Genomic DNA, 57,162 nt, shown 5'->3' with positions numbered 1-57,162 from the left:
AAGCGCCGGATCCAGGTGCGGTAGGCCTCCTCGGTCCGCGGGCTGTAGCGTCTCGCCTGGATGGCGCGCGACACCCGCTCCAGCAGGCGCGGTGGGGCCGCTTCCCGGGCATGTTCGGGTCGGTGACCATCGGGCACGTGCCAGGCTCCGTTGGCGCGGCGGATCGTCCGTCGGCAGGGCCCGAGGCCTGGACCCACGGCGTCGCTGGAACGGACGAAGACCCGGAACGCGTCGCCAGAACGGGTGACCGGTGGAGGATCCACCGCCATGGACGGTTGAACGAAGGCGGTACGGAGCGGGCGGCACCATGGTTCGAAGGCACGGAGCCGCGTCCCGGGAAGCGGGGGAAGGCCTGCGCTCGCAGGACGCTTGAAGGCCCGAGCTCGCAGCGCAGGGACCGCGCCGGACGGGCATCGAGTGCGACCCGCCGAGCCGGAGCCCAACCGTGCCCGACGCGAACGAAGATCCGACCGCGGAAGAGGCGCCGATGGACCGCCTGCTGCGATGGCCGCCGACCCCGGGTTGCCCCTTCAGTACTCCGCGTCCAGGAACCAGCGCCCGTCCCCGAGCAGATACAGCCCGCGCAGGTGCCCCCACCCGAAGACGCCCCGCGCGATCTCCAGGGACGCCACCACCTTGCCACCCAGGTCCATCTGCGTCAGCGCGTTCATGAGCTTCTGGTTGACCTGCCCCATCACGTAGTCCTGGATCACATGCAGCTCGAGATCCTCGTGGGTCGTGCGGAGCTGCACGCCGGCATCGAACGTCGGCACCACCTGCTTCACGCTGAACGCGCCCGTCGCGGGATCCGCGGCCAGCACGATCCGGATCTCGAGCGCCGGGTTGGTCAGGTCGGCCTGGAAGGGAAGCGCCGGACCGTCCGCCATCTGGCCCTCCTCCCAGTTCTGCGGATCGAGGCACGAGCCCAGGGAGGCGCCTACCGATCCCAGGAAGCTCGCGAAGCAGGGGATGTTGATGCCGAAGCAGGTGCTCCGCGGGATCCGGAACGTGCCGCAGGTCCAGCACGGCACGTAGTCCAGGAAGGTCCCTTCCACCTCCGCGCCCGCCGTCTCGAACCCGATGTCGATCTCGATCTCGAGGTTGTCCCCGCCCACCGACCGCGTGGTCACCGTGGTGGAGTTGGAGGCGAAGTCGTGCACGTCCGACGTGATGCCGAGCTGCTGATCCGTGGGCACCTCGAACGCGACCGTGCTGCCCTGCATGGCCACTCCGCCGAACGTCCCGCTCGGGAGGGTCACCGTCCCCACGTTGGGCTCCGCCCCCAGCGTCACCGTCATGCCCTCGATCGGCTCGACGATCATCGCCGGCTCCACCACGTGGTAGGCCAGCGCCTTGGCGCTGCGCGTCGCCGAGCGCGTCAGACGCTCGAGTCGGAACCAGCCCGAGTCGAAGTCGCGGAAGCGCACCTTCAGCCACTCGCCCTCCCAGGTGGCTCCGTTCGCCTGGTACGTGTGCGGCGTGCGGCCCAGGATCTCCCCGCCGACACCGCCGAAGTCCGCGTTGAGCTGGTCCAGGTCCCGGTAGCGGATGAGCATCTCCACCACCCCGTCGGACGGATCCGGTGCGATCCCCACCACCTTGGCCGGGTCCACCACCCCCTCGTTCTCGATGAGCTGGCCGCTCCGTCCAGGTCTGTAGTCCGCGATGCGGTAGCGGTCGATGGTCGGCGCGGGCACCTCGTACCCGGCCGATTCCAGGAAGCCGTAGGGAGAGCTGAACTCCACCTCCATGTCGTACATGGCCTGCAACGCCTGATGCACGTCCAGCCCCCAGACGAGCCGGAACGCCTCCACGATCTCGCTTCCGCGAAAGCCCGCCGGGTGCAGCACGTCACCGGCCGGCGCGGGCGCCATCTGGTAGGCGTCGTGCAGCACCCGGGCGGTCTCCAACGTGGTCGCGCCTTCGGCCTTCATCTGGGCCACCAGGTCCTCCGCCGGCATCCGCAGGACCTGGGCGGCCACGAAGCGCAGCTCGCGCGGATCGAAGTCCGCCCGCTGCATGACGTCCATCACCACCGCGTTGCGGGCTCGGTAGACCTCCACCAGCGCGGGCGCCGTGGCGCGCGCATCGTAGCCGGCCCGGCGCAGGACGGCGGCGCTGCCGGCCACGTCCAGGCGGAAGGCCGGCTGCAGCCCGGCCGCCGTGGCCTTGGCATCGTACCGGGCGGCCCGCAGCACCTGTGCGGTCCCCGCCGCATCCAGGCGATGGTCCCGGGCGATCTGTGCGGCCACCGTCTCGACCGTCGCCCCCTTCGATTTCATCGCCTGCGCCTGCTGCACGGCTTTGGCGTCCTGCGCCGAGAGCGTCCCGGCTGTGAGGAACGCGAGCACCAGCGCCGCAAACGGGGCCCGGCGGGTCGATGTCGAGCCGGAGCTGCATCGACGGGGGGAGCTTGACCGTTGAGGAGAGTTACACCGTTGGGGGGAGCTGCGCCGATGCGGTGAGCTCTGCCGACGCGGTGAGCTCTGCCGATGCGGGGAGCTCTGCCGATGCGGGGAGCTCTGCCGAAGCGGGGAGCTCTGCCGATGCGGGGAGCTCTGCCGTTGGGGCGAGCTACACCGACCGGGAATGCGGGCGGACATGGAGCCTCCGGGCAGGACGGCGGGGTCGCGGGCGCGCCCCGCGGTTCACTGCTCCCTAGCCCGAACCGCCCCGCCCCGGATCACGCGGGGAGCAGACGGCGTGAGGGCGCTACTTCACGGGGCGTGCAGGGCGCGGGTCGGGCTCCACCGGCCGCAGCAGCAGCCCCGTGAGCCCCCCGCCCGGCCCCACCTTGATGGACGCCTGCACGGCGCCCCGGGGATAGCGCACCCGGTACACAAACGTGCGGTCGTCCCCTTCCGTCCCCGTGGCCAGCAGGTCGATGGCCTCGATCGCGCCCCGGTCGCGAAGCAACGCGGCGTAGGCCGCGCTCATGCGCGGCACCACGGTCTGGCGCACGAACTCGAAGTCGGACAGCCTCAGCTCGCCGCGTGCGGTCTTCTCCAGCACCCGCCGGAGCAGCGCGGTGACCTCGGGATCCCGGTCCGCGATCGGCATGGTGGGCTCCGTTTCCTCCAACATCGGATCGATGACGGCGGCGATCCTCCGCGAGGTGTCGGACGGACGGGCGCTACGCTGGTTGGCCAACACCACGATGGTGAGATCCCGGTCCGGATAGCGGATGAGCTGCGTCTGGAAGCCCTGCCACGAGCCCGCATGCTCCTGGACGGGTTGGCCGTTGACGCTTCCCAGGAACCAGGCGAACCCGTACGGATGGGTGTTGCCGCTGTTCAGACGGGTCGGCGCGAGCATGGCGTCCCAGCTCTCCTCCGACAGCACCCGCCGCTCGCGCACGGTGCGCGCCCACGCGATCAGGTCCTCCAGGCTGAACAGCATGGAGCCGTCCGCCGTCGTGTTGAGCGTGGGGGACACCCACGTCTGGTGGACCCACTCGCCGTCGGCGTCCAGCGCATAGCCGGACGCGCGATGCGGCACCACCGCCGCCTCGGAGATCACACGCACGGTGGGCATGCCGGCCGGGTCGAAGATGCGCTCGCGCAGATACTCCCAGTAGGGCCTCCCCGTCACCTGCCCGATCGCGATGCCCAGCAGAACGTACCCGGTGTTCGAGTAGTTCCAGCGTGTGCCGGGCGCGAACTCGAGGGCCATGGCGAAGGCCATCGTCTGGATGTCGTCCTCGGTGTAGTCGCGCCGGTAGTCGAACCCCTCGCTCGTGTAGTCGGGCACGCCCGACGTGTGCGACAGCAGGTGCCGGATCGTGACGCCGGACCAGGCCGCCGGCGTGCGCGGGAGATAGGTGGAGAGCGGCGCGTCGAGCTGCATGCGGCCCTCCTCCACCAACGCCAGGACGCCCGCCGCCGTGAACTGCTTGGCCAACGAGCCGGACTGGAACAAGGTCTGCGGCGTCACGCGCACCTGGTGCTCCAGGTTGGCGAACCCGTAGCCCTTGGCGATGCGCACCGCGTCGCCCTCCAGGACGGCCACGGCCATGCCGGGCACGCGCATCGCGGCCATGTCGGCCTCCACCACGGCGTCGATGGCGGGCTCGGGGATCGCGGGTCGGCCGGACACCGACTCGGCGGCCGTCGGGTCGTTGCGCGTGGACGCGGTGGAGATCGGCGCGCGCCACCACGGCGTCGGGAGTGGCTCCACCACCGGCCACACCGCGTCCAGCGTGCGCGCGTCGCGCAGCACGCCGTCCTTCATGACCCAGGCGATCTGCTCCGCATGGCGCACGCCCGTGAGCGGGTCGGCCTCGAGCACCAACAGGTCCGCCTTCTTGCCCGGTTCGAGGCTGCCCAGGTCGTCGGTGAGTCCCAGCGCGCTCGCCCCCAGGATCGTGGCCACGCGCAGCACGTCGTGCGGTCTCATACCCCCTGCCTCCAGAAGTCGCATCTCCCAGTGGTTCTGCAGCCCCTGCATCTCGCCGTGCCCGCCCAGCGCCACCCGCCCTCCGGCCTCCAGGATGTCGGCCGCGCCCTGCGCCACGTCCGCGTCGTTGTAGTCCTCCGGCGGGAACCAGAGCAGGCGCGTGGACGTGTTCTGCCAGAGCTCGCCCGCCGGGAACCACGGCGCCAGCCGCGCGTTCAGGTGCGGGCGCTCCTCGGCCTGCAGCCGGTAGATGGGCAGCGCGCCCCCGAAGGACACCAGCAACGTGGGCGTGTAGGCGATCCCGCTCCGCGCCACGAGCTGCACCAGGTCGTCGTGGATGGGCGCATCGGGAAAGGCGTGCTCGTTGCCTGCGAAGCCGTCGATGGCGTGCGTCAGGTCCATCTTGGTGTCGGAGCCGCCCTCGGTGGTGGTCAGCATCCCGAGCGTTCGGCTCGCTTCGGCCATCCACTGCCGCTGCTGCCGGTTGCCCACCAGGTAGGACTTGACCATCCAGGTGCCGTGATCGTCCCGGTAGCGCTCCAGCAACGCGCGCGTGTCGTCCAGCGATTGGAAGTCGCGGTCGAGGAACACGCCCGGCCCGGTGGACAGCACGCGCGGACCGGCGGCCGCGCCCGTCTCGATCAGGTCGGCATAGCCGAAGATGTCCGCGCTGCTCTGCGGATCGCGGATCGTGGTGGTGCCGAACGCGAGGTTGGCGTAGGCCTGCGGTGACTCGGGCTCCAGGATCTCGGCGCTGAGCGCGCCCCGTCCCACGCTCCAGTGCGCATGCACGTCGATGATCCCGGGCATGATGGTCCGGCCCGTGACGTCCAGGATGCGGGCACCTGCGGGCACCGGTACGCTGCCGCGGGGACCGAGGGCCGCGATGCGATCGTCCGTGATCACGATGTCGGCGTCGGGGACGATCTCGTAGCCGCGCATCGTGATCGCGCGGGCGCCCCGGAGCACCAGGGTCCCGCGGCCGCCCGCACGCGGCAGCCGCACGTCCACCTGGACCGAGCGCGGGACGAGCGCGCCACCGTGCACGCGGGCGTCGTCGACACGCTCCACCGTGCGGCCGTGCACCCACACGAGCGAACCGTCCCCGCCCCACGTGAAGGTCTGGGGCGCGTCCGCGTCCGAGGTTGCATCGGACCCCAGCGCATCGAGCTCCGGCGGGGCAGCGTCGTCGCCAGGCCCACGCTCCGGGAACGGCAGCACGTGGACGCGCTCGCCCACGCGCGCGGCGACGCGGGTGCCGTCGGGGCTCAGGAGCAGCTCGCGCACGGCTCCCGCGAAGCCCAGGCCCTGCCCACGCGCCAGCGTCGCGTGCACCCGCCGATCTCCGCCGGTGAGCGCGAAGGAGACCAGCCCGTCGAAGGGAGACGTGAGCAGGACCCGCTCGGGATCGGGCCCGAAGTGGGGTCGGCGCAGCGTACCCGCGGGTGCGATCACCCGGAAGGCGGCCGTGGTGGCGCCACCGCCCCCGTGCTCCGTCCCATCCAACGCGCTCGCACCGTCGGTCACCCGCGGACGCCCGGGCTCGGATCGGATCGCGTCCGGGCGCGCAGGACTGGACGGGGCGGCACCGGCCCCGTTGTCCACCGCCACCCACACCACCTCCGCGTCCGGGGGCACCAGCTCGGGCGCCGCGCGCGCCGAGCCCACGGGGGCCCGGAGCGCCACCAGGGCGCGGCCGTCGGGCGTCCAGGCCGGGTCCACCCAGAGGGCCGGACCACCCCCAACCGCCCGCGGCTCCCCCCGTCCGTCCCGGCGGGTCACCCAGAGGTGACCTCCCTCCGCGCCCCAGGTCACGAACGCCACCTGCCGGCCGTCCGGGGAGACGGCCGGCATGAACTCCCGGGGCCGCTCCGACCGGGTCAGGCGCTCCGGCCGCTCCCCGGCCCGCCCCGCCACCCAGATCCGCCCCAGGGCGGAGAAGACCAGGCGGCCGTCCGGCCCCACGGCCACCTGGTCCACCCGTCGGGCCCGGACCGGCCCGTCCGGCAGGCGCACCCGGACGTCCGGGGCGGGACGGGTCTCCACCCGGACCTGGGCCTGGAAGGGCACGACCTCGCTCGCCGAGCCGTCCACGGGGAGCCGGTGGATGCGGCCCCCGTACGCGGCCATCACGGCCGCCCCGTCCGGCGTGAAGGCCAGGTCCGGCAGCACATCGCGCGACGCCCTCGACTCGAGCGCGTTCCGGTCCACCGGATAGGCCAGCCAGCGCTCGCGCGCGCGCTGCAGGTCACGGAGCCGGAGCCCGGTGCGCCCATCCTGGACCGCGCCGTACACCAGCCAGCGGCCGTCCCGGGACAGCACCGGCTTCATGGGGCTCGTGCCCTCCAGCGCGACCGGCTCTTCCCGGCCGCTGCCCAGGTGCCGGCGCAGGATCCGGGTGGACGCACCGTTCCGGCTGCCGTACGGGCGCGGCGTCACCGCGGTGTACCAGAGCCACTCCCCGTCCGGGGCGGCGTGCGCGCCATACGGGCCCGGGGCGGGGCTGGAGACCAGGGGCTGGGGCGGGCCGTTCGCGTTCTCCACCAGCGGCGCGCCCTCCCCCGTCTCGACATCCCAGCGCCACAGCGCGGCCGTCCGCGCGCCGTAGGCATCCACCACGGTCGCGAAGACCGCGCGGCCGTCCGCCGACCAGGCCGGAGACAGGACCAGCGAGCGCGGGAGGGTGCTCAGGGCGTGCGCGTCGCTCCCGTCCGCCGTGGCCAGCCAGACGTTGTCGGAGCCGGTGCCGTCACTGATGAATGCGATGCGGGCGCCGTCTGGCGACCAGCGGGGCTGCGACTGGAAGGCGGGGCCGGTCAGGAGGGGGCGTGCCTGTCCGCCTCCGGCGTCGAGCGTGTAGACGTCTCCTACCAGCTCGAAGACCAGGGTGCCGTCGACCGGGGACACGTCGAGCGAGATCCAGGTGCCTTCGGCCGTCGTGTACTCGAGCACACGGACGGAGTCGCCGGGCGAGGCCTGGGCCGCGAGGTGCGGACACGCGACCGCGGTGATGACCAGCGCGAGGAGCGTCGAGGGAAGGCGGGCCTGCCGACCGCGCCGGGATGCTGCGTGCACGAAGGGTCCAACCCGCTGACGGGAGACGGGTCCCGGAGTCCGCGGTGGAGCGGCGCCCGCCCCTTCCGTTACGGCCGGTAGTCCAGCAGCACGCTGAACCCGTAGCGCCGGAAGTACGAGTCGCCGATGTCCGTCTCGGCCCGGGTCCATCCGAAGCGGATGGCGCCGTCCAGATTGGCAGCCACCGGGCGGCTCAGCAACAGATACGCGACGGTGGCGTTGTCGGCCTCTTCGCCCGGCGCCACGCGCGCGGTCTCGAGCTCGAGCAGATAGCGCTTGAGCGTGAAGACCCCGTAGACGTTCGCGGTGATCTCCCACGGGAGCGCCATACCGCTGACCACGCTGGCGCGCAGCGCGTCGTATTCAACGCGGCGCGAGTTGGAGCGGTTGAAGATGCCCTCGGCGCCCAGACGCAGATCCATACGCGACCCGCCGTAGCTCCACTGCGCACCCGCGCGCACGGCGTGGTCGCGCCGGAAGGGATCGGAGGGCAGCGCGGTGCCCTGGCGCTCGTAGTGCGAGATGTCGAGCCCGCTGAAGAAGCGCACCCGCCAGGCCGCGGTGCCCTGCCAGGAGGCGCCCAGTTCCGTCTCGAAAGCGCGTCGGTCCAACAGGTCGAGCTGCGGGGTGAACACCAGTGAGGTGTAGTCGGAGATCTCGCCACCGACGCTCACGTCGAACGAGACGTCCCGGGCGGGCGGCAGCAGCAGCCGCAGCTCACCCGTGGCCATGCCGTAGCCCGGCTGGATGAACAGCGGGATCGGCGGGCGGTCGGCGACGTCGCGTCCGCGCGCGCGCACGCTGGCCATGAGGCGGCTGGCGCCCAGGTCCTGGCGGAAGTTCAGCGCGACGTTGCCCACCCACTCGCGGGGGGCGTAGTCGCGCACCTCGAAGCCCGTGGCGGCGAACTGCCGCAAGCCGGCGTCGAAGCCCACCCACAGGTCGCGCGTCGCGCCCTCCAGCAACCAGAGCTGGCCCCGCCCGGCGAACTCACCCACGGCGGCCTGGGCCGCCTCGGTGGAATCCACCTGGGGGACCGACACGGCCGCCAGGTTGCCCTGATATCCCTCCAACGAGAGTCCGCCACTCACGTGCAGGTCACGCCACTTGATCTGGGCGTCGGCGTCGGCGGGCGAAAGCGCGCTCGCCCCGGCGAGCGCCACCACCCAGCTCCAGCCGCACCGCTTGCGCAGCACACGCCCCGCGGGAGTTCCGCTCACTCGGTGATCTCCTGCGCGCGCTGCTTCAGGTGTCCGGCGCGCTCGCGGGCTTCCTCGCGCAGCGACTCGTAGCGGGTCAGCAGATCGCGCAGCTCTCCCATGCGCTCCTCGAGCGGGATGGGCGTCGCGGACTCACCGGCCTCCGAGCCCGCCGGCGGCACCTCGCGCGCCGGACCCACCGGCAGGTTGGTGTCGCCGTACCGGTCGAGCCCCGCCAGGAAGCCGCCCATCACCCGGTCGCGCTGCGCGCGCTTCTCCAGGTCGGACAGCTCCTGCTCGATGGTGCCGATCAGTGTGTCGTAGCGCGCCGCGTAGCGCTCGAGCAGCTCCGCCTTCGCGGACAGCTCCCGTGCGCCGTCCGTGGGGGACGCCATGATGTTGGGCAGGACCACCGGCGTCACCTGCATCTCGGGAGGCGCCTCGCGGTCGAGCTCCTCAAAGCGGTTGGAGAGGTCCTCGTAGACGAGCGCCAGCGTGCGGCGCTCGTTGTCCGTGCTCGTGTACTGGAGTTGGTCGACGAGCAGATCCATGCGCTTGTCGATCAGGTCCTTGAGCGCGAAGCGGGCCTGCTCCAGCGCGGTGGCCGTCTGCTCGACCCGACGATCCGCGCTGCCCAGATCCGTGGTCACGCCGAGCAGCTCGCGGTAGGCGTTGTTGCGGCGGGCTTCGTCGCCGGCGATGCGCGCGACGTTCAGCGAATCGGACCACTGCTCGAAGCGGCTCTGCAGGGCCCGGCGCGCGGCCTGCGCGCTCTCGAGCGCGGAGAGCGCCGCCTGGTATTCGAGCTCCCGTTGCTCCTGGGCCTGCTCCACCGCCTGGGCGGCCAGCGGCGCGGGCGCGAGGACCGGCACGGCCACGAGAGAAGCCGCGCCCAGCAGCCCTGCGAGCACGACCGCCGCACGCACCCCTCCCCGGCACCCGCGACGAGCGCGGACGGGGGGAGCGGAACGGCGGCGAGCAGTCATCCCTCGATCCCGTACTTGGCCAGCTTGTAGTGGAGCGCGCTGGGCTTGAGCCGGAGCAGGCGGGCGGCCTCGGCCTTGACGCCTCCCGCCCGTTCCAGGGCCTGGCGGATCAGGCCTTCTTCGATACGCTCCAGCTCTTCCGTGAGGTCCATCCCGGCCTCCGGCAGATCCGGGCCCTCCGGTTGGGCCTCGCCGTTGAGGGAGCCCAGCGGCGGCAGATCTCCGGCCTCCAGGACCTCCCCCTCCGCCAGCACCAGGGCCCGCTCCACCACGTTCTCCAGCTCCCGCACGTTGCCTGGCCACGTGTGCCGCGACAGCCGCTCGAGCGTGGACGGCGCGAGCGTCCGCACGGAGGTGCAGGTGCGCTCGCGCAGCTTCTCCAGGAAGTGCTGCGCGAGCACCGGGATGTCGGAGCGGCGCGCGCGCAGCGGAGGAAGCGTGAGCGGCACCACGTGCAGGCGGTAGAACAGGTCCTCGCGGAAGGAGCGCTCGGTCAGCAGCTCTTCGGCCGAAGCATTGGTGGCCGCGATGATGCGCACGTCCACGGGCACCGTCTGCTCGCCGCCCACGCGCTCGAGCTCCCGCTCCTGCAGGACCCGCAACAGGCGCACCTGCGTGTTGTGCGAGATGGTGGCGATCTCGTCCAGGAACAGCGTCCCGCCGTGGGCCAGCTCGAAGCGACCCCGGCGCTGCCGCTCGGCACCGGTGAAGGCGCCCTTCTCGTGCCCGAACAGCTCCGAATCCAGCAGGCTCTCCGAGAGCGCGCCGCAGTTGACTCGGATGAAGGGGCCGGACGCGCGACTCGAATGCGTGTGGATGGCGCGGGCCACGAGCTCCTTCCCCGTCCCGGACTCGCCGTAGATCATGACGGTGGAGTCCGAGCGGGCCACGCGGTCCACCCAGCGGAAGACGTCCTGCATGACCTCGGAGCCGCCGACCAGCTCCCCGTACCGCTCGCCGAAGTGGGCGCGGGCGGCGGGACTCCGGTCCGTCGCGATGGGCCGGTCCGGTGCGGGAGAGGTCGCCGATCCGTTCCCGCCATTGGCGCGCGCCCGCTCGGCGCGCTCCGCCAGGAGCCGGTCCACCTTGACGCCGAACTCCTCGGAGGAGAACGGCTTGGAGATGAAGTCCACCGCGCCGAGCTTCATGGCCTCGACGGCGTTCTCGACGGTGCCGTAGCCGGTCATGACCAGCACGTCCGTGCCGGCGTGGCGCTCCTTGATGCGCCGCAGCACCTCGATGCCGTCCACCTGGGCCATCTTGAGGTCGGTGATGACCAGGTCGGCCCCGATCTCGGCCAGCAGCTCCAATCCCCGCTGCCCGCTCTCCGCGGATACGGTGCGATGACCGCGGCGCCGGAGGAGGAGCTCCAGGCCCTCCCGCATGGAGTCGTGGTCGTCGATGATCAGGAGCTGGGCCACGAGGTCTTCCTGCCAGGTCGCTGAAGACATGGGCACCCCGCGTTCGGCGGCGGGGGACACACCTCTACGGAACAGACTCGAAATATACCCGGAACTCGGCGCCCTCCCCAGGAGCGGCACCGTTCGGGGCCAGCTCGAGGCGGGCTCCGTTGGCCTCGGCCATCTTCTTGACGATGGCAAGTCCCAGGCCCGCGCCCTGTTCCTTGTCGGTCACGAACGGCTCGAAGATGCGTTCCCGCAACTCCTCCGGCACGCCGGGCCCGTCGTCGCGTACGGACAGGACCACGTCCCCGTCCTCGCGCCGCCCCCGCACCCACACGGTCCTGCCCGCCTGCGCCCCGTTCCGGATCAGGTTGAGCACGAGCCGCTTCACCTGGTCGGGGTCGGCCCGCACGCGGAGCGGCTCGTCTGCCACCTCCACGCGGATCTCCCGCCCCTTGGGGCCCATCTCGGCCTGGACGATCTCCGCGGCGTCGGCGATCGGATCCCGGACGTCGTGCAGCCGCGGCTCGGCGTCGGCCGGCCGGGCATAGGCCAGGAACTCGGTGATGATCGTGTTCAGGGCCTGCACCTCGCCCCGGATCCGGGAGATGATCCTCCTGCGCTCCGTGGGATCGTCCGAATCGGCGGCCACGGCCGCCAGCAGCTCCATGCCCCCCAGGGGGTTCCGGATCTCGTGGGCCACCTGCGCCACCATCAGCTCCAACTGACGTCGCTGATCGATGAGTCCGACCCGCATCCGCTCCATGGCGCGCGAGAGGCGGCCGATCTCGTCCGTCCCCTCGGTCGGGATCGGGTCCTCCATCCGGCCCCGTTGGATCCGGAGCGCGGCGTGGGAGAGGCGGTCGAGCGGGCTGGTCACCCGGGTGGACAGGAGCCCGGCCAGCAGGACGGCCAGCAGCGCGGCGCCGATCGAGCCCAGGATGAGCGTCCGGCGCAGCCGGACCAGCGCGGCCTGGTAGTTGGCCGGGATCTGGGCGGCGATCATCAGGGAGGGCTCCGCCACGGCGGGGTCGCCCAGCCGCACGAAGCCGTACTTGTAGAGCCGACCGTCCACGTCGAAGAGGTCGGAGGTGGCGCTTCCGGTCTCCCAGGCCCGATCGATGGCCTCGCGGTGCGACCCCAGCACGTAGAGAGGGGCGCCGATCGGGAGGGAATCGGTGGGCGCGGTGGAGACCAGGACCCGGAGGTCGCGGCGGATCAGGTAGGCGGCCGCCACGTACCGGGTCATCAATCGGAGACGCTGGGCGAGGAGCTGATAGGCCTGGGTCTGCTCCATGCCCGGGGTCAGCCCTACGGCCAGGCCCTCCATCCCGCCCACGTCGGCGGTGATCCCGGCCACCGCCAGGAGCTTCTCGTCCAGCTCGCGCTCCACCTGGGCGCGGGTGAAGGTCCAGGCCAGCAGGCCTCCCGCCACCGTGAGGGCGAGGGCGAAGGCGACGAACGTCAGGACGAAGCGCCGCCGCAGGGTCATCGGGCCCGACTCCGGGTCATCGATGGGCGACCCGAGGGAGCGGGACCGCCGCGACCCCGCTGGTTCAGACGCACGGGACCCGCTCGACGCGCGGGTCGGCGAAGCGGACCAAATTCGTGACGCGAGGCGCGACGACGATGTGATAGGGGATCTGCGTGCGGGAGGCCGGCGAGCAGAAGTCCCCGGGCTGGCGCTCGTAGAACTCGACCAGCGTGGTGCCCAACCCCTCCTCGACGATGCGCCGCACCTCGATCGAATCACCGGCCTCCGGAACCGGCCCGATGGCGGCCACCACCACCATCTGCCGCTGCCAGTCCACGTTGGGGGGCGCCTGGTCCTGACCCTTGTGCTGGCGCCAGAACGTCGCGAACTCGGCGGGCGCGTTGGTGGAGGACGAGGGCGCGTTGGGACCGAGCCGGAAGACGCGCGGCTGGGTCAGGCTGGTGGCCAGGGAGCCCTCGCCCTTGTCGAGCGTGCCGAAGGGCAGCGTCCCGACGTAGCGGGATTGCCACCGCTCGCCCAGCGCGAAATCCCGGGCCAGCACGGCGGCCTGCACGACGCGGCTGGCGCTCTCGCCCGGGCCCGCGCCCTCCGGCGTCAGGTCGCCGAGCGTGCCCTCCGCGCAGCGCGTCCAGCGGATGCGGCCACCGCTGATCGAGTCGCTGATCTGGACGATGACCTTGGAGCGCGAGTCCCGACCGTCCCCGAAGCAGTCGGGCGACAGGTCCGGATCGAGATCCTCGATGCCCAGGAGCTGCAGCGCCGGCGTGTCGTTCAGGTGGGTGATGAGGGTCGCATACCCTCCCTGGTAGAACGCCGGATTCCCCGGTGCGCGCATGAGGTCCTGGTCCCCGACCCGGCCCTGGTAGCTCACGCTCTCCAGGATCTGCCAGGCACCGTTGGAGTTCCACGAGAACACCTGCTGCAGCTCGCCCTGGGTGCTGGCCGTCCCGTTCTGCACCACGATCAGGGGAGAGACCACGGTCACGCGGATCTCGCCCAGCTGCCCGAAGCGGAACTGCCCGGGCTGGGTGCCGGTGTCCGAGGCGCACGCGCCGATCCCCAGCGCCACCAGGGCAAGGAAGGGCAGCAGAGGCCCCCACACCGGTTGACGCCGCACCCGGAACGGGCCGAACGTTGGGACATGGACCATCGTGAACGCCTCAAACGACTTCTGAAGGAGCGCTCGCTGAAGCGCGGCGATTTTACCCTCGCCAGCGGCGCACGTTCGAGCTACTACGTGGACGCCAGGCGCACAACCATGAGCGCCGAGGGTCAGTTCCTGACCGGGCGGGTCGCCCTGGACGCCCTGTGGGCCGAAGGATTGTGGCCCAATTGGGTGGGCGGCCTGACCATGGGCGCCGACCCCGTGGCGTATTCCCTGGCCCGCGCCAGTTGGGAGAGCGGCCACCCGATCGACGCCTTCTCCGTGCGCAAACAGGCCAAGGAGCACGGGACCGGCCAGCTCATCGAGGGCGGCTTCGAGCCCGAAGGCGCCCAGGTGGTGATCGTGGAGGACTCCATGACCACCGGGTCGAGCGCGCTCCAGGCCATCTCGGCCGTGGAGGCCGCCGGCGGCACGGTGCTGGCCGTCCTCACCGTGGTGGACCGCGAGGAGGGCGGGCGGGAGCGCCTCGAAGAAGCCGGTCACAAGCTGGTCTCGCTCTACACGGCCACGGAGCTCCTCGCGGAGGACGCCCCCGAGGGCGACGAGGGTTCGGAGGCGGATTCGGACGAAGGCGTCGCGAGCGGCGAGGCCGTCCAGGGCTGACCGGGGCGGGCGGATCGGTCCGCCCGCGGCGGAGCGGGTCCAGGGCCGACGGTCCGGGCGGCTCGGCCGCCCGTCTTCCCGCCGCAGCGGTCGGGTCGGGAACCCGCGTCGCGCCTCCGGGCTTGGTGGGGCACGTCCCCAGCCCGTGGAGGTCCGGTCCCGTGTCCCGATCCGTTCCGCTCGCGTCCCCGTCTCGCGCGTGGGCGCTGCTCGCGCTCCGTGTCTCCCTCGGCTGGCTGCTCGTGGTGTGGGGTGGCGACAAGCTCACCAACGTGGAGCACGCCGTCCGGGTCTCGGAGGGCTTCTACCTGGGCCTGCTCACGGGCCCGTCCGCGCTCCAGGCGTTCGGGGTGGTGCAGACCCTGGCCGGACTGCTCGTCGTCCTGGGCTTCGCCCGCTCCCTGGCCTATCCGTTCCTCGCGGCCGTGGCGCTGGTGACCTTCCTCGCGGTCTGGAAGTCCATCGTCGATCCGCTGGGCCTGGTGCTCGAGGGGGGCAACCCGGTGTTCTACTCCTCCGCCGTCATCCTCGCCGGCACGTTCGTGCTGTGGTCCTTCAGGTCGGACGACCGCCTGGCGCTGGACGCCCGGCGCGCTCGGCCACCTGGCGCTTGAGGCGGGTCAGGATGGCGCCGAACCCGCGCAGCCGCTGCGGGGAGACCACCTCGGCCAGGCCCATCCGGGCGTAGAAGTCGTTCGGGACCGCGAGCACCGCGTCCACCGACGCGCCCTCGAGGCCATCCTGCAGGATGCCGGCGAAGCCTCGCACGGTCGGGGACTCGGGTGGGCAGTCGAAGTGCATGTGCACGGCGCCGGCCTCGTCGATCTCGCTCGACAGGAAGAACGGCGTCTGACATTCGTGCACCTGCTCCAGCCGGTCGCGGTTGCCTTCCAGCTCGGGCGGGAGCGGGGGGACCTTCTTCGAGAACTGGAGGAGCGCCTGCACGCGCAGGTCCTTCGGGGCCTGGGCGAAGCGGTCCACGGTGCGGGCGAGTCGGGGCGGGAGGCTCATGCTGCAAGGTAGCCCGCGGGGCGCACACGGGTTCCGTAACGACGGAGTCACGTTCGACCGCTCCGGCCTCCGGGCCCGACAGAACCCGTCGCTGGACGGTTGCCCCCTCGCGCGGCCGGGGCCATCGTCTCTTCATCATCCCCGACCCCAGGAGTGCGTCATGACGCTTCCCGTCGACAATGATCCGCGCTTCCGCGCGTTCGCCCATCCCGACCGCCTCGTCTCCACGCAGTGGCTCGCCGACCACCTGGACGATCCCGACCTGGTGGTGGTGGAGTCCGACGAGGACGTGCTGCTCTACGACACCGGCCACATCCCCGGTGCCGTCAAGATCGACTGGCACATGGATCTGAACGATCCGGTGGTGCGCGATTACCTGGACGGGGAGCGCTTCGCGGAGATGATGTCCGCCAAGGGCATCTCGCGCGACCACACCGTGGTGATCTACGGAGACAACTTCAACTGGTGGGCAGCCTACGCGCTCTGGGTGTTCACGCTGTTCGGGCACCCGGACGTGCGCCTGCTGGACGGCGGACGGAAGAAGTGGTTCGCCGAAGGGCGCTCCACCACCACGGACGTCCCGAGCCGGCAGCGCACGGAGTATCCGGTGGTGCAGCGCGAGGATCGTTCGATCCGCGCCTTCCGTGACGACGTGCTCGCGCACATGAAGAAGAACGCGAAGCTGATCGACGTGCGCTCGCCCCAGGAGTATTCGGGCGAACTGCTGCACATGCCGGACTACCCGCAGGAGGGCGCGCTCCGCGGCGGACACATCCCGGGCGCGGCCAACGTGCCCTGGAAGCGTGCGGCCAGCGAGGACGGCACGTTCAAGAGTGCGGACGAGCTGCGGAAGATCTACGAGGGCGAAGTGGGTCTGGACCCGCACGACGAGGTCGTGGCCTACTGCCGCATCGGTGAGCGGTCCTCCCACACCTGGTTCGTGCTGACCCACCTGCTCGGCTACAACAAGGTGCGCAACTACGACGGGTCGTGGACGGAGTGGGGCAACATGGTGGGGGCGCCGATCGAGAAGTAGGGGGGAGGCTTCACAGCCAGGACGGAAGACGTCCCTGCGGGACACGATCGGGCACCACACCGTAGCTTTCGCCCGTCCTGCGCCCCCGAACGTCGCATCCGGTTGTGTCCTCCGGCGCGTCCGAGGGGATCTTCTTGGGTGAACTGCCCTACCTAGGGATCGTAGCAGCGGTGTCCGCTCTGAGGTCAAGGATGACGGTCACGCCCGTCTCGGTGGTATGGTCCCGCTGTACGGATTCAAGACCGGGACGCCACGACCGTCCACGTCGCGCGTGTTGCGGGTCACGAACGTGAGGTCATGAACCTGGGCGGCCGCGAGGAGCAGCCCATCGATCACGGGTAGAGGCCTACCGGAACGCTGGGCCTCTGCCGTGAGGTGGCCCCATGCGAGGATGGTGGGCCGAAGCAGCGGCAGCAGGCGCGGTCCGAACTCTCTGGGAAGTGCTCTTCGTGACCAGTCGTGGAGTTGGCGACGCCGAGGGTGATCCGCGGCGAGGAGCTCGATCCCCTTCTCGATCTCTCCGAGTGTGAGTTCGCTCAGGTATAGATCGAGGGGATCCTGCGCGGCGGCCCAAACCAACAGACCCTCGTCGGACCTCCTCGCGATGTCGGAGACGACGCAGGTGTCGAGCAGGAAGCTCACAGATCGATGTCCCGACCAGTATCAGGCGGCCTGGAAAGATCCAATCCGACATCGGCCAGCGGAGATTCCACCAGGAACTCGACGATCCCCACGGCCGGGCGAGTCAGCCGGTCATACTCCTCCGCGGAGATGACCACGACCGCGTCGCGGCCTCGGCGCGTGACGCGCTGGGGTTCTCCTGCCATCGCCCTCCGCACCAGGCGGCTGAACTGGTCCTTGGCATCCTCGAGCTTCCACTTCGGCATGATCATCCTCCTTGCCGAGATCAGACTGGCCAGTCTGGCCAGTTGTGTCAAGGAGCAGGGATCAGATCAAGCGCTGCCCGATCAGAGGGTCTGAGCCCACGCGTAGTACGTGCCGTCGCCACGCAGGTCCACGACGTACTCCAGGGTCATGTTGTCCGCCATCAGGTTGCGGACGGTGTAGTTCGCGTACTGGCACAGCCAGCGCTCACGCCAGGACGCGCACGACCCGGCCGGACGGGATCATCCGCGCAACGCCGGAGCTACCCCATCCGGTCGCACTTCAACGCCCACTGCCCCGCCTGGCTCACTCCGTTGGAGATGTAGCTGCCCCCGGCCAGGTTGCCGCCGGAGAAGAAGGGAAGACCCTGTTGGGTGTTGCCCTGCGCCACCATCCCGTCCGGGGCGATCCGCCAGCGGCCCTGGGCCATGAAGGGCTCGGGATAGCCGATCACCTGGGCGAAGTACTGCCCCTGGGCCATGAACGTCCCGTCGTCGTTCAACTGGATGACGTACGCGTAGCTCCAGTTGTCCGCCATGAGGTTCCGGACCGTGCCATTGGCGTGCTCGCAGCGCCACGTCCCTATGAAGCCCCGGGAGTCCTGTTGCGCTTCGAGTTCCGCAGCTCCGAGGAAAAGGAAGGCGCCGCACGCGATCGCGCGCAGCGCCTTTGGGATGCGTCCGTCCACCTGGTGCCCGCCTGCTGGAGTCCTCGAGGAACCTCTCCTTCAGGACACGCGCGGGCGGGGAGCCTCGCGGATCAGTCGAGCAGCCGGAGCGGCATCACCAGGCAGAGGTAGGACTCGGCGGAGTTGTCGTCCGACCAGACCGGCTCCAGGGTGGCCGCCCGCTCGGGGGCCTTGAAGGCCAGCTTGACCTCGTCGGTGGGCATGTAGCGCAGCACCTCGAGGAGGTAGTTGGCGTTGAAGCCGATCTCGATCTCCTCGCCCGCGTAGGAGAGCTCCAGCTCGTCGTGCCCTTCGCCGAGGTCGGGCGTCAGCACGTTCAGATGCATCCGGTCGTTCTCGAACTTGAGCCGGATGCGGTGGGTCTGGTCGCTGGCCACGACCGCCATGCGGCGCACGGCGGATTCGAGGACCTTCTTGTCGACCATGGCCTCCTTGTCGTTGTCCCGCGGGATGACCTGCTCGTAGTTGGGATACGAGCCTTCGATCAGGCGGGTGTAGACCTCCGTGGTCCCCGACTTGAAGCCCAGGTGGTTGCCGGCCTGACCCACGCTCACGCCGTCCCCGTCCTTGAAGAGGCGCTGGACCTGGTGGAGCGCGGCGGGCGGCACGATGAAGTCCGAGCTCTTGCTCGCGCCCGTGGTCACGCGCGTGCCCATGCGGGCCAGCCGATGCCCGTTGGTGGCCACCATGCGCATTTCGCCCTCCCGGACCTCCCAGAGCACACCATTCAGGATGGGGCGGCTCTCCTCGGTGGAGACGGCGAACGACGTGCGCTGGATGAGCGTGAGCAGGCTCTGGACGGACACGGTCCAGCCCATCTCGAAGTCCACGTCCGGCAGGGTGGGGAAGTCCTCGCTGGGCAGGCCATTGATCTTGAAGTGGCTCTTCCCGCACCGCAGCTCGAGCTGATCTCCACGCGTGGCCACCTGCACGGGCTGGTCCGGCAGCTCCCGGGCGATCTCCTGGAGCTTCTTCCCCGGTGCCGTGATGGCGCCCTTCTCCCCCACCTCCGCCGGGATGTGCACGCGGACCGAGACGTCCAGATCCGTCCCGGACAGCCACACCCCTTCGGGCGTGGCCTCGATCAGGATGTTGGACAGCACGGGCAGCGTGGTCTTGGACGGGATGCTCGCCGAGACGGCTGCGAGACCGGTGTGCAGGTTCTGGCGAGTGATGGTGAAGTTCATCGAGCCTCCCAACTCGGTCCGTGTCCGGTTCGACCCGTGCTTTCCACGGCGGCGGTTCTAAACTCCTCTATAGAACAAGAGAATAGCAGTAGTAGTAGGGGCTGTGGAAGTGTGGAACGGGACCGGAGGGACCGCCCGATTTCCGCGCCACAGCGCCCTTTCGTGCGGGTGCTCGACCTGTGGACCCGCGCTGCCCCGGATGTGGAGGATGTGGAGGGGATCGGGGGAACATCCGGCTTTCCCCATTTGCCCACGTTTCCCCCAGCGCTTTCCACGCGGCTACCCACGGTCATGGGGCGTCGCTCGTGAGGGTCCGGCGCACCCGGCGGATGCGCTCCGCCAGGCCTTCGTCCTTCGACACTTCCTGCTCCACCTTGCGGATGGAATGGATCACCGTGGAGTGATCACGCCCTCCGAACATGTGCCCGATCCAGACCAGGGACGGGTCCAGGAGGTCCTTGATCAGGTACATGGCCACCTGCCGGGGCACGGTCAGGTCACGGGTCCTGCGCTTGGAGGAGAGCGACTGGGCGCTGACGTTCCATTCGCGCGCCACCGCTTCGCGCACGCGCTCGGCCGACAGGTGGGAGCGCGCCGCGTCGGCCCGCGTCACGTCGCCCAGGGCCCGGCGGGCCAGGTCGTCGTCGATCTCCCGGTGGGTGAGGGAGGAGTAGGCCAGCAGCTTGATGACCGCACCCTCCAGCTCCCGCACCGACGACGTGCAGGATCGGGCGATGACGTCCAGCACCGATTCCTCGATGGACAGCCCGTCCTGGGCGGCCTTCTTGCGCAGGATGGCCACCCGCGTCTCGTAGTCGGGGGGCTTGATGTCCGCCACCAGCCCCCACTCGAAGCGGGAGACCAGCCGCTCCTCCAGCCCCGGGAGCTCCTTGGGCGCCCGGTCCGACGTCAGCACGATCTGCTTGCGGGCGTCGTAGAGGGCGTTGAAGGTGTGGAAGAACTCCTCCTGGGTCCGCTCCTTCCCCTCCAGGAAGTGGATGTCGTCCACCAGGAGGAGATCCATCTGTCGGTAGTGCCGGCGGAACTCCGCGGTGGTCCCCTGCTGGATGGCGGTCACCAGCTCGTTGGTGAAGCGCTCGGAGGGGACGTACGCGACCCGCATGCGCGGGTTGAGCCGGACGATCTCGTTCCCGATGGCGTGCATCAGGTGGGTCTTGCCGAGCCCCACGCCCCCGTAGAGGAAGAGCGGGTTGTACATCCGGGCCGGCTGCTCGGCCACGGCCAGACAGGCGGCCACGGCCAACTGACTGTTGTTGCCCACCACGAAGCGGTCGAAGGTATAGCGCTCGTTGAGCTGGGCGTGGCCCGAATCGGGCGCGGGCGGCGGGAGGGGGGTCTCGCTGCGGCGGGCCGGCTGGTCGGACAGGGAGGGGATGGACAGAGCGGCGCCCACCGCGCTCGGCCGGAGCTGGATCCGGAGCGGCCGGCCCAGGGTGCTCTGCACCAGGTCCTGGAGCAGCCCGCCGTACTTGTCCTCGATCCACTTCACGTGGAAGTCGGATGGGGCTTCCACCAGGAGCGCGTCGTCGGTCACGCCGACCGGCTGCGTCCCCGCCAGCCAGGTCCGGTAGCTCTGCTCCGGGACGGCTTCTTCGGCGGTGCGCAGGACCCGGGACCACAGTTCCTGTGCGGTGAGCTCCATGCGCGGGCCGGGACCGGTTGAAGGTGGCGGGGTACGGGCTCCCGACGGGGGTCTCGGACGGGGGCCGCCGCGCCTCCGGCCGTTCGGGGGGCGCCGAAGCTAGGAGGGCGGTGTGGAAAAGTCAAAGGTGCGCCCCGTTGACCCTGTGGGCGCCCCGCGGATACCTTTTCAAGCTCTGTCCCTGAAAAACGGCCGCGCGTCCCTCCTCGGGTCGGACCGCTCCGCCGAAGAGGCGCATATCCCATGAAGCCCAGCTACAATCCCCGCAATCGCAAGCGGAAGAACAAGCACGGGTTCCGGGCCCGGATGGCCACGAAGGGCGGTCGCAAGACGCTCAACCGTCGCCGTCGCAAGGGCCGCGGACGCCTCGTCGTCACGATCGGCTCCAAGTAAGCGGGGTCGTGGCCGGTTCAGGGCCCGAGCGCCCGTTCCGGCTCCGCCGGTCGGCCCGCGTCCGTCGGGGCAGCGAGATCCGCGCCCTGCTCCGGTCCGGGCGGCGCAAGCGCACCGGCCACTTCGACGTGTTCTACGCGGCATCCCCGGCACCGCACGCGCGTTTCGGAATGATCGTGCCCAAGCACCGACACACCTCCGTTGAACGGAACCGGCTCCGTCGCCGTATCCGGGAGGTCGGTCGGACCGTGGTGCTCCCCGTGCTCCGCGCCTCCGAGCGCACGCTGGACGTGCTGGTCCGCGCCCGGGCGGGTGCCTACGGGCTGGGCTTCCAGGACCTTCGCCGCGAGCTCGAGGCCGCTACGCTGGATCTATGCTCCAACACGTCGCGCTGAGCGCCATCCGGTTCTATCAGCGGGGGATCTCCCCGCTGCTCGGGAGCCACTGCCGCTTCCACCCGACGTGCTCCGAGTACACCCGCCAGGCCGTCGAGACCCACGGCACCCTGCGCGGCATCTGGTTGGGCCTGCGTCGCATCGGGCGCTGCCATCCCTTCGGTGGGTCGGGCTTCGATCCCGTCCCCGACCCCCCCTCCTCCCGCCCGGCCGGAGGGCGCTGACGTGAGGACCGAGCTTCGACTTCTGGTGGCCATCGCGCTGATGGTGGGCGTGATGGTGATCACCAACGTGATGTTCCCGCCGGTGCCACCGCCGGAGCTGCCGGCCGACTCGGTCGCCGTGGGCGACACGCTGGCGGACACCCAGGGTGCCCTGCCCCGCCTGCCGGGCGGCGACTCCGTCGAGATGGGGTCCGTGCCCGACGCGGCCGGGGCCCCCGACGCCGTCGTCGCGCCCGCCCGCGACGTGGTCGTGGAGACGCCGCTCGCCCGACTGGTGTTCACCACCCGCGGGGCCCGGCTGACGTCGGCCGAGCTCAAGCGCTTCGCCTCCTTCGCGCAGGAGGGCCCCGTCCAGCTGGTGCCCGAGAACGGGCTGCTCCCGCTGGGGCGCCGCCTGGTGGTGGGCAACGACACGCTGGACCTGCGGACCGCGCCCTTCGAGGTGTCCGCGTCCCGACTGGACGTGGCGGAGGGGGACGGCACCGAGACGCTGGCCTTCACCTGGACCCACCCGAGCGGCGCGGCCCGGATGGTGGTCGAATACGCCTTCCACCCCGAGGCCTACCGGATCGACGTCTCCGGCCGGGTGGAGGGTCTGGACGGCGCGCTGCTGCTGACCGACCTGGGCTCGGGCATCCCCTACAACGAGGCCCGTCAGCGCGACGACGACGCGGCGCTCGCGTTCGTCACCCGCCACGATCGCGACGGGATCGACTCGGAGCGCCTGAGCGGGGTGCGCCAGGGCGCCATCCTGCCCGGTCCGTTCACCTGGGTCGCGTTCAAGAGCAAGTACTTCGTCTCGGCGATGGTGGCGGGCGCGGAGGGGAACCAGGACGCGGCGTTGCACTTCGGGGGCGTGATCGTGCGACCCACCGCCCTGGAGAACCAGGCGGAGATCACCGTCGCCCAGGGGCTCGGGGCCGACGGCACCTTCCAGCGTCGTCTGTTCGTGGGGCCGCAGGAGCTGGCCCGCCTGTCCTCGCTGGGTGAGGACCTGGAGGAGGTCAATCCGTACGGATGGCGGTTCTTCCGCCCGATCGTCCGGCCCTTCACGGCGATCATCAACTGGATCCTGCTCTACCTGCACAACAGCCTGAACATCGGCTACGGCTGGGTGCTGATCATCTTCGGTGTGGCCATGCGCATCGTGCTCTGGCCCCTCAACGCCAAGGCCATGCGGGCGCAGCTGCGCAACATGGCCGCCCAGCCGCGCCTGCAGGAGATCCAGACGAAGTACAAGAACAACCCGGAGAAGCTGCAGCAGGAGATGATGAAGCTCTACAAGGAAGAGGGCTTCAATCCCCTGGCCGGGTGTCTGCCGATGCTGCTGCCCTGGCCGATCCTGATCGCGCTGTTCTTCGTCTTCCAGAACAGCATCGAGCTTCGCGGCGTGCCCTTCCTCTGGCTGCCCGACCTGTCGGCGCCCGACCCGCTCTACGTGCTGCCCGTCTTCATGGGCGTCTCCATGCTCTTCATGCAGTGGATCGGTATGCGCAACATGCCGCCCAACCCGCAGATGAAGATCATGATGTGGGTCATGCCCATCTTCCTGACCGTGCTGTTCCTCCAGTTCCCCGCGGGCCTCAACCTGTACTACGCCACCTCCAACGTGGCCACGATCCCGCAGCAGTACTGGATCTCGAAGGAGCGGGCCAAGGTGCAGGCCAAGCAGCAGGGCAAAGGAAGCAAGCCGGAGCCTGCCGGGAAGCGCTGACGCGTTGGGCTCTCCGGGTGGCGCCCGTTTCGCGCTCCCCGGCTGGATCTGCCGACACCTCCGGAGAGGCGCCCGGCGGCGGATGTGTCGGTGCGGCCGGGGAAGCACACCCGACTCGCGTTGACTCCTCCCTCACGGAGTGGACCGTGGGCCTCGATCCGGACACCATCGTTGCGCGGGCCACGCCGCCCGGTCCGGGTGCGTTGGCGGTGGTCCGTCTCTCCGGTCCTGGATCGTTCCAGATCCTCGGCGCGCTCCTCCACGGTGCGTCCGCGCCCGAACCGGGTCGCCCCGCGCTGCGCTGGGTGTACGATCCCGGGGATGGACGTCGCCTGGACCGGGTGGTCGTCACCACCCGCCGCGGACCCACCAGCTACACCGGCGAGGACACCGTCGAGCTGTCCGGCCACGGGGGATGGGTGGCCCCGGCCTCGCTGGTGGACGCCTGCATCCGCGTGGGCGCGCGCGCGGCCGAGCCCGGCGAGTTCAGCCGGCGCGCCTACCTGAACGGGAAGCTCGACCTGCTGCAGGCCGAAGCCACGCTGGATCTGGTCGAGGCCCGCAGCCGAGCGCTCCAGGACGTGGCCGCTGCCGGGCTGGACCGGGGGCTGTCGGCCCGCGTGGCGGAGCTGCGCGCCACGTTGATCGCTCTGGAGGCCCTGCTCGTGCACCACCTCGACTTTCCCGAGGAGGACGATCCGCCCGTCCCGGCCGAGCGGATCGTGGCCGAGGCCGCGAGCCTGGAGGCGCGGATCGGACGGCTGCTCGCCACGGCGCCCGAGGGAGAGCTGCTGCGCGAGGGCGCCCGGACCGTCCTGGCGGGTGTCCCCAATGCCGGGAAGTCCTCCCTCTTCAACGCCCTCCTGGGACGGGAGCGCGCCATCGTGACCGAGGTGCCCGGGACCACCCGGGACGCGCTGGAGGCCAGCGCGCAGATCGGAGGCTTCCCGTTCCTGCTCGTGGACACCGCCGGACTCAGGGAGACCGAGGACCGGGTGGAGCGCATCGGGGTCGAAGTGGCCGAGCGCTGGCTGGAGCAGGCGCACCTGGTGCTGTTCTGCGCGGAGGCCGGCCGTCCGCTGAGCGACGCGGAGCAGAGCTTCCTGACGCGAGCCCGCGCACCCGTGGTGCTGGTGCGCACCCAGGCGGACCGGCTGCCGACGGCGGAGCACGAAGGATCCGCTTCGGGATCGCGCGAGGCAGCGCATCCAGGGGACGGGGGAGCCGGGCGGACGGCAGCGCTGGAGACCGTGACGGTGTCCGCGCACACCGGGGAGGGACTCGACCGGCTCGCGTCGCTGCTGCCGCGCCTGGTGTTCACCGGTCTGGTGGACGCCGAGCCGGAGCAGCCCGTCGTGACGCGCCGCCGCCAGCGCGAGGGCCTCGAGCGTGCGCGTGCGCAGGTGGCGGCGTTCCGCGCCGGCATCGAGGAAGGCCTCCCGGCGGAGGTAGCGTCGGCTCATCTGCGCGACGCGGAGACGGCGCTGGAGGGACTGGTCGGCGTGCTTCCCCGGGAGGAGGTGCTGGACCACCTGTTCCGCGAGTTCTGCATCGGCAAATGAGCGAGGAGCGATGGACCACGAGGTGAGGGGCTACCGGATCACCGGGGTGGTGCAGGGCGTGGGGTTCCGCTGGTTCACGCAGCGCTCCGCGTGTGCGCTCGGCGTGAAGGGGACGGTGCGCAACGCCGAGGACGGTTCGGTGGAGGTCGTGGCCGTGGCGCCGGCGCGCACGCTCGAGCGCTTCGAGGCGGAGCTGGCCCGGGGCCCCAACGGTGCGCGGGTGCGCGCGGTCGAGCGCGAGAGTCCGTCGGACGCGGGCCCGTTCGGCGAGTTCCGGATCGTGCGCTGAAGGGAGCGGCCATGGAGACGCGCTACGACGTCGTGGTGGTGGGCGGCGGGCACGCCGGGGTCGAAGCGGCCGCGGCGTCCGCGCGATTGGGCGCGCGTACACTGCTGCTGACCCCCGATCTGTCACGCATCGGACAGATGAGCTGCAACCCCGCCATCGGCGGCGTGGCCAAGGGGATCGTGGCGCGGGAAGTGGACGCGCTCGGCGGCGTCATGGGGGTGGCCACGGACGCGAGCCGGATCCACTTCCGCATGCTGAACCGCAGCAAGGGAGCGGCGGTCTGGGGCCCGCGCGCGCAATGCGACCGGGGCCTGTACCCGCGCGCGGTGCGCGCGGTGCTCGATGGTCTGCCCGCGCTCGACCTGTTCCAGGACATGGTGGACGACATCGTGCTGGACCGAGGGCGCGTCGTGGGCGTCCGGACCCGCGGCGGGATCGAGGTCTCCGCAGCGGCCGTGGTGGTGACGGCGGGGACGTTCCTGCGGGGGCGCATCCACATCGGCGGGGCCGCGGGCGTCGCGGCGGGGCGTGCGGGGGAGGCGCCATCCGTCGAGCTGGCCGAGGCGCTGGAAGCGGCCGGGCTGGAGATGCGACGGTTCAAGACCGGGACGCCCCCGCGCATCGACGGGCGGAGCGTGGACTGGGACCGGGTGGAGGTGCAGGAGGGGGACGCCGAACCGTATCGCTTCAGCGCGTACGCGTCCGTCGAGCACCCGGAGCAGCGCCCCTGCTGGGTCACGTGGGCCGGCGAGGGCGTCCAGCGCGTGGTGCGGGAGAACCTGGAGCGGAGCGCGCTGTACGGCGGGGAGATCTCGGGGCGGGGACCGCGGTACTGTCCCTCGATCGAGGACAAGATCGTGCGCTTCCCGGACGCGCCCCGGCACCAGGTCTTCCTGGAGCCGGAGGGGCTCGACACCACGGAGCTGTACGTCAACGGTCTGTCGACGTCGCTGCCCGCGGAGGTTCAGCTCGCCTTCCTGCGGGAGATCCCCGGGCTGGAGTCCGCGCGCATCACCAAGGTCGGGTACGCGATCGAGTACGACTACTTCCCTCCGCACCAGCTCCTGCACACGCTCGAGGTGAAGGCCGTCGGCTCGCTGTACTTCGCGGGACAGATCAACGGGACGACGGGCTACGAGGAAGCGGCGGGGCAGGGTGTGGTCGCGGGCGCCAATGCGGCGCTGCGCGCGCTGGGGCGCCCCCCGTTCGTGCTGGAACGGGATCAGGCCTACATCGGTGTGCTGATCGATGACCTCGTGACGCGCGGCGTCGATGAGCCCTATCGACTGTTCACCTCGCGGGCGGAGTTCCGGCTCCTGCTGCGACAGGACAATGCCCCGCGGCGCCTGGGCCCTCTGGCGCGCGACATCGGGTTGCTGACTGCGGAGCAACGGGCGGCGTTGAGCGCACATGTGACGCGGGTGGAGAGCGTCCTGGAGTGGTTCCGTGCGACCGGTCTGGAGCCGAGCGCAGTGGAGACGCTGCTCGAGGGCGTCGGGAGCGCGCCCACGCGGGAGAAGACGCGGGCCGCAGTGCTGGTCACGCGGCCCGGCGTGCGCGCGCGTGAGCTCGCGGAGATCGGCGGTGCGTCGTTCCTGGGTGACCCGGAGTCGCACGGCGCCTTGGCCGCCGTGGAGGTGGAGTTGAAGTACGAAGGATACGTGGCGCGGGAGATGGAGCGCGCGCGTACGCTGCGCGAGCAGGCGGAGTTCGTCCTGCCGCAGGACCTTCCGTATCCGAGCTTCCATACCCTGTCGTTCGAGGCGCGGGAGAAGCTGGGCCGGGTGCGTCCGGAGTCGCTGGCCCAAGCGGGGCGGGTGCCCGGGATTTCGCCCGCGGACCTCCAGAACCTGGTGATGGAGGTGCGCCGGTGGCGGCGCGGCAAATAGCGTAAAAATAAGAATGCAACGGGGTGGCGGAGTCCTCGCGGAAGAGCCGCCGCTTCCAGGCCCAAAGGACCTCCGGGACTCGTAAGTCCGGGTACGAGTCCGGCTACCCGGCGCCCTCGGTAGAGACAGCGAACGACTGGCGCAGGATGGGCGTGAGCCGACGGACAGGGGTGACCGCGGGGGAGGCTGAGCGCCCGCCGTCGCGCTGGCTTCGCGTGAGCGTCGCTCCTGGCCTGCCTCGCAACGCGCCCGTCCTGGCGGGCAGCGGTTGTGTTCCGTCCCCCTGAGGTTGATCGGCGGCGTCGTGGGGGGGCTGCATCCCGGTGGCCCCGTCAGAGAGTCCGAGGGATCCTCAGGCCCCCGAATGCCCTCGAGGATCGGTTTCGCGAGGCCACGGTTTCGGGGCTGCCGCCCCGAGCTGGGCCGGGAGCGAGCTGAGGAGTAGCCTGAGCGCCGGTGGTGCGGTTGCTATACTCCAGAAGGCAGTTGGGACGACCCTGTGAGGGAATGTCGCCAACCCGGTGAAGTCGTGGCACAGGGGCGCTGCGCTACCGAGCAGGCGCTGGGTTCAATGCGGTCGCGGACCCGAGAGGGCCGGGGTGTCCCTTCTTGCCTTGGGAGCCGGCCTGGCTTTGGGCCCAGCGGTGGAGGGCTTGGTGGCCGGGCGTACGGTCGTCTCCCTTCCCGCAACCCGCGGGTCATGCCGACGCTGTGCCCGGACCTGCTGGATCCGGGCACGTGGGCGGACATCACGAGGTGGGCTCAATCCATCACGAGGTAGAGAGCTTGCTGCGTCCGCTGCCGCGGTTGGTTCGGTCCCCCCCGCGGGATGTTTCACGTTAAACATCCCCTCATCCCCGCCCCCCTTGTCTTCGGGGGTGAGTCCGGGCCGGCCTGGCGTCGGAGAGCTGCGCCTCCGAAAGTCGGAACCACTGCCGCCCCCACCGCGGACAGGTGCTTCCCGGCCTCCTGGGCTTGGGCTGGAAGCACGTCTCCGCGGATCCTTCTCCCCGACTCCCCCGACCCGAGGTCGAGCTCGTCACGGGCCGCATTCTCACCCTGGCAGGCACGCGGCCCTCGCGGCATGGGTCGTGGGGTCGGACCACCCCACAAGATCGAGGACGTGAGGCAGCAGGTCGGAGGCCGGGCAGGTGGGCGCGAATCGATGTTTCAGGAGACGAGCGCCACCATCTCACCGGTCGACGCCACGCGCGGGTCGTTGGAAACGGGCCTAGCGCCTTCCGTGCGTCCGTCTCAAGCCACGGCTTCCGGCGGGAGTTCCTCCTCCCAGCCGGCCCGCACCCGCTCGGGTTCCGCCGTCCGCGAGGTGGGGAAGACGGCGCGTTGCGGGCAGTCGAGGGCGACCGTGACGCTGCGCGACGTGCGGCTTCGGGCAGGACGGAGCGGATGAGGCGGTGGCCTGATCCCTCTCGGAGCTCGGCCGGCTGGAATAGCGCTCGCCGCACAGGGTGGCGGCCTCAGACGCTCTCTGAAAGGCGGGGCAGGGGCCAGGACGGCCCGATCTCAGGCGACCCACGCCGCCCGTTGCCCTCCGAACCCGACGGGATTCGCTCACGCCCCTACCCAGGGTCTGGCGACCTGGGGATCCTGCCCGGTTGTCCGGTTCCGGCGGCTCTGTCCGCTTCCGACCGGACGTGCTGGCGCATCGTTCACAGCGTTATCCATCCAATCTTATGCTGTCCACGCGCCCAACCGGCGGACCGAATCATGGACCGCGTCACTCACCGATCGGTGACGCGAACGCGGCTTCTGGAACGACGCGTCGACCCCCATACGTCGACCCGATCCCCGTACGTCGACCCCCGCCCCATACGCCGACCCCCGCCCCATACGTCGACTCACGCCCCACGCCTCGCCCCAGCCCTAACGCTTCTCCAACTCCACGTGCAGCTGCGTGCTCTCGGAGATCCCGTCTCCGTTGAAGTCCAACCGCGAGGTGCCGTCCCAGATCATCCGCGCGCCGGCGAAGCGCAGCGTGACGTTTCCTTCCGGTCCGGGCGCGGGTGAGACCGGTCGGAGGAACAACTGATCGCCCGCCACGCGAGCCTCCCCGGACTCCCTGGCCACCACCCCCAGGTAGACCAGCTCCACGCTGTAGTCACCGTCCGCCTCGAACGTCACGTCGAAGCGACCTCCGCTCTGGACCACGTCGACGACGACCGTTGTGTCGGAGAGGAGCCGGTGCACGAGGGTCGCGGCGCGCCACTGCCCCACCAGCGGAGCGAACGCCGGGTCCGGCCCGCTGGGACCGGTGGGGTCCGGACCCCCATCGCCGCCCCCGCACGCCACCATCGCCGAGACCCCGACTCCGAGCGCCGTCGCGCGCAGGCGCCGCACCGACCTGCCGACCGCGGCGCCACCGTTCCACCCTCTGGCCACGTCGAATCCTCCGTGAGCGGGTAGGCTCTACGTCCACGCACCCCCAAACATCGGGTCCGCCGTGGCCGCCGGCCACCGCCGCGTACCACAGGCGACTTTGCTTTACCCTCCGTTCGGTGCCCGGTATATTCGACCCCCACTCTGCGCGGGCGGGTAGATGTCCAAAGTCATCGCGGTCACGAATCAGAAAGGTGGCGTCGGGAAGACCACGACGGCCATCAACCTCGGCGCCTCGCTCGCGGTCGCGGAGAAACGGACGCTCGTCATCGACATGGACCCGCAGGGCAACGGATCCAGCGGGCTCGGGGTGGACCGGGCGGCCGGCCCGCCGTCCATCTACGAAGTGCTCGTCGGGCAGGCCGCCGTGACGGACGCGATCCGACGCGAAGTGCACTTCACCTACCTCGACGTCATCCCGTCGACCCGCGACCTGGTGGGCGCCGAGATCGAGCTCGTCGACACGGCGCAGCGCGAGACCGTCCTGCGTCGTGCCATCGAGCCGATCCGGGACGAGTACGACTTCATCCTCATCGACTGCCCGCCTTCGCTCGGGTTGCTCACGCTGAATGCGCTCACCGCGGCCGACTCCGCGCTGATCCCCATCCAGTGCGAGTTCTATGCGCTCGAAGGGCTGAGCCAGCTGCTGAACACCATCCGGCTCATCCAGCGCGGCCTCAATCCCGCGCTCGACATCGAGGGCGTCCTGCTCACGATGTACGACAAGCGCCTGAACCTCTCGCGCCAGGTCGCGGACGAAGCGCGCGACTACTTCGGCGCGAAGGTCTTCGGCACCATCGTGCCGCGGAACGTGCGGCTGGCCGAGGCTCCGAGCTTCGCCAAGCCGATCGTGCTCTACGACCTCCTCTCGGTCGGCGCGCAGTGCTACCTGGAGCTGGCCCGCGAGGTGATCGCACGCAACCGCAACGGCGGCGCTGTGCTGGCGGGTGCGCATTCCGGACCGGGCGAATGACGCAGCCCAGGAAGGAGCGGCTGGGTCGCGGCCTGAGCGCGCTCCTGGGCGAAGCGGCGGTCACCAAGCCGGCGGAGGCCCCGTCGGATCCGGCGCAGCCTGCGCGCAACGCCGACACGCAACGCGTTCCGCTCACCGACATCCGGCCCAACCCGCTGCAGCCGCGCCGTGAGTTCTCCGAGGCCGAGATCGAGGATCTCGCCCGCTCGCTGGACGAGAACGGGCTGCTGCAGCCCTTGCTCGTCCGACCCCGTCCCGACGGGCACGGCTACGAGCTGGTGGCGGGAGAGCGCCGCTTCCGCGCGGCGACGCGGCTCGGCTGGACGGACATCCCCGTCCTCGTCCGCGATGTCGACGAGCAGGAGCTGCTGGTCCTGGCGCTGGTCGAGAACCTCCAGCGGGAAGGCCTGACTCCGCTCGAGGAGGCGGAGGGCTATCGCGCGCTCCAGGACCAGTTCGGTCTGACCCACCTCGAGATCTCCAAGGCGGTGGGGAAGGACCGCAGCACCGTCACCAACAGCCTGCGCCTGCTGAACCTGCCGGCCACCGTTCGCCGCCTCCTCACCGAGGGCGCGCTGAGCGCCGGCCACGCCCGGGCGCTCCTGGCCGTGGACGATCCCGTCCGCGCGGCGGAGGTGGCGCGCCGCGCCGTGGCCGAGCAGTGGTCCGTGCGCGAGGTGGAGCGGCAGGTGCAGAAGCAGCCCAAGCCGCGACCGGCCAGCAACGGCCGCAGCGCCCCCGACCCCCACCTGGCGGCCCTCGAGCGGGCGCTCGAGGAGGCCCTCTCCACGCGGGTGCAGCTGGCTCGCCAGAAGAACGGAGCCGGCGCCATCGAGATCCCCTTCCACAACGACGAGGAGTTCGAGCGTCTCTTCGCCCTCATCACCGGGCGCGAGACCACGGACGTCCTCGGGTAGCGGCAGCCCACGATGGACGCGCCCGGCCTTTCCATCATGGTGGTGCCGGAGGGCAGCCGCTCCACCCGCACCTTCCGCTTCACGGCCACCCGCCTCCGCCTGCTGCTGGGGGGCATCGCCGCAGCGGCCCTGCTCCTGGCCGCGATGGCGGGGAGCTGGTGGTACCTGGCCGTGCGCTCCTTCCGCGTGTCCGACCTGGAGCGGCAGGTCGCTGCGCTGGAGGCCGACCGCTCCCGCATGAACGACCTGGCGCGCCAGCTCGAGGTGCTGGAGGCCGAGTACGAGCGGGTGCGGTCCTTGTTCATGCCGGCCACCGACGAGGCCGCCTCGGGGGTCTGGCTCCCCGGCACGGACGCACCGTCCCGGCGGTCCTCGGCGTCCACCGACGACGGGCGGCCCACGAGCTGGCCGCTCACCGAGCGGGGCTTCGTCACGCAGCCCCTGATCGCCGGGCCCGTCAACGAGCATCCCGGCCTGGATATTGCCACGCCCACGGATTCCTACGTGCGAGCGTCAGGGTCGGGCGTCGTCGCGGAGGTGGGAGAGGATCCGGTATACGGCAACTACGTGATGATCGATCACGTGGACGGCTACCGGACGGTGTACGCCCACGCTTCGCAGGTCCTGGTCGCTCGCGGCAACCCGGTGCGTCGAAACGAGGTAATCGCGATGAGCGGCTCAACCGGCCGCTCCACGGCTCCCCACCTGCACTTCGAGATCCTCAGAAATGGAAGGCCGGTCAATCCTCTCGAGATGGTCCGACAGCCGTAGGACGGACGCGTCGGACAAGCAGAGCGAGCGCACCCCAGACCCTTCACCCAAGGTCAAGGACCGAGCAGCGATGAATCCGCAGAACGACGCGATCATTTCGATCATCGGCCCCGGCATGAAGGTCATCGGCGACTGCATCACCGACGGCACCATGCGCGTCGAGGGCAGCGTGGAAGGCAGCATCAAGGCGGGCAAGGCGGTCGTGGTGGGCAAGGACGGGACGGTCGAGGGCAACATCGACACGCAGGATGCGGTCATCTCCGGGAAGGTCACGGGGACCGTCAACGCGGCGTCGCGCCTGGAGCTCCAGTCCACCTGCCGCATCGACGGCGAGATCTTCGTGCGCCGCATGCAGCTGGAGGAGGGCGCGATCCTGAACGGCCGGATCCACATGGGTGAGGTCAAGGCGCCCGATCTGACGCCGTCCAAGCCGTCGACGTCGGCCGCGACGAACCCCCCGCCCAAAAGCGCCCCCCAGCCCGCCACGGCCGGGAAAGCCTGAGGACGGAGGGTCGGGCGACCCGGCCTTTTCCACATGGAGGGAAACATGTGGAAATGTTTCCGACTCCACGTTCTGGTTTGAGGACCCCGGCACGGGCGAAGGGATCAGGATCGTGGATCTAGAATCACTCGTCGCCTACCTGGACGACTACCTCGGTGTGGTGGGGCACCCCGACTACGCGGACGCCCACAACGGCCTCCAGGTGTGGGGCACCCGGCCCGTGGGCCGGGTCGGTGTGGCCGTCGACGCGAGCGAGGCCACCCTGGCCGCCGCAATCCAGCGGGGCTGTGACGTCCTGGTGGTCCACCACGGGCTCTTCTGGGGCGGAGCCGCGCCCCTGACCGGCCGGCGCTACCGGAAGGCCAAGCTGCTGCTCGACGCGGGCCTCGCCCTCTACAGCGCCCACCTCCCGCTCGACGCCCATCCCGAGGTGGGCAACTCCGCCGTGCTGGCGCGCGCGCTGGGCGTCGAGATCGAAGGCCCGTTCGGCGACTACAAGGGAGCGAGCCTCGGCTGGTATGGTCGGCTGGACACACCCCGCGAGATGCTCACCACCCGCATCGAGGAGACGGTCGGGGGAGCGGTCCGTCTGATCGGGGGTGGCCCCGCCCGGGTGCGGAAGGTGGCCGTGGTCACCGGGGGAGGCGGCTCCCTGATCGGCGAGGCCGCCCGCGCCGGCATGGACGCGCTGATCACGGGCGAGGGCGCGCACCACACGTACTTCGACGCCATGGAGCTGGGCGTCAACGTCTACTACGCGGGCCACTACGCCACCGAGACCTGGGGCGTGCGCGCCCTGGCGCTCCACCTCGAGACCGAGCACGGTCTCGCATGGGAGTTCCTGGACTTCCCCACCGGGCTCTAGTCGAAGGCGCGCCGTCCGAAGGCGTGCGCATCCCGGCTGGCGCTGGGACATGCCGCTCGTCCCTCCAGCCGAACGCGAACGGGCCACCCGAACGCGTCAGGCTCCCGCCCCGTGCTCGGGCCCTTCCGGTTAGTCGGCCGTGGGCACTTCGAGTGCGCCCCCTCCTCCGCCGTTGCTCGCCACCCGGCCCACGCCTACTCTCGAATCGACGCCGTCACGCCACCACACCGACGGCGCCTGCGGCCCCGTCTGCCGAGCCCATCCGAGAGGTCCCATGAACCCGTCCCGTCGCATCGTGCGCGCCGCGCTGGCCGCGGCGCTTCTTGTCCTGCCGTTCGCGCCCACGGTCGCGGCCCAGGGCGTTCCCAGCCCGTCCTCCCGCTTCGGCTTCGAGGTGGGGGCCGACCGCCAGATGGCCAACTGGGATCAGCTCAGCGCCTACTACGACCTGCTGGCGCGCTCCTCCGACCGCGTGAGCGTGGACACGCTGGGAATGACCACCCAGGGTCACCCGTTCGTGATGCTCACCATCACGAGCCCGGAGAACCACGCGCGCATCGACGAGCTGCACGACATCCAGATGCGCCTGGCCGATCCTCGCCGCATCGCCAGCGAGGCGGAGGCCGAGCGCCTGATCGAACAGGGCCGCTCGGTGGTGTTGATCACCCACGGCATCCACGCCACCGAGGTGGGAGGCTGTCAGGGCGCGTCACGCCTGGCCTACGAGATGGCGTCCTCCAACGACGAGCGCATCCTCGACATCCTCGACAACGTGATCTTCCTGCAGATCCCGTGTCTGAATCCGGACGGGGCGCAGTGGGTGGTGGACTGGTACAACCAGAACGTCGGCACCGAGTTCGAGGCCGCGCCCATGCCCTGGCTGTACCAGACCTACGTGGGGCACGACAACAACCGGGACTGGTTCACCTACGCGCAGGTCGAGACCGAGCTGACCGTCACCGGCGCGCACAACGCCTGGCACCCGCACATCGTCCACGACATCCACCAGATGGGCAACAACGGGGCGCGCATCTTCTTCCCGCCCTACATCGATCCCATCGAGGAGAACGTGGATCCAGGTCTCACGGCGGCCGTCAACCAGCTGGGCGCGTACATGGCCGCGGACCTGACGTCCCGCAACATGCCGGGTGCGGTCATCAACGCCATCTACGACGGCTTCCATCCGGGCAGAGCCTACCAGCACTACCATGGGGGCGCACGCATCCTGAGCGAGACCGCGTCCGCGCGGCTGGCCACGCCCATCGAGCAGACGCGCGATCAACTGCGCGGAGGTCGCGAATACGAGGCCTCCGAGCAGAGCTGGAAGTACCCCATGCCGTGGACGGGTGGCCGCTGGGGCCTGCCCGAGATCGTCGAGTACCAGGTCACCGGCGCGCTGGCGCTCCTGACCAACGCGGCCCGCAACCGGCCGTACTGGCTCCGCAACTTCTACCACATCAACAAGCGGGCGGTGGAGAAGTGGGAGACCTGGCCGGAGGCGTGGGTCATCCCGGCGGACCAGGAGAACGGCGAGGGCCTGGCGTACGTGCTGCGCAGCCTGACCATGGGGGACGTCGAGGTCCGCCGCGCCGAGCAGGCGTTCCGCGCCGGTGGCCGTGACGTGCCGGCCGGCAGCTACGTGATCCCGATGCGGCAGCCGTACGCATCCTACGCCCAGACGCTCCTGGACGTGCAGCACTATCCGGACCTGCGCGAGTATCCGGGCGGCCCGCCCAAGCGCCCCTACGACGTGACGGGTCACACGCTTCCGTTGCTCATGGACGTGGAGGCCTTCATGGTCCGCGAGCCGGTGACGGCCCGCCTGTCCGATCCCATCCCCGTGCAGGACTGGGCGTGGGAGCTGCCGGCCACGCTCACGGGCGAGCGTGCGCCCCGCATCGCGCTGTACAAGGGCTGGCAGGAGCCGATGATCGCCGGCTGGACCCGGTGGGTGTTCGACCAGCACGAGCTGCAGTACGACACCCTGCACAACGAGGACGTGCGGGGGAACCTGAACGACCGCTACGACGTGATCGTCTTCCAGAGCCAGAGCCCCACGTCCATCACCAACGGGTACCGGGAGGGCGTGGTGCCCGCGCAGTACGCGGGCGGGATCGGGGAGGAAGGCCAGGCGGCGCTCCGGCGCTTCGTGGAGCAGGGCGGGCGGATCGTGGCCATGGAGGAGTCCACGGATCTCTTCATCGACCTGTTCGACCTGCCCATCGAGAACCCGGTCGAAGGCGTGCGCCCGCAGGACTTCTACATCCCGGGCTCCATCCTCCGACTGGACATGGAGGGGCAGGCCGACCCCACCATCGCCTGGTATTGGGGCGACAGCCGGGCCTTCGACGTGAGCGGCGACCAGGTCCAGGTGCACGCCCGGTACGGCTCGGGCGATCCTCTGCTCTCCGGCTGGGTACTCGGGGGCGACCGGATCGCGGGGAAGCCCGCCCTCGTCTCGGCCCGCGTGGGCCGCGGGGACGTGGTGCTCTTCGCCTTCCAGCCCAACTACCGCTCGCAGACGGTGGCCACGTGGCCGCTGCTCTGGCGGGCGCTGACACCGCAACGCAACGGCCCGGTCTTCTGAGCAAGGCGGGCCGCGCAGCCTCGAGAGCGAAAGACCTACGATGACCTGTCCGACCTGTGGGAACGCCGACGCCAGCGGCAACTTCTGCGCGAGCTGCGGCACGTCGCTCCAGGCCCGCCACTGCACGAGCTGTGGGCAGGCCGCCCAGCCGGGGGCACGCTTCTGCGCGTCCTGCGGGGCCAACCTGACCACCGGCGAGCCGCCCCGGGCGGCCCCGCCCCGCCCCGCGGGCTATGCTTCGCCCCCGGTCTCGTCGGCTCCGCCGCCGGCCACCGGCCTGTCCTCGGCCACCCTCGGTTGGGCGGCGGCGGGCCTGCTGTTGCTCGGGGCCATCCTGATCGTGGGGCTGCCGCGCCTGACGGGGGGCCAGGCACCTCCGCCGGTCAACGCCGCGGCCCCCTTCGCGAATGGTGCGGCCGGGACGGGCGCCCCGCCCGACCTGTCCACGATGACGCCGCGCGAAGCGGCCGATCGGTTGTGGGACCGCGTGGTGCGGTCCGCCGAAGCCGGCGACTCCGTCCAGGCGCGTCAGTTCGTGCCCATGGGCATCGCGGCGTACCAACGGGTGGGGACGCTGGACGCGGACGGCCTCTACCACCTCTCCATGCTGCAGCGGATCGGCGGGGACTTCGAAGGCGCGCGCGCCACGGCCGAGCAGATCCTGGCCGAGGATCCGAACCACCTGCTCGGGCTGGCGGCGGCCGCCGAGGCTGCCCGCGAGGAGGGCGAGGCCGACGCGGCGACACGCTACTACCAACAGCTGCTGGACGTGTACGACACGGAGCTGGGTCGCGCGCTCCCCGAGTACCAGGCGCACACCAACGCCATGCCGGGATTGCTCGAGGACGCGCGCGCCGCGACGGGGAGCGCGCGCTGAGCGCCGAGGGCGGTGCCGCGGATCCTTCGCAGCGGGCTGGACCGCCGCTGACGGGCCAGCGGCGCGGCCAGAAGGAGACGGAGGACGAACGGCTCCTGCGGAGTCCTGTCGCCCGACCGCCCGAACAACGGATCGTGGGCAAGGACGCCTGGCGCGTCTTCCGCATCATGGGGGAGTTCGTGGAGGGCTACGACGCCCTGGCCGACCTGGGACCGGCCGTGTCCATCTTCGGCTCGGCCCGCGTGACGCCCGACGACCCGATGTACCAGCTCTGCGTGGCCACCGCACGGCAGCTCGGGCAGGCGGGGTTCGACATCATCACCGGTGGCGGACCGGGGATCATGGAGGCGGCCAACCGGGGCGCGAAGGACGCGGGCGTGCGCTCGGTGGGGTGCAACATCGAGCTGCCCTTCGAGCAGGGCACGAACGCGTACGTCGATATCGCGGTGAACTTCCGCTACTTCTTCGTCCGCAAGACCATGTTCATCAAGTACGCCCAGGGGTTCGTGATCTTCCCCGGCGGGTACGGCACCATGGACGAGCTGTTCGAGGCGCTGACGCTCATCCAGACCGGCAAGGTGCACAACTTCCCGGTCGTGATGATGGGGAAGAGCTACTGGACGGGTCTGCTCGACTGGTTGCGCTCGTCCATGGCGCACGAAGGCAAGATCGCGCCCGACGACCTGGATCTGATCCTGGTCACGGACGATCCGCAGGAAGCCGTCGCACACATGCGCAGCCGGTACATGGGCTTCCTGAGCGAGGCCCCCGCGACGCCGTAGCGGACCCGTTCGCGGTCCCTACGCCCGCACCCGGCCCGGCGGGTGTCTGTGAGGCGAAGCGGTGCCGCGATGGGAAGCCGCGGTGCCGCTAGTCGATCACGAACGTGATCTGGTTCCCGCCCGCGACGATCTGCCCCTCGTACTGCCGGGCGATCGTGGCGAGCAGCACGGGATCGGGCGAGCGCACCTCCAGGCCCACCATCACCGACGGGCCACTGCCCCCGCCGAGCGTCCACTTCCGCCAGCGGTAGTCCGCGGTCCCGTATCCGAAGTCGAAGCCGTCCGGCAGCTCGTCGAGCAGCTCGGGCGGAATCACCCGCCAGTCCGCCGGAGCGGGGAAGGCGCTCTCCCGCGCGTGGTGCTCCAGCGCCGCGAGTCGGATGGTGGTGAAGTCCGCCATCACGTGGGCCGCGTCCGCCTTGATCGTGACGTTGCGGTAGATCGGGATCGAGATGTTCACGAGGATCCCGACCAGCGTCATCGTGACGAGCAGCTCGACGATCGTGAAGCCGCGCCGGCGCCGCTCCGGGGTGGTCACGGGGCCAACCCGGGATGCACCCGCGCCGCGGCGGTCTGGTAGGGCGTGAGGTCGTCGCCTTCGCGGAACGTCAGCACCGTGCGGCCGGCGTCCACGGTCAGGACGTAGGACGAACCGTTGGTGTGGTAGCGGACCGTCCGCTCCTGCGGGTCGACCTCGGCGAGGGTCGCCGGTAGGCGACCGTGCATGGTGCGGAAGGCCTCGAGCTGGCGCTGCACCACGAAGATGGCAAAGCGCCCCGCCCCCTCGTCCTGGGCCGCCGTGAAGGCCGGACCTGTTTCGCGGACGCTCCAGATGTTGAAGACGGTCAGCACCACGAAGGCGGGGACCGTCACCAGCGCGAGCAGGGGCGCGCGCGAGCGGCGGGGCGGCGGAGGGACGTTCCGGTCGCGCCGTTGCGCTTCCTCGCGGTAGAACTCGCTGAGGTAGCGGGAGGCCTGGTCGGCCGAGGAGTGGGACTCGACGGATGTGCTCATGGGGACTGCCTGCGGGTAGAGCAAGTTCCTTGCCCTCCCCGGGAGGAGGAGCCGACCCGGGCGAGCGCTACGCGGCCGCCCGCCGCAACGCCGCCTTCACGCGGGAGATGAGGCGCGCGGGGTCGATCGGCTTGCGGATGTAGTCGTCGGCACCTTGGTCCATGAGCTGGAACTCGAGGGACTCGTCCTCGGCTCCGGTGAGGATGATCACCGGCAGGCCGGCCGTCTCGATCGAGCCGCGAACGGCCTGCAGGACCTCCCGGCCGTCCAGCTCCGGCATGTTGAGATCGAGCAACAGGATCGAGATGTCCTTGCCCTGCTGCAGCCGCGTCAGGGCCTCGAGCCCGTCCTTGGCTTCCTCCACGCGGAAGCCCGCCTTTTCGAGGAGCTTGCGGGCCAGCATGCGGTTCATGGCGTCGTCGTCCACGACCAGTACCAGGTCGTCCGAGGTCGCGTCCGCGGGCGCGCTCGCTGACGTAGTGGGCGCCGGCCGTGTGTGGGCGTGTGCAGCACCCGCTACCGTGGCTCCCGCGTCTTCGGGCGGGCTCGGCGGCGCCGGAGCTTGGGGAACCAGAGGGACATGCGCCTGCTCGACGACCTCGCCGAGCACGCGTTCGACCTCGGAGGCCGTGGTCACGCCCCGCTCCACCAGCGTCGTGGCCACCGTGTGCATGGTGCGCATGCCGCCGTGCTCGACGGCTGCGCGCTCGATGTCGGAGAGGGGAGCACCCGACAGGATGAGGCGCGTGATCTCCTCGTCCACCGAGAGCAGCTCGACCACCGGCAGGCGCGAGCGGTAGCCGCTGCCGCCACAGGGCTCGCACCGGCCGCCAGCTCCCTTGCAGGTCGTGCACACGCGGCGGACGAGGCGCTGCGCGAGGGACGCGCGGAGCGAGCCCGCCACGGCGGCGCGATCGAGTCCGATGTCGAGCAGACGCTGCACGGCGCTCACCGCGTCGTTGGTATGCAGCGTGGCCAGCACGAGGTGTCCGGTCATGGCGGCCTGCACGGCTACCTCCGCCGTCTCCAGGTCACGGATCTCACCCACCAGGATGATGTCGGGATCCTGGCGCAGGATCGCGCGCAGCGTGGAGGCGAACGTCACCTTGCGGCGCGAGTCCACCTGGATCTGTGTGATCCCGGGGAGCTCGTACTCGATGGGATCCTCGACGGTCATGATGTTGACCTCTTCCGTCGAGAGCTCGCGGAGCGCCGAGTAGAGCGTGGTGGTCTTTCCGGACCCGGTCGGGCCGGTCACGACCACGATGCCGTCGCGTCCCTTGAGCGTCTGGCGGAAGCGCTGGACCTCCAGCGGGTGCATGCCCGTCTCGCCCAGGCCCTCGATGGAGCGCCCCTGGTCCAGGATGCGGATGACCGCCTTCTCGTGATCGCGCGCGGGCACCGTGGAGATGCGCAGATCGTAGTTGCCGCCTCCGACGCGCACGCGCGCGCGCCCGTCCTGCGGGCGGAGCCGGTCGGCGATGTCCATCTTGCCCATGACCTTGATGCGCGAGATCACGCGCACGAGCGCCGGCATCGGCATCTCCAGGTGACGGCGCAGCACGCCGTCCACCCGGAAGCGCACCACGCCGGACTCCCGCTCGGGCTGGAGATGGATGTCGCTGGCGCCCTGCTCGATGGCCTTGACCAGGATGAGGTTGGTCAGGCGGATGACGGGCTCGGAGTCCACCTCGGTCTTGCTCGGCCCGGTGTCGATGTCCTGCTCGACGACCTGGATGCCGGTCTCCTCCTGCATGGCGGCGTCGAGCAGCCGGCCGACCTTCTGGTTGGGCTGGTCGTAGAGCTGATCCATCCGTTCCAGGAGACGGGCCGGAGACGCCACCTCCAGCCGGACCTTTCGTCCGGAGGCGAAGGCGGCGGCCTGCTCGGCCTCCAGGTCGGTCGGGTTGGCCACCGCCACGACGAGCTGATGGTAGTCCGCGCGGACGGGAAGGATGAGGTGCTGGCGGGCCACCGAAGCCGGCAGCAGACGGAGCACACCGGGCTCGATGGTCGTGAGGTCCGCCACCTTCGTGCGGTAGCGCGCCGCCACCAGTTGCGCGATCCGGTCCTGGTCCATGGCGCAGCGATCGGAGGCCAGGCGCCAGGCCTGTTCGACGGTCTGGGCCAGCGGGATCGTCAGTTCCGCAGCGCCCGGGACGCCGGCGCGCTGGAGGACGCGCACAAGCCAGTGCCCACCCGCGGCGGGTGTGGTCCCGGCGGGTGCGGGCGATGCGCTCTGTGCGTGGCTGTGGAGAACGCTCACTCGGCCCCGAGACCCCTTTCCGTGTGCGGCTCACCCCTTCGAAGGGGCGCTCCTTCCGAGTATCGGCCGGTTCGAGGCGGCACGTTGAGCCTCCCGGGACGGCCGGTGCTGGGGATACGGTGCAACGTATGGCAGAAAGCGTGCCCGCCCCGGCGTGCCCGTGGCGCGACCGGAAAGGCCCGCGGGCGGCAGGTTCGACCGGGTCCGGCGGCACTTCCGGCCGCACCGCCCCTGGACCCGGACGAAGCGTCAACTTCCCCTCCCCCCTGACCGATACTCTCCCGTGGAGAGGGCCTCCCCCCCGGAGGCCTCCGTACCGCCATTCCTGCGGGGTACCGCCTAACGTGCTGGTCCTCATCGGCTTCGCCATCGTGCTGGGCAGCATCGTCGGCGGCTTCATGATGCACGGCGGCAACCTCCTGGTGCTCATCCAGGTCTCCGAGTTCATCATCATCGGAGGAGCCGCGCTGGGGTCGTTGCTGATCTCGAGCACCCCCCAGACCGTCGTCCAGCTCGTCAAGGACGTCCTGGGGCTGCTCAAGCCCAATCCGTACAGCAAGTCCGCCTACAAGGACCTGCTGGCGGTGCTGTACGAGCTGTTCTACACGGCGCGCCGCGAGGGCCTGATCGGCATCGAGCAGCACGCCGAGAAGCCGCACGAGAGCAGCATCTTCAAGCGGTATCCCACGTTCGCCCGCAACCACCACGCCGTGGGCTTCCTCACCGACACCTTGAAGGTCCTGCTCACGGGCACCATCCCGGAGCACAACCTCTCGGAGATCCTGGAGCTGGACCTGGAGCGCCATCACGAAGCCGGCAAGGTGGTCCCCAAGGCGCTGGCCACGGTGGGCGACGCGCTTCCGGGCTTCGGGATCGTGGCCGCCGTGCTGGGCGTGATCATCACCATGGGCCACATCGGGGGCTCCCCCGAGGAGATCGGCCACAAGGTGGGCGCGGCACTGGTGGGGACGTTCCTGGGCGTGCTGGGCGCCTACGGGGTCATGCACCCCCTCGCGGCCGCGCTCGAGAGCCGGGGCCGCAGCGAGCACGCCTACATGGACTGCATCCGTGTGGGCATCCTCTCGTTCGCGCGCGGCGACGCGCCGCTCACGTCCGTCGAGTTCGCCCGTCGCGCCATCATCTCCGAGGACCGCCCCTCCTTCGTCGAGCTCGAAGAGCTGACGAACAAGGCGTCCGAGCAGGCGAAGGCGGCGGCCTGATGCACGACCACGGCGCCCCACCGGTCATCCGGATCGTCAAGAAGAAGGGACACCACGACGGCCACCACGGCGGGGCCTGGAAGGTGGCGTACGCCGACTTCGTGACGGCGATGATGGCCTTCTTCCTGGTGATGTGGGTGGTGGGGATGGATCAGCCCGCCAAGGACGTGGTCCAGGCCTACTTCAACAACCCCCTGGGCTACCGCGACCAGGCGGGTGCCGGCACGAGCGCCGCGCTGGCGGGCAGCACCGGGCTGCCCACCACCACCCAGAGCGCGCTCTTCGAGATGCTTCAGCGACGGCACCGGGAGGAGCGGGCTCGCCTCGAGGAGACCGCGGAGCATCTGCGGAACGATCTCTCCGAGGTCATGGAACGGGAGGGCCTGGCCGGCGCCATCGACGTCCAGGTGGGCGACGACGGGCTCCGGATCGAGCTGGCCGAGTCCGACGACGGCCCCACCTTCTTCTCGCTGGGCTCGGCGCAGCTGACCGACCCGGCGCAGGCCGTCCTGCAGGTGGTCGCGCGCGAGCTGGCGGAGCAGCCCAACGGCATCATCGTCGAGGGGCATACGGATGCCCGACCCCTCTCCCAGAGCGGCTACACGAACTGGGAGCTCTCCAATGACCGGGCCAACGCGGCGCGTCGGGCGCTGGAGGGCGCAGGGCTCGATCCGAGGCGCGTGAACGAGGTGCGCGGATACGCCGATCGCAAGCTCCGGCTCGCCGGCCAGCCCGAGGATCCGGCCAATCGCCGGGTCACGATCTTCCTGCCCTTCCTGTACGCGGCGCCCCAACCCCCGACGCCCTAGGCTACCGGACGGATCAGCCGGCGGGGGCACTCCCTTCGTCCGCCATCCGCTCCAGCGTCCGGGTCAACTCCCCGAAGTCGAAGGGCTTGGCGAGCCAGGGGATGCCGCGCCGCTCCAGCTCCTCGCGGGTGGCCCACCGTGCGACGTCCGCCGTGAGCATGAGGATCCGGCCCGGAAGGATCGCTTCGTCCAGCAGCCGGGCCAGGAGGCGGAGCCCGTCGCCCGGCATGTTCACGTCCAGGATCGCCAGGTCGAACCCGCCCGCGCGGGCCAGGACCAGGGCCCGATCGGCGTCGGGCGCCTCGGTGACGCGGTGCCCCCGGTCCTCGAGGGTGAGGCGGATGGCGAGGCGCAACATCGCCTCGTCATCGGCGAGCAGCACGTGGAGGGGTCGGAGGGGTGCGTCCACGGATCCGGATTGCCGACCTACCAGGGACGGGGCGGGGGATCGCGCTTCGCGATCCCTCCTGCGGGGGGTGCGCTCCGTCGGGAAGCGACCGGAACGTCGCACATCGCGGGCCACGACTCCACTGCGGGAGCGGTGCGCGACCCGATCCGATGCCGCTTCCCGCCACTCCGGGTGAGCGGTGGCGCCGGATGCGGCGGCACCGACGCGGGGGAGACCGTCGATCGGTCCCCGCGCCCATCGACCTCGGACCCGCGTACCCTCATGGACTCCCGGACCGCCGTGCCGCCCCTTCGCACCCTCCTGTGCCTGGCCGCCCTGACCGTACCCGTCGCCCTTCCGGCCACGCCGTCGAGCGCACAGGAGGCCGGTGAGGTGCAGACGGTGCAGGGCTGGAATGTCCGCTATCCCATCCCGAGCGGCTGGGCCCTCGTCCGGGCCGAGGGGCGCGTCCGCGTGTTCCAGGACCCGACGCGATCGGCGACCCTCATCGCCGCCCCGGGCGTCAGCGCGACCCCCGCCGAGATCCAGAACGAGCTGGTCGCCCTGGCCGGGGCGCTGGGGCTGCAGGGAACCCCCAGCACGGACCTGCACGCGACCACGGTGTCGGGGCGGCCCGTCATCGCGGGCGAATACGATCTCGTCAGCCCCTCGACGGGACAGCGGGTCGCGGGACGTTCGCTTACCCTCCAGGGCGGCGACGGCACGTCCTTCGGCATGGTGGTGCTGACGTCTCCGGAGCGCTTCGCCGCGATCCGGGACGAGGTGGACCGACTGGTGGGGGCCGTCGAGATCGGCGCGCCCACCCTCGACGCGGCGGCCGTCGCGGCCCTGGCGGGGCGGTGGACGTTCTACTCGGGGAACTCCTCCCCGAGCATCGCGGGCAGCGGCTCCTGGGCGCACTCGTACGAGGAGACCGTGGCCTTCGACGGGGTGGGCTCCTTCGAGTTCACGTCGTCCTCGTCCGTGGGGGCGTCGAGCGCCCGGACGAACGAGGGATCCTGGTCGGACGTGTCCAGCATCGGAGGGGGGAACGCGCAGGGGACCTACACGGTGATCGGCAACACGATCGTGATCACGACCCCCCAGGGCCGGGCCGCCTACGAGTACGCGCTGCGGGGAGGGGCCCTGGTGGCGGGCGGAAAGACCTACATCCGCGGGAGCTGACGCTCAGACGGTGGCTTCGGCGCCCTGGCGCGTGAGGTCCACCAGAAGGGTCTCGAGCTCCCCGCGGAGCTGGGTGCGCACACGGGCCGCGGCCGGTGCGGTCGTGGGATCGGCCGGCGGGTCCAGCTGCTCGATGAGATGCAGCGCGTGGACGATGTGGTCCACCATCCGGCCGGCCGGCCGGGCGGCCGGGACCCGCAGGTCGCGCTCCAGATCGTCGAGCACGCCTTCGATCAGCCGCAGGGCGACCCCCACGTTGTAGAACGCTCGTTCCGGTCTGGTCTCGATGCGGGATCCCATGGTCACGAGCCCCGGACTCAAAGATCACCGCTGTCGAGGAGGCGGTCGGCCACCTGCGACAGGATCTGGGGCTGGTCGTAGTAGCCCTGGGCCACACGGGCCCGGAGCTCGGCGGTACGGTCCGGGGAGGTCTCGCCGGCCGTCGGGGCGGCCTCGGCTTCTGCCGTCTCCCGGGCGCGGGCCTGCTCGGCCAGGGCGCGGGCGGCGTCGGAGATCTCAACCCGGTCCATACGGGCCACCGGCGGTATCGGGCGGGCCTTCTGCTCGCCGCCGACCGGGGGCTCCTCGCGGATGCGCCCAGCGCCATCGGACCGGAGGCCTTCCGGCTTCGAGTCGGGGATGCGCATGTCACGTCTCCTGGGTGTGGTTCGGTCCTGCTTGTCTTCAGTGTCGGCCGGTCCGGGCCGGATGTTTAGTCGGGACGGCTCCGGACGCCTATCGCCTCAGGTCGAGCGCCGCGCCAGCGCCGGCCCCGGCGGGCTGCCGCCCGTAGGGGGACCGGGGCGTGCCCGATCCCTGCACCTCCGCGAGCTCGGCCCGCGTGGTCTCGAGCACCGACTCCAGGCCCCGCCGGTAGGCCCGCTCCAGACCGAGCGCACGCTCCATCTCGCCGCGCGTCTCCGCGTAGGCGGCCCGCACGGAGCCGGACGAGGCCAGCAGGGCCTCCAGGTCGCCCGGGACGGCCTCCGCGAGCGGGCCCTGGGCCAGACGGTCGCGCTCCAGCTCCAGGCCCCGGATCCGGCCGAAGTCCTCCTGGAGGAGCGCGGTGGCCTGCTCCCCCACCAGGGCGGCGTAGGCCCGGTAGCCGGCGCGCCGCCGCTCCAGCCATCCCATGACGGCCTGGGCGCTCATACGCCCGCCTGCTGGGAGGCGAGCTCCTCGGCGGCGTGGCGCCAGGCCTCCTCCAGCGGCTGGATGAGGTCGACCAGGGAATCCAGTCGTCCCAGGTCGAGCGTGCGGCTGACCGCCTCGAGCTCCGCGAGGAAGTAGCGGTAGAGCGAGGCCAGTTGCTGGCCCAGCTCGCCGCCGGCCTTCACGTCCAGGCTGCCCATGAGCTCCAGGAGGATCGCGTTCGCCTTGCTGAACGCATCCGCCTTCTCCTCGAAGGCGCCGTTCGCGATGTGCGCGCGGCCCTGTGCCAGTTGGCGCAGGAGCTCACGATACAGCAGTGGGATGAGCTGCTCGGGGCTGCTGCTCTGGATCTCCGCCCGCTTGTAGGCGGTGTAGCCGTTCTTGTTCATCGCTCGTTCTGGTTGAACTGCGGAAGGCTCGCGAAGAGGTAGTCCGTCTGTGACTGCGTCCGGGCCAGTGCGGTCTCGGCGGCCAGGAACCGGCGCAGCAGCAGCTCACGCCGCCTCGCCAGCCGGTCCTCGATGGTGCTGATCCGACTCTCCATGGAATCGATGTTGCGCTGACCCTGCTCGACGAGGTCGTCGATCGATCCCCCGTCACTGCTGACGAGCGCGTCGGCCGCGAGCTCCACGAGGGAGGCGATCCCGCGGCTTACGCTCATCGTCCCCACCGACCCGACGCCGCTGCCGGTGTAGAGGAGGCTGATGCCCTCCACCGCGCTGTCCGCGTCGCCCGTCAGGAGCTGCCCGAGCCCGGTGGCGGCGAAGCCACCGATGGTACCCTGCACGTCGAGCCCGGTGTAGCTGGCGGCTGCCACGCCCAACGAGGCGGACCCGTCGGTGCCACCCGCGAGGAAGCTGATCTCGAAGCCTTCGTTGCTCCCGTAGCCTTCTGCGGTCAGCTCCAGCTGACCCCCATTGTCCACGGCCACGATGCCCGACGTGGTCCGGCCTTCCTGAACGGCGGCGATGGTCCCGACCGAGAACGTGCCGCCGCCTGCGTTGTCGGACGTGATGTCCAGGGTGAAGAGGCTGGAGCCCGTCTCCTGATCCTCGGCGCGGATGCGCCCGTTCGCGTCCAGGTAGACGCGCGTGTCCGGGCCCACCGCGCTCTGCAACGTGGCCATCATCTCACCCACGGTCTGGGTGGACGGATCGGTGACCACGAACTGCGTGTCGATGGTGGCGCCGCCGCGCGTCGTTCCGGAGAACGTGAGCGTGTCACCGGCCGCGACGCCCAGGTTGGCCCCCAGGTTGTCGAACAGGTCGGAGAGGCGCGTGCTGTCGGTGGCGACCGTCCCCACGCCGTCGGAGAAGAGCTGCGCCGACGCCTCGTGGATCTCGGAGAGCGCCGTGTCCATCTCGGTGTTGATCTTGTCGATGATGTCCTGGAGCGTGTCGCCGTTGGACAGGGCGACCGTGTAGGTCGCACCCGAGGCGATGTCCTTGATCAGCATCGAGTCGGACGTGCCGTCATCCACGTAGGTGCCACCGAAGCCGGTGCCCAGGATCTGCGCCCGCGTCGCCGCCTGTGTGATCTCCACACCGTACGTGCCGGCGACGGAGGCGTCCGTGACGCCCACGAACTCGAGCTCGCTCACGCTGCCCGCGCCGTGGATGCCGAAGAGCCGCTGCACGGCGCCGCTGTCCGTCTCCAACGCTTCCTTCAAGCGCGCGGTGTCGACCGAGAAGGATCCGTCCTGCTGGATCTCGATCCCCAGGTCGCCCAAGCGGCCCAGATTCCCCGCCACACCGGGCGCAAGGGCGGTCTGCATGGCGCGCCGCATGTCGGAGGCCATGGAGCGCAGGGTGCTGTCCCCCGCCAGCGGCCCGCCGTTGCCATCTGCGTCACGCTCGAGCTGCGTGCGCACGAACTCCGCGGAGGAGTTGTACGCGTCGATGAAGGCCTGGATGTCGCTGACGAAGGCGTCGATGTCCTTGCCGACCATCACCGCGACGACGTCTCCCACCGACCCGGCGTGCAGCTCGACGGTCAGGCCCTCGACCGCGTCGGCGATGGAGTTGGTCGCGCGCTCCAGATAGACGCCGTCCACCGAGAGCTGCGCGTCGGCGCCCGCGGAGATCTGCCGCAAGCGGCCCGTGGCGCTGGTCCCGACGGCGCCGAAGTCGAGCGTGCCACCGTTCTCGTTGTTCGCCACGATGGACAGCGACAGGCGGCTGCCGCCCACCTGGTCGTCCGTGATCACCAGCTCGCCGTTGGCCGAGATGGAGGCGGTGGCCGTACGGCTTCCGGCCTGCAGCCCGTCCACGTTGCTGTTGAGGCGGTTGACGATCGTCTGCAGCGTGTCCCCACCCCCCACGGTGTAGGTGAAGCCGAATGTGGAGCCGTCGCCGCGGGTGCCCGAGATGGTCAGGGTGTCCCCCGCCTGCACCCCGGCGCCGTTGCCGCCGATCGAGAGCTGCGAGAGCTGCGTCCCGGCGGTGGCGGGGTTCACGCCCCCAGCGTCCTGGAAGGCGGTGGCGCTGGTGAGCTCGTGCGCCACACCGCTCTTGCCGCCCTGCAGGAATCCCAGCGTCTCGAGGATGCCCCCCGCGTCGGTGAAGGATGTGGTCCCGGAGATGTCGAGGCGGCGCACCGAGGCGCCGGCGTCGGGATCCGGAACCACCGTGGCCTGGATGCCGCTGCCGGCGAGGGATGCCTCGGCGTTGATGGCGTCCGCGATGTCCGTCAGCGACATGGTCGACAGGTCGAGCGTGACGCTCAGGCTGCCGATGCCCACCGCGCCCGCCGCCGGAGGCGACGTCAGACCGAGGAGCCCACCCACCGACTGCGTGCCGTTGGCGAACCGGTCGCTCAGGGCCCCGTCGGACGTGATGTGCTTGGTGGACATGGTGGCATCCAGCACGCCCAGGCTCTTCAGCACACCGCCGCTGACCTCCACCAGATCCACACCGGTGGCGCCCGTGCGCTCCGACGTGAGGATCAGGCGGTGGTCGGACGACCCGACCGAGACCACCGAGGCGTTCACACCGCTCGCGGTGCTCCCGCTGTTCACGCCGTTGATGGCCTGGGCGATGTCGTCGAGCGAGTCCGTGGCGGCCACGGCGACGCGGCGACCGTTGATGAGGAACTCGCCGCTCAGGCCGAGATCGGCGCTGCGATCCTGGAAGGAATCGGAGCCCAGCTTCTCGGCCGTGGCCAACTGGAAGACCTCGATCTCGTGGCTGCCCACGGGCGCGTTGTTCGCGGCCGAGACGGACACGCTCGAGGAAGAAGAGGTGGCGGTACGCGCTCCGAAGGCGTCGGAGGAGCGCAGCGCGGTCGATGCGTCCTTGAGGGAGGACAGCAGGCCCTTGAAGGAGAGGTAGGCGTCGGAGCGCGTCTCGATCCGATCGATCCGGTCTTCCAGCCGGGTGATGGGACGCGACTGCGCGTTGATGATGGCGTCGACCAGGGATCGGTAGTCGACACCGCTCAGAAGGCCACTGAAGAACGATGAGGCTTCCATGTCTCTCTCCTACGCCGGTGCCCCGGACCGGCGGATGCCGGCCCGGGGACCCCCGTGCGTCTCCAGGTACGTTGACCCGGTCGTGCGTTCAGCCGCTGGCTTAGCCGAGCAGCGACAGCAGGAGCTGCGGCGCGGCGTTCGCCTGGGCGAGCATCGCGGTCGCGGCCTGCTGCTGGATTCCGAGCTTCGCGAAGTTCGTCGTCTCGGCGGCGATGTCCGCGTCGCGGATCACGCCTTCGGCGGCCGCGTAGTTCTCGATCGTCACTTCGGCGTTGGTGCGCGCGAAGTCGATCCGGTTCATCGCGGTACCGATGTCGGCCAGAGCGGACGACACGGAGTCGATGGCCCCGTCCAGCGCGGTCAGCGCGGTCTGCGCGTTGGCCTGCGTGGTCAGGTCGTTCGTCGCGATGTTGAGGCCGGTCGCGCCGGTGCCCAGGTCGATCTGACCCACGCTCACCAGGTCGGTGCTCGTGTAGGCGCCGCTCGAGCTCACCAGGAAGGACCCGCCGGTACCGGCCGAGACCACCAGGCTGTTGTTGGCCGAGAACGAGTTGTTGTTACCGCTGATGTCGAACCCGAGGCCGGTCGAGAAGGACACGCCGAACTGCGAGAACGAGACGTTCTGCACGCCCGTCGAGGCGACCGTCACGTTCTGCGAGTTCGTACCATCGCTGATCTGCAGCGTGGTCGCGTCCACCTTCGTGACCGTGTAGGTCCCGGCGGCCGCGCCCTGCGCGCTGATCGACGAGGTCTGCAGCGCGGTGTTCGCATCGAGCGTCGAGTTGCCGAGGTCGATCGCGTTACCGAACGAGCCGTTCAGGAGCTTGTTGCCCTGGAAGGCGGTCGAGTCGGTGATACGGCCGATCTCGGAACGGAGCGCGTCGAACTCCTGGTTCAGCACGGTGCGGCTGCCGGAGTTGGCGGAGGCCGCCTGCGAGGCGAGCTCCTTCATACGCTCGAGCATCGCCTGGATCTGCTGCGTGCCACCCTCGGCGACCTGCAGCATCGAGATGCCCTGCTCGGCGTTGCGGGCGGCCTGCTTGAGGCCACGCACGTCGGCGGAGAGGCGGTTGGCGATACCGAGGCCGGCCGCGTCGTCACCGGCGCGGTTGATCCGGAAACCGGAGGAGAGTCGGCCGACGGACTGGGCGAACGCACGGCTGTGCTGGCCCAGGATCCGCTGCGTGTTCATCGCGGCGGAATTGGTGTTGATTGCTGGCATGGTGTTGCTCCCTATCTGGAGGCTCTAGCTGTCCACCGAGAGGGGTTCGGTTCCGGTCAGCGCCCTCTCTTCGCTGTAAGGAGTGTCGGCCGGCCTGCGGGAAAGTTGAGGAAGGGCGGGCGGGAGCCTGTCAGGAAGGCACAAGTCGTTGACGCACAACGACATCCGGGGTCCGGGCGGGTTGGGCCCGGCCCCCGGGACCTCCGCGGCCCCGGAGCGTGCATCTGGCGTTCTGCCAGGGGTTTGGTGCTCTGCGGCGCCGCGAGGCGCTCCGGCCCGCCCGGCCGCTCCGCCGGAGGGCCCGGCAGCGGGACCGCTCCGGGGCGACCCCATGCGCCAAGGGCGGATGGAGCGCCAGCACCGGGGCGATGGATCAGGGGAGGCGGGGAGCAATCGGGAGAAGCGCCGGCGGGGAGCCGGTGGAGCGGGGAGGACGGCCCGTGGGGGCCCGTTCCTCAGAAGCGCATGGGGTAGCGCGACCGCAGGTAGCGCTGCTCGTCGTAGATGGTCGCGAGCGGGATGCGGACCTCGTCCAGCATCACGACGACCTCGCGCTCCCGGACCCGGACGATCCGTCCCTCCACGGGGAACTGACGGCCGCGGCGGAACCGGATCCGGCCAGCGATCCGCTCGCCCACCTTCGGGGGCGGATAGCCGGAGACGTCGTAGCGGAAGCCCACCTCGGAGCAGTCCAGGACCTGGAGGATCCGGTCGGACATCAGGAAGTGGGGCCGCTCGGCGAGCGGGTACTCGACCCTGTAGTAGGACCGGGTCTGGGGCTGCGCGTTCATCGCAGGTAGTTGGTCAGGGTCAGCTCGGAGGCGCGGGCGGTGGCCATGAGGGCCGACTGCAGCGCCACCTGCCGGGAGGAGAGCTCGACCAGGACCTCGGCGAGGTCGGCGTCCTCGATCGCCCCGAGGCGTTCCTCGAGGTTGAGGTCGACGTCCTCGAGCGCCGACGCGGTATGGTCCATCCGCACCCACCGGGCGCCGACGTCGGCCACCAGGGACTGGGTGGCGTCGAACGCGTTGTCGACGTCCGTGACCGCGTTGGCGATCTGGGTGTCGTCGTTGGCGGCCAAGGCGGCGGACAGGTTCCGGAGGGCGTCCAGGACGCCCGAGTCCACGAAGACCGACTGCCCATCGTGGTTGGTGGCCATCCGCTGGCCCGACCCGAGGTCGAGCTGGGCCTCGCCGACCGGCGGGGTCGTGGGCGACACGTTCCCGGCGGCGTCGAAGGGCTGCTGGTCGGCGTAGAAGCCCCCGAAGAGGAAGGCACCCGCCTGCTGGGTGTTGCCCAGCCCGATCACGGTGTTGAGGAGCTCGTCCACCTCGCCCTTGGCCACCAGTCGGGTCTGGGGCGAGGCCGTGGCGCCGATCTGGCTCAGCCCCAGCTCCTTGGCCCGGGTGAGCGCGTCCGTGATGCCCGCGAGCACGTCCTCTTCGGCATCCAGGCGCCGACGGCCGGCATCGATGTTCCGGGCGGTCTGGGCCGTGACCCGGCGGTCCGAGCGCGTCTGGAGCGCCTCGGCCGTCCCGGTCGGATCGTCCGAGGGACGCCGGATGCGCTTCCCGTGGGACGCCTTCTGGGTGGTCTCGGCCAACCGGGCGCTGGCCTCCACAACCGTCTGTCGTGCTTGCAGATACTGCGTGTGGCTCGTGACCCGCACCGTGGGTTCTCCGCTTCGGTTGAGCCGGAATCGGTTCCGCCGTATAGGTTATCGGACCGCAACTCCCCAGACTTGAGCCCAGATGGCCACGATCCTCTGCGTCGACGACACACCCGCCGATCTCGAGTTGGCCCGCGAGGCCCTCGAGGAGGCCGGGCACGAGGTGCTCACGGCCGAGCACGTGCCGGCGGCGCTCCAGGTGCTCGAAGAGCACGAACCGGACCTGATCCTGTCGGACTACCGGCTGCCGAAGGTCTCGGGGCTCGAGTTCCTGAACATCCTGCTGCGGAAGGGGCTGGGGATCCCGCTGATCATGAGCACGGCCTATGCGACCGTGGAGGACGCGGTGTCCTCCCTGAAGGCCGGTGCCATCGACTATGTGACCAAGCCGGTCCGGCCCGAGGAGCTCCGCTTCGCGGTGGCCCAGGCGCTGGAGCTCACCAGCCTGCGCCGCGAGAACGCCCAGCTGCGGGGGGAGATCTCCCAGCTCCGGGTGCGGCGCGAGATCCTCGGGGAGTCGGCCGCCCTGCGGAAGGTCATGGAGACCGTCCAGACCGTGGCGCCCACGCGCGCCACCGTCCTGATCCAGGGCGAATCGGGGACGGGCAAGGAGCTGCTGGCCCGCGCGCTCCATGACCTGAGCGAGCGCGGGGGTGGGCCGTTCGTCGCGCTGAACTGCGCGGCCATCCCCGAGACCCTCGTGGAAAGCTCGCTCTTCGGCCACGAGAAGGGGGCGTTCACGGGCGCCACCAAGCGCGTGCCCGGGGCCTTCGAGCGCGCGCACGGCGGAACGCTGCTGCTCGACGAAATCTCCGAGATGCAGATCGAGCTGCAGGCGAAGCTGCTCCGGGCCCTGCAGGAGCAGGAGTTCGAGCGGGTGGGCGGAACCTCGCCGATCCGCGTGGACACCCGCGTGGTCGCGACCACCAACCGGGATCTGGCCGGCGAGGTGCGGGCCGGCCGCTTCCGCGAGGATCTCTACTTCCGCCTGGCGGTGGTGCCGATCAAGGTGCCGGCGCTGCGGGAACGGTCCGGGGACGTGCTGCTGCTGGCCCAGCAGTTCGCGCGGCGCGCGGCCGACCAGAACGGGAAGGAGCTGACCGGCTTCTCCCCGGAGGCCGTGCAGCTCCTCAACGCCCATACCTGGCCGGGCAACGTGCGCGAGCTGCAGCACGCGGTCGAGCGGGCCGTCATCCTGAGCCGCGATCCCACGCTGCGCCCGTCGGACTTCGACCTGACGGGCGCCGAGCTCCGGTCCGTCCTGCCGGATCGGGAGCCCGCATCGGCTGCAGCGCCTGCCGCGGCGCCCGAAGGGACCGTGATGCTGCACTCCCTGGACGTGCGTGAGGCGGAGGAGGCTCTGATCGAGGAGGCGTTGCGCCGCACCCGCGGCAACCGGACCCGCGCGTCCGAGCTCCTCGGGATCAACCCCCGAACCCTGCGCAACAAGCTGAACCGACCCGACGACTGAGCCGTCGGACCGGCACGTTCGTCCGGGTCCGTGCCGGGACGAACCACCCGCTTCCGGGCGGAATCTTCAGCCGCCCGGGAGCCCCGCCTCCTCCTTCCCCGCCCCGTCTCCTCCGCGCTCCGGGCCGCCCCACCGCCCCGAGCTGTCCTCCCAAGTGATGGTCTGACCACGGGATAGGGGCCCTGCGCCCCCGCCTGTCCCCGGGCCGGTCCCCCGTGGTCCCGCATCGGTACAGCGCTTGCCTTCACCCGGTGCGACGTATTTCGACCACGCGGAGGCAGACGTGCTGAAACACCTGCTGGGACCCTCGTCCGGGGTGGGCACCCTGAAGGGCGACCTCGATGCGGCCACGAGCCGCATGCGGGAGATGGCCCACCGGGTGGCCAACGCCACCAACGGTGTCGAGCCCGATTTCGAGCAGGGGCTCCAGGCCGCGCTGGAGGGACAGGAGGCCACCGCCGAGGTGGATCTCGAGGCCGAGATGGTGGCGCTCGCCAACGAGCAGATCCGCTACGACGCCTCGGCCGACCTGCTGCGCCGGACGTACGAGCGGCTGCGCTCCGCGGTGCGGGGGGCCTGATGGAGATCTTCGGCGGGTTCGACCCGGCGGACGCATCGCGCCGCTTCTTCCGTCCGCTGCGTGTCGCGGCCAGCGGGCTGACGGCCCAGCGCGTCCGCATGGAGACCATCGCGGAGAACATCGCCAACGCGGAGGCCACCCGGACCGCGGGCGGCGGCGCCTACCAGCGCCAGGTGGCGCGCCTCGAGGCGCGGCCCCGGCCCGACACCGGCCCGCTCACCCTCGCGTCGCTGGACGTCCCGCCGCTGCCCTTCCAGGAAGGGGAGCCCGGCGGGGTCGACGTCACGGCGGTGGAGGCCGACCCGACCGAAGGGCCGCTGGTCTACGACCCCGGCCATCCCGACGCGGACGCGAACGGCTACGTGCGCTACCCGAACGTCGAGCTCAGCCAGGAGACGGTGGACCTGATGCTCTCGCGACGCGCCTACGAGGCCAACGCGACGGTCTTCCAGGTCCTCAAGTCCGTCCTGCACCGCGCGCTGTCGATCTAGGGACGAGGAGAGGAACAGGTGATCGATTCGATCGGCAACACGCTTCCCATCGCTCCGGGGCCGCGCACAGACGAGGCCCAGGAGAAGGCGGCCGCGGAGACGCACGCCGGCGCCGACGACCGCGCCCGCAGTCGGGTGCAGGCCGAAGCGTCCGCGCTGGCGTCCGCCCGTCCCGCCGCACCCGCCCCGGACCGGGTCGATCCCGAGATCTGGACGCACCTGAGCTCGGAGGAGCGGGACTACTTCGCGCGCGTCGAGGCACTCGGCGCCGTCACGTACGGCCGGGGCGCCCAGACGCAGCCCGCGTCCGTCGTGGCCCGCGGCACCCATCTGGACATTCGAGGCTGATTCCCATGGCGACTCCCATCCGCGGTCTCGACCCCACGGCCGTCGGCCTGCGCGCAGGCGCGGCGGTCGACCCGACCCGGGGTGACCCGTCCTCCTCGTCCTTCGCGGACATCTTCCAGAAGGCGCTCGGCGAGATCGGGGACGCCCAGTCCTCCGCCCGCGACGCCATGAGCGCGTTCGTGCGCGGGGAGGATGTCGAGCTGCACGACGTGATGGCCGCGGCGGAAGAGGCCGGCATCGCGTTGGAGCTGCTGATCGAGGTACGCAACAAGCTCGTTGAAGCGTACCGCACCCTCGCCAACATGCAGGGCTGATCCGGATGAGCGTCTTCCTTCAGCAGCTCACCCGCAGTCTCGACCGCCTCGGCGTGGGACGTCGGGTCCAGGTGGGTCTGGCTGCCGCTCTGGCCGTGGCCCTGGTGTGGGGTGTCTACCGCTGGTCCACCGCGCCCACGTGGGTGCCCGTGCTGGGCGCGCTCGATCTGCAGACGGTCCCGACCGTCACCGGCCGTCTGGACGAAGAGGGCATCCTCTACCGGATGGAGAAGGGCGGAAGCGAGATCCACGTCGCCTCCACGGACCTGGCCCGCGCCCGCATCGTGCTCGCCGAGCAGGGCGTGGTGCCGTCCGGACGCACGGGCTTCGAGATCTTCGACCAGCCCTCGTGGGGGATGACGGACTTCACCCAGCGCATCAACTACAAGCGGGCGCTGGAGGGCGAGCTGGAGCGGACCATCGCGGAGATGGCCGGCGTCGACGGCGCCAAGGTCCATCTCTCCATGGGGGAGAGCTCCGTCTTCCGCCGTGCCAACGAGCCGGCCGAAGCGTCGGTGGTGCTCACGCTGCGTCCGGGCTTCGACGCCGGTGACGGCATGGTGCGCGGCATCACCTATCTCGTGGCGAGCAGCGTGGACCGTCTGAGCAGCGAGCACGTGACCGTGTTGGACGCACAGGGCCGCATGCTCTCGGCGTCCACCGAGTCGGACACCGGCATCGGGCTCACCTCCCGCCAGCTCGAGACGCAGCTCGCGGTCGAGCGTCACCTGGAGTCCAAGGCGCGCCGGCTGCTCGATCCGCTCGTGGGACCGGGCAACGCGGACGTCCGCGTGGCGGCCACGCTCAACTTCGATCAGGTCGCGCGCACCGTGCAGTCGGTGGATCCGGAAGCGCAGGTGTTGCTGTCCGAGGAACGCGCGGAGGTCATCCCGGGCGAAGGCGCGACGGGCGCCGCCTCCCAGCAGTCGAAGACCACGTTCGACGGGACCCGCAGCGTGGAGCAGTTCACGCAGGGGCAGGGCGGCGTGGAGCGTCTGACGGTGGCGGTGCTGGTCAACGCGGCCATGAGCACCGACGAGGAAGGCAACGTCAGCTTCACGGATCGCACGGCGGACGAGCTGGCGCGCATCGAAGCCCTCGTGCGCAACGCGGTCGGCGTGGACGGCACGCGGGGAGACGCCATCTCGGTCGTCTCCGTCCCGTTCAGCGGCGTCACACCGATCGTCGCGCCGGAGCCGAGCGGGACGGGCATCCTGGACTGGATCCAGATGCTGCAGAAGCCCGTGCTCGCGGTGCTGGCGCTGATCCTGGCCTTCATCCTGTCGTTGCGCGCGCTGCGCACCCTGCGGGAGACGCCGCGGGCGCAGCCGCCGGTGCTGGTCGCCGGGGACGGCGCGGACCGGCTCCCCGAGCCGGCGCGCGCGCCCTTGCCGGCCTCCCGCCGTCCGCAGCGCGAAGAGCTCGCGGCTCGCGTGGTCGAGAACCCGCAGGCCGCAGCACGTGTCGTGAACTCCTGGCTGCAGGGAGCCTAACCCGTGGCGGCCACCCTCTCGCACGCGGATCTGACCGGGCATCAGAAGATCGCCCTGATCTGCATGTCGCTCGGCCCGGACGCCGCCGCCGAGATCACGCGGCAGCTGCCGCCGCCCGCGCTCGAGAGCGTGGCCTCGGAGAT

At 70.7% G+C, this 57,162-nt stretch carries 55 protein-coding genes (2 of these 55 cut by a window edge); 28 read left to right on the top strand and 27 right to left on the bottom strand.

Annotation, left to right across the window (positions count from 1 at the left end):
* From R3E98_15535 to R3E98_15500, 8 genes are all read right to left on the bottom strand, one after another.
* A protein-coding gene (locus tag R3E98_15535) for an integron integrase (protein MEZ4424823.1) crosses the window boundary here: on the bottom strand, positions 1–137 show its 5' end (the start). It extends 889 nt beyond the left edge of the window; the window shows 137 of its 1,026 coding nt (coding positions 1–137); the start codon lies at positions 135–137; its stop codon lies off the left edge, out of view.
* A gap of 393 nt (positions 138–530) precedes the next feature.
* Positions 531–2,282, bottom strand: a complete 1,752-nt coding sequence (locus R3E98_15530) for a hypothetical protein (GenBank protein MEZ4424822.1) — start codon at positions 2,280–2,282, stop codon at positions 531–533.
* Positions 2,283–2,712: 430 nt separating this feature from the next.
* Positions 2,713–7,470 carry a serine hydrolase gene (locus R3E98_15525; protein ID MEZ4424821.1) on the bottom strand — a complete coding sequence of 1,586 codons (4,758 nt, stop codon included), beginning with the start codon at positions 7,468–7,470 and terminating at the stop codon, positions 2,713–2,715.
* A 68-nt stretch (positions 7,471–7,538) separates the two neighbouring features.
* The gene (locus R3E98_15520) at positions 7,539–8,690 is read right to left on the bottom strand and encodes a hypothetical protein (GenBank protein ID MEZ4424820.1); all 1,152 of its coding nucleotides are present in this window, start codon (positions 8,688–8,690) and stop codon (positions 7,539–7,541) included.
* Positions 8,687–9,595 carry a hypothetical protein gene (locus R3E98_15515; protein ID MEZ4424819.1) on the bottom strand — a complete coding sequence of 303 codons (909 nt, stop codon included), beginning with the start codon at positions 9,593–9,595 and terminating at the stop codon, positions 8,687–8,689. The genes R3E98_15520 and R3E98_15515 overlap by 4 nt, the downstream gene beginning before the upstream one ends.
* A gap of 56 nt (positions 9,596–9,651) precedes the next feature.
* The gene (locus tag R3E98_15510; GenBank protein ID MEZ4424818.1) at positions 9,652–11,106 is read right to left on the bottom strand and encodes a sigma-54 dependent transcriptional regulator; all 1,455 of its coding nucleotides are present in this window, start codon (positions 11,104–11,106) and stop codon (positions 9,652–9,654) included.
* Between the two features lie 34 nt (positions 11,107–11,140).
* The gene (locus R3E98_15505; protein ID MEZ4424817.1) at positions 11,141–12,550 is read right to left on the bottom strand and encodes a HAMP domain-containing sensor histidine kinase; all 1,410 of its coding nucleotides are present in this window, start codon (positions 12,548–12,550) and stop codon (positions 11,141–11,143) included.
* Between the two features lie 64 nt (positions 12,551–12,614).
* On the bottom strand, positions 12,615–13,703 hold the full coding sequence (locus R3E98_15500) for a hypothetical protein (protein ID MEZ4424816.1): 1,089 nt from the start codon (positions 13,701–13,703) through the stop codon (positions 12,615–12,617).
* Here R3E98_15500 and pyrE point away from each other — a divergent pair.
* A complete protein-coding gene (gene pyrE, locus R3E98_15495) occupies positions 13,695–14,321 on the top strand; it encodes an orotate phosphoribosyltransferase (GenBank protein ID MEZ4424815.1) in 627 nt (208 codons plus the stop codon). The genes R3E98_15500 and pyrE overlap by 9 nt on opposite strands.
* A gap of 161 nt (positions 14,322–14,482) precedes the next feature.
* The gene (locus tag R3E98_15490; protein MEZ4424814.1) at positions 14,483–14,935 is read left to right on the top strand and encodes a DoxX family membrane protein; all 453 of its coding nucleotides are present in this window, start codon (positions 14,483–14,485) and stop codon (positions 14,933–14,935) included.
* Here the strand turns inward: R3E98_15490 and R3E98_15485 are convergent.
* Positions 14,877–15,332, bottom strand: a complete 456-nt coding sequence (locus R3E98_15485; GenBank protein ID MEZ4424813.1) for a SufE family protein — start codon at positions 15,330–15,332, stop codon at positions 14,877–14,879. The genes R3E98_15490 and R3E98_15485 overlap by 59 nt on opposite strands.
* Before the next feature lie 160 nt (positions 15,333–15,492).
* Here R3E98_15485 and R3E98_15480 point away from each other — a divergent pair, with 160 nt between their 5' ends.
* Complete coding sequence (locus R3E98_15480) at positions 15,493–16,368, top strand: sulfurtransferase (protein MEZ4424812.1); 876 nt, start codon at positions 15,493–15,495, stop codon at positions 16,366–16,368.
* Positions 16,369–16,566: 198 nt separating this feature from the next.
* Here the strand turns inward: R3E98_15480 and R3E98_15475 are convergent, their stop codons facing one another.
* From R3E98_15475 to dnaA, 5 genes are all read right to left on the bottom strand, one after another.
* On the bottom strand, positions 16,567–17,010 hold the full coding sequence (locus R3E98_15475) for a type II toxin-antitoxin system VapC family toxin (protein ID MEZ4424811.1): 444 nt from the start codon (positions 17,008–17,010) through the stop codon (positions 16,567–16,569).
* The gene (locus tag R3E98_15470) at positions 17,007–17,261 is read right to left on the bottom strand and encodes a type II toxin-antitoxin system Phd/YefM family antitoxin (protein MEZ4424810.1); all 255 of its coding nucleotides are present in this window, start codon (positions 17,259–17,261) and stop codon (positions 17,007–17,009) included. Before R3E98_15470 ends, R3E98_15475 begins: the two co-directional genes overlap by 4 nt.
* Positions 17,262–17,515: 254 nt before the next feature.
* Positions 17,516–17,791 carry a hypothetical protein gene (locus R3E98_15465; protein MEZ4424809.1) on the bottom strand — a complete coding sequence of 92 codons (276 nt, stop codon included), beginning with the start codon at positions 17,789–17,791 and terminating at the stop codon, positions 17,516–17,518.
* 221 nt (positions 17,792–18,012) lie between these two features.
* Entirely contained in the window at positions 18,013–19,128 is a 1,116-nt protein-coding gene (dnaN, locus tag R3E98_15460) for a DNA polymerase III subunit beta (protein ID MEZ4424808.1), read from the bottom strand.
* Positions 19,129–19,417: 289 nt separating this feature from the next.
* The gene (gene dnaA / locus R3E98_15455; protein MEZ4424807.1) at positions 19,418–20,791 is read right to left on the bottom strand and encodes a chromosomal replication initiator protein DnaA; all 1,374 of its coding nucleotides are present in this window, start codon (positions 20,789–20,791) and stop codon (positions 19,418–19,420) included.
* Between the two features lie 243 nt (positions 20,792–21,034).
* Here dnaA and rpmH point away from each other — a divergent pair, with 243 nt between their 5' ends.
* From rpmH to mnmG, 7 genes are all read left to right on the top strand, one after another.
* A complete protein-coding gene (gene rpmH / locus R3E98_15450) occupies positions 21,035–21,184 on the top strand; it encodes a 50S ribosomal protein L34 (protein MEZ4424806.1) in 150 nt (49 codons plus the stop codon).
* Positions 21,185–21,192: 8 nt separating this feature from the next.
* Positions 21,193–21,579, top strand: coding sequence for a ribonuclease P protein component (gene rnpA, locus R3E98_15445; protein ID MEZ4424805.1), 387 nt, complete (start codon positions 21,193–21,195; stop codon positions 21,577–21,579).
* Positions 21,558–21,803 carry a membrane protein insertion efficiency factor YidD gene (yidD, locus tag R3E98_15440; GenBank protein ID MEZ4424804.1) on the top strand — a complete coding sequence of 82 codons (246 nt, stop codon included), beginning with the start codon at positions 21,558–21,560 and terminating at the stop codon, positions 21,801–21,803. Before rnpA ends, yidD begins: the two co-directional genes overlap by 22 nt.
* A 1-nt stretch (position 21,804) precedes the next feature.
* The gene (yidC, locus tag R3E98_15435; protein MEZ4424803.1) at positions 21,805–23,517 is read left to right on the top strand and encodes a membrane protein insertase YidC; all 1,713 of its coding nucleotides are present in this window, start codon (positions 21,805–21,807) and stop codon (positions 23,515–23,517) included.
* Positions 23,518–23,663: 146 nt separating this feature from the next.
* Positions 23,664–25,079: a tRNA uridine-5-carboxymethylaminomethyl(34) synthesis GTPase MnmE gene (gene mnmE / locus R3E98_15430; protein MEZ4424802.1), complete on the top strand. Its 1,416-nt coding sequence runs from the start codon at positions 23,664–23,666 to the stop codon at positions 25,077–25,079.
* A gap of 10 nt (positions 25,080–25,089) precedes the next feature.
* On the top strand, positions 25,090–25,368 hold the full coding sequence (locus R3E98_15425; protein MEZ4424801.1) for an acylphosphatase: 279 nt from the start codon (positions 25,090–25,092) through the stop codon (positions 25,366–25,368).
* 11 nt (positions 25,369–25,379) lie between these two features.
* Positions 25,380–27,257 (top strand): tRNA uridine-5-carboxymethylaminomethyl(34) synthesis enzyme MnmG, encoded by a 1,878-nt coding sequence (mnmG, locus tag R3E98_15420; GenBank protein ID MEZ4424800.1) that lies wholly within the window; start codon positions 25,380–25,382, stop codon positions 27,255–27,257.
* A 1,884-nt stretch (positions 27,258–29,141) separates the two neighbouring features.
* Here the strand turns inward: mnmG and R3E98_15415 are convergent.
* Complete coding sequence (locus R3E98_15415) at positions 29,142–29,657, bottom strand: hypothetical protein (protein MEZ4424799.1); 516 nt, start codon at positions 29,655–29,657, stop codon at positions 29,142–29,144.
* A gap of 157 nt (positions 29,658–29,814) precedes the next feature.
* On the opposite strand from R3E98_15415, the gene R3E98_15410 reads away from it, so the two are divergent.
* The 8 genes from R3E98_15410 to R3E98_15375 all read left to right on the top strand — a co-directional run bounded on the left by R3E98_15410 (position 29,815) and on the right by R3E98_15375 (position 37,928).
* On the top strand, positions 29,815–30,627 hold the full coding sequence (locus tag R3E98_15410) for an AAA family ATPase (protein MEZ4424798.1): 813 nt from the start codon (positions 29,815–29,817) through the stop codon (positions 30,625–30,627).
* Positions 30,624–31,544 (top strand): ParB/RepB/Spo0J family partition protein, encoded by a 921-nt coding sequence (locus R3E98_15405; GenBank protein ID MEZ4424797.1) that lies wholly within the window; start codon positions 30,624–30,626, stop codon positions 31,542–31,544. The genes R3E98_15410 and R3E98_15405 overlap by 4 nt, the downstream gene beginning before the upstream one ends.
* A gap of 12 nt (positions 31,545–31,556) precedes the next feature.
* Positions 31,557–32,315, top strand: a complete 759-nt coding sequence (locus tag R3E98_15400; protein MEZ4424796.1) for a M23 family metallopeptidase — start codon at positions 31,557–31,559, stop codon at positions 32,313–32,315.
* Between the two features lie 70 nt (positions 32,316–32,385).
* Positions 32,386–32,817, top strand: coding sequence for a polymer-forming cytoskeletal protein (locus R3E98_15395; protein MEZ4424795.1), 432 nt, complete (start codon positions 32,386–32,388; stop codon positions 32,815–32,817).
* Between the two features lie 112 nt (positions 32,818–32,929).
* Positions 32,930–33,682, top strand: coding sequence for a Nif3-like dinuclear metal center hexameric protein (locus tag R3E98_15390; GenBank protein MEZ4424794.1), 753 nt, complete (start codon positions 32,930–32,932; stop codon positions 33,680–33,682).
* 274 nt (positions 33,683–33,956) lie between these two features.
* Positions 33,957–36,269: a M14 family zinc carboxypeptidase gene (locus R3E98_15385; GenBank protein ID MEZ4424793.1), complete on the top strand. Its 2,313-nt coding sequence runs from the start codon at positions 33,957–33,959 to the stop codon at positions 36,267–36,269.
* A gap of 40 nt (positions 36,270–36,309) precedes the next feature.
* Positions 36,310–37,146: a zinc ribbon domain-containing protein gene (locus R3E98_15380; protein MEZ4424792.1), complete on the top strand. Its 837-nt coding sequence runs from the start codon at positions 36,310–36,312 to the stop codon at positions 37,144–37,146.
* 95 nt (positions 37,147–37,241) lie between these two features.
* Positions 37,242–37,928 (top strand): TIGR00730 family Rossman fold protein, encoded by a 687-nt coding sequence (locus tag R3E98_15375; GenBank protein MEZ4424791.1) that lies wholly within the window; start codon positions 37,242–37,244, stop codon positions 37,926–37,928.
* Positions 37,929–38,016: 88 nt separating this feature from the next.
* Here R3E98_15375 and R3E98_15370 read toward each other — a convergent pair whose 3' ends face one another.
* From R3E98_15370 to R3E98_15360, 3 genes are all read right to left on the bottom strand, one after another.
* On the bottom strand, positions 38,017–38,466 hold the full coding sequence (locus R3E98_15370; GenBank protein ID MEZ4424790.1) for a prepilin-type N-terminal cleavage/methylation domain-containing protein: 450 nt from the start codon (positions 38,464–38,466) through the stop codon (positions 38,017–38,019).
* Positions 38,463–38,942, bottom strand: coding sequence for a hypothetical protein (locus tag R3E98_15365; protein MEZ4424789.1), 480 nt, complete (start codon positions 38,940–38,942; stop codon positions 38,463–38,465). Before R3E98_15365 ends, R3E98_15370 begins: the two co-directional genes overlap by 4 nt.
* A 67-nt stretch (positions 38,943–39,009) precedes the next feature.
* Positions 39,010–41,208: an ATPase, T2SS/T4P/T4SS family gene (locus tag R3E98_15360; protein ID MEZ4424788.1), complete on the bottom strand. Its 2,199-nt coding sequence runs from the start codon at positions 41,206–41,208 to the stop codon at positions 39,010–39,012.
* 344 nt (positions 41,209–41,552) lie between these two features.
* Between R3E98_15360 and motA the strand changes: the two genes are divergently transcribed.
* Positions 41,553–42,428 (top strand): flagellar motor stator protein MotA, encoded by an 876-nt coding sequence (gene motA, locus R3E98_15355; GenBank protein ID MEZ4424787.1) that lies wholly within the window; start codon positions 41,553–41,555, stop codon positions 42,426–42,428.
* Positions 42,428–43,237, top strand: a complete 810-nt coding sequence (locus R3E98_15350; protein MEZ4424786.1) for a flagellar motor protein MotB — start codon at positions 42,428–42,430, stop codon at positions 43,235–43,237. Before motA ends, R3E98_15350 begins: the two co-directional genes overlap by 1 nt.
* Positions 43,238–43,250: 13 nt before the next feature.
* Here R3E98_15350 and R3E98_15345 read toward each other — a convergent pair whose 3' ends face one another.
* A complete protein-coding gene (locus R3E98_15345) occupies positions 43,251–43,646 on the bottom strand; it encodes a response regulator (protein MEZ4424785.1) in 396 nt (131 codons plus the stop codon).
* A gap of 261 nt (positions 43,647–43,907) precedes the next feature.
* Here R3E98_15345 and R3E98_15340 point away from each other — a divergent pair, with 261 nt between their 5' ends.
* On the top strand, positions 43,908–44,810 hold the full coding sequence (locus R3E98_15340; GenBank protein ID MEZ4424784.1) for a hypothetical protein: 903 nt from the start codon (positions 43,908–43,910) through the stop codon (positions 44,808–44,810).
* 3 nt (positions 44,811–44,813) lie between these two features.
* On the opposite strand, the gene R3E98_15335 is transcribed toward R3E98_15340, so the two are convergent.
* The 8 genes from R3E98_15335 to R3E98_15300 all read right to left on the bottom strand — a co-directional run bounded on the left by R3E98_15335 (position 44,814) and on the right by R3E98_15300 (position 52,322).
* Complete coding sequence (locus R3E98_15335) at positions 44,814–45,116, bottom strand: hypothetical protein (protein ID MEZ4424783.1); 303 nt, start codon at positions 45,114–45,116, stop codon at positions 44,814–44,816.
* 11 nt (positions 45,117–45,127) lie between these two features.
* Positions 45,128–45,457: a flagellar biosynthesis anti-sigma factor FlgM gene (locus R3E98_15330; protein MEZ4424782.1), complete on the bottom strand. Its 330-nt coding sequence runs from the start codon at positions 45,455–45,457 to the stop codon at positions 45,128–45,130.
* Between the two features lie 88 nt (positions 45,458–45,545).
* Positions 45,546–45,962, bottom strand: a complete 417-nt coding sequence (locus R3E98_15325; GenBank protein ID MEZ4424781.1) for a hypothetical protein — start codon at positions 45,960–45,962, stop codon at positions 45,546–45,548.
* Positions 45,959–46,351, bottom strand: a complete 393-nt coding sequence (gene fliS / locus R3E98_15320) for a flagellar export chaperone FliS (protein ID MEZ4424780.1) — start codon at positions 46,349–46,351, stop codon at positions 45,959–45,961. Before fliS ends, R3E98_15325 begins: the two co-directional genes overlap by 4 nt.
* Entirely contained in the window at positions 46,348–49,431 is a 3,084-nt protein-coding gene (gene fliD / locus R3E98_15315) for a flagellar filament capping protein FliD (protein ID MEZ4424779.1), read from the bottom strand. Before fliD ends, fliS begins: the two co-directional genes overlap by 4 nt.
* A gap of 100 nt (positions 49,432–49,531) precedes the next feature.
* Positions 49,532–50,653, bottom strand: coding sequence for a flagellin (locus tag R3E98_15310; GenBank protein MEZ4424778.1), 1,122 nt, complete (start codon positions 50,651–50,653; stop codon positions 49,532–49,534).
* Between the two features lie 455 nt (positions 50,654–51,108).
* The gene (locus R3E98_15305; GenBank protein MEZ4424777.1) at positions 51,109–51,444 is read right to left on the bottom strand and encodes a PilZ domain-containing protein; all 336 of its coding nucleotides are present in this window, start codon (positions 51,442–51,444) and stop codon (positions 51,109–51,111) included.
* Positions 51,441–52,322, bottom strand: coding sequence for a flagellin (locus tag R3E98_15300; GenBank protein ID MEZ4424776.1), 882 nt, complete (start codon positions 52,320–52,322; stop codon positions 51,441–51,443). Before R3E98_15300 ends, R3E98_15305 begins: the two co-directional genes overlap by 4 nt.
* Positions 52,323–52,404: 82 nt before the next feature.
* On the opposite strand from R3E98_15300, the gene R3E98_15295 reads away from it, so the two are divergent.
* From R3E98_15295 to fliG, 7 genes are all read left to right on the top strand, one after another.
* Positions 52,405–53,793 carry a sigma-54 dependent transcriptional regulator gene (locus R3E98_15295; GenBank protein ID MEZ4424775.1) on the top strand — a complete coding sequence of 463 codons (1,389 nt, stop codon included), beginning with the start codon at positions 52,405–52,407 and terminating at the stop codon, positions 53,791–53,793.
* Between the two features lie 283 nt (positions 53,794–54,076).
* Positions 54,077–54,373 carry a hypothetical protein gene (locus R3E98_15290; GenBank protein MEZ4424774.1) on the top strand — a complete coding sequence of 99 codons (297 nt, stop codon included), beginning with the start codon at positions 54,077–54,079 and terminating at the stop codon, positions 54,371–54,373.
* Positions 54,373–54,864, top strand: coding sequence for a flagellar basal body rod protein FlgC (gene flgC / locus R3E98_15285; protein MEZ4424773.1), 492 nt, complete (start codon positions 54,373–54,375; stop codon positions 54,862–54,864). Before R3E98_15290 ends, flgC begins: the two co-directional genes overlap by 1 nt.
* 18 nt (positions 54,865–54,882) lie before the next feature.
* Complete coding sequence (locus tag R3E98_15280; GenBank protein ID MEZ4424772.1) at positions 54,883–55,212, top strand: hypothetical protein; 330 nt, start codon at positions 54,883–54,885, stop codon at positions 55,210–55,212.
* Between the two features lie 5 nt (positions 55,213–55,217).
* Positions 55,218–55,526: a flagellar hook-basal body complex protein FliE gene (gene fliE, locus R3E98_15275; GenBank protein ID MEZ4424771.1), complete on the top strand. Its 309-nt coding sequence runs from the start codon at positions 55,218–55,220 to the stop codon at positions 55,524–55,526.
* A 5-nt stretch (positions 55,527–55,531) separates the two neighbouring features.
* Complete coding sequence (fliF, locus tag R3E98_15270; protein ID MEZ4424770.1) at positions 55,532–57,019, top strand: flagellar basal-body MS-ring/collar protein FliF; 1,488 nt, start codon at positions 55,532–55,534, stop codon at positions 57,017–57,019.
* A gap of 3 nt (positions 57,020–57,022) precedes the next feature.
* Positions 57,023–57,162 carry the 5' portion of a flagellar motor switch protein FliG gene (gene fliG, locus R3E98_15265; GenBank protein MEZ4424769.1) on the top strand. The gene runs 874 nt beyond the window's last position, so the window shows 140 of its 1,014 coding nt (coding positions 1–140); it begins with the start codon at positions 57,023–57,025; the stop codon falls past the right edge of the window.

Source organism: Gemmatimonadota bacterium, from assembly GCA_041390125.1.
Lineage (GTDB): Bacteria > Gemmatimonadota > Gemmatimonadetes > Longimicrobiales > Gaopeijiaceae > JAGQIF01.
This window is presented reverse-complemented; position numbering and strand designations above follow the sequence as displayed.

Coding starts and splice junctions, on each gene's coding strand:
- R3E98_15405 (MEZ4424797.1), top strand. CDS start 30,624: ATGACGCAGCCCAGGAAGGAGCGGCTGGGTCGCGGCCTGAGCGCGCTC.
- fliE (MEZ4424771.1), top strand. CDS start 55,218: ATGGCGACTCCCATCCGCGGTCTCGACCCCACGGCCGTCGGCCTGCGC.
- R3E98_15510 (MEZ4424818.1), bottom strand. CDS start 11,106: ATGTCTTCAGCGACCTGGCAGGAAGACCTCGTGGCCCAGCTCCTGATC.
- mnmG (MEZ4424800.1), top strand. CDS start 25,380: ATGGAGACGCGCTACGACGTCGTGGTGGTGGGCGGCGGGCACGCCGGG.
- R3E98_15325 (MEZ4424781.1), bottom strand. CDS start 45,962: ATGAGCGCCCAGGCCGTCATGGGATGGCTGGAGCGGCGGCGCGCCGGC.
- R3E98_15365 (MEZ4424789.1), bottom strand. CDS start 38,942: ATGAGCACATCCGTCGAGTCCCACTCCTCGGCCGACCAGGCCTCCCGC.
- rpmH (MEZ4424806.1), top strand. CDS start 21,035: ATGAAGCCCAGCTACAATCCCCGCAATCGCAAGCGGAAGAACAAGCAC.
- pyrE (MEZ4424815.1), top strand. CDS start 13,695: ATGGACCATCGTGAACGCCTCAAACGACTTCTGAAGGAGCGCTCGCTG.
- fliF (MEZ4424770.1), top strand. CDS start 55,532: ATGAGCGTCTTCCTTCAGCAGCTCACCCGCAGTCTCGACCGCCTCGGC.
- R3E98_15500 (MEZ4424816.1), bottom strand. CDS start 13,703: ATGGTCCATGTCCCAACGTTCGGCCCGTTCCGGGTGCGGCGTCAACCG.
- R3E98_15330 (MEZ4424782.1), bottom strand. CDS start 45,457: ATGCGCATCCCCGACTCGAAGCCGGAAGGCCTCCGGTCCGATGGCGCT.
- R3E98_15340 (MEZ4424784.1), top strand. CDS start 43,908: ATGGACTCCCGGACCGCCGTGCCGCCCCTTCGCACCCTCCTGTGCCTG.
- R3E98_15480 (MEZ4424812.1), top strand. CDS start 15,493: ATGACGCTTCCCGTCGACAATGATCCGCGCTTCCGCGCGTTCGCCCAT.
- R3E98_15425 (MEZ4424801.1), top strand. CDS start 25,090: ATGGACCACGAGGTGAGGGGCTACCGGATCACCGGGGTGGTGCAGGGC.
- dnaA (MEZ4424807.1), bottom strand. CDS start 20,791: ATGGAGCTCACCGCACAGGAACTGTGGTCCCGGGTCCTGCGCACCGCC.
- fliD (MEZ4424779.1), bottom strand. CDS start 49,431: ATGGAAGCCTCATCGTTCTTCAGTGGCCTTCTGAGCGGTGTCGACTAC.
- R3E98_15395 (MEZ4424795.1), top strand. CDS start 32,386: ATGAATCCGCAGAACGACGCGATCATTTCGATCATCGGCCCCGGCATG.
- R3E98_15530 (MEZ4424822.1), bottom strand. CDS start 2,282: ATGAAATCGAAGGGGGCGACGGTCGAGACGGTGGCCGCACAGATCGCC.
- fliS (MEZ4424780.1), bottom strand. CDS start 46,351: ATGAACAAGAACGGCTACACCGCCTACAAGCGGGCGGAGATCCAGAGC.
- R3E98_15465 (MEZ4424809.1), bottom strand. CDS start 17,791: ATGGCGGACAACTGGAGCTACGCGTACGTCATCCAGTTGAACGACGAC.
- R3E98_15310 (MEZ4424778.1), bottom strand. CDS start 50,653: ATGCCAGCAATCAACACCAATTCCGCCGCGATGAACACGCAGCGGATC.
- R3E98_15295 (MEZ4424775.1), top strand. CDS start 52,405: ATGGCCACGATCCTCTGCGTCGACGACACACCCGCCGATCTCGAGTTG.
- R3E98_15485 (MEZ4424813.1), bottom strand. CDS start 15,332: ATGAGCCTCCCGCCCCGACTCGCCCGCACCGTGGACCGCTTCGCCCAG.
- R3E98_15470 (MEZ4424810.1), bottom strand. CDS start 17,261: ATGATCATGCCGAAGTGGAAGCTCGAGGATGCCAAGGACCAGTTCAGC.
- R3E98_15385 (MEZ4424793.1), top strand. CDS start 33,957: ATGAACCCGTCCCGTCGCATCGTGCGCGCCGCGCTGGCCGCGGCGCTT.
- R3E98_15400 (MEZ4424796.1), top strand. CDS start 31,557: ATGGACGCGCCCGGCCTTTCCATCATGGTGGTGCCGGAGGGCAGCCGC.
- yidD (MEZ4424804.1), top strand. CDS start 21,558: ATGCTCCAACACGTCGCGCTGAGCGCCATCCGGTTCTATCAGCGGGGG.
- R3E98_15410 (MEZ4424798.1), top strand. CDS start 29,815: ATGTCCAAAGTCATCGCGGTCACGAATCAGAAAGGTGGCGTCGGGAAG.
- R3E98_15305 (MEZ4424777.1), bottom strand. CDS start 51,444: ATGAACGCGCAGCCCCAGACCCGGTCCTACTACAGGGTCGAGTACCCG.
- R3E98_15350 (MEZ4424786.1), top strand. CDS start 42,428: ATGCACGACCACGGCGCCCCACCGGTCATCCGGATCGTCAAGAAGAAG.
- R3E98_15505 (MEZ4424817.1), bottom strand. CDS start 12,550: ATGACCCTGCGGCGGCGCTTCGTCCTGACGTTCGTCGCCTTCGCCCTC.
- flgC (MEZ4424773.1), top strand. CDS start 54,373: ATGGAGATCTTCGGCGGGTTCGACCCGGCGGACGCATCGCGCCGCTTC.
- R3E98_15380 (MEZ4424792.1), top strand. CDS start 36,310: ATGACCTGTCCGACCTGTGGGAACGCCGACGCCAGCGGCAACTTCTGC.
- dnaN (MEZ4424808.1), bottom strand. CDS start 19,128: ATGAACTTCACCATCACTCGCCAGAACCTGCACACCGGTCTCGCAGCC.